Genomic DNA, 57,671 nt, shown 5'->3' on the forward strand with positions numbered 1-57,671 from the left:
GAGGTCAGACAGCGCTTGGCAGCGCCGCGGTTGCGGGTCCGCGTCAGTGACGAGCGTGTGGAAGTTGGGCAGGTCGTCCGGCCGGGACCTGATACCAACGCGGATAGCAGCATCGCAGCCCTGTCGCGGCTCCGCGGACGGATTACGCGCGAACGGTACTGGAGGGCGCAATCGTCCGCGATTCGCAGCACCAGTCCCTGCGTCCATCAGCACAGTCTGGCGGCGACGCAGCAAGGGTGCCGAGCCGAGCTGGGCGAATTCTCCGTTGGTTGCGGCGCCCCATGGAATCGCCACACAACACCACCCTCCGCCACCGGTTCACCTCCAGCCATTCTCTGCCTCTAATCAAGATCAATCCCTTATTGTTTGTCATATAAACAGATTTCAAGCCTGGCGAGAGCGCCCATTCGAGGGACACCGCAAGGAGATCGACACCACTAGGCTTCCGATACAAGTTTCACCGTCCCGTGAAAATTTCAGAGGCGGCTGCGAGCGGGGCTGTGGGGAAGCGGGAAGTGATCGGCGCCGGTGAGGATCGGTACTGGTCAGACACGAAGGACAGGTGCGAACATGATCACGGTCATCAACGGCACACCGGGCAGTCAGATCATCGGCGCGCGATGGACGAAGGCGTCGGCGAGCGATGCAATCGGTGATTGCGTCGAGCTTGCACGCGTGAATGAAACCGAAGTCGCGGTACGAAACTCACGTTTCCCCGACGGTCCTGCTCTGGTATTCACCCGCTCCGAGTTCGTTGCCTTCCTCGACGGCGCGAACCGAGGGGAGTTCAACGCCATGACTGTCTAAAAAGCGTCGGCCACAGGTTGCCCGTGAGGCAGATAGCTGTTCATTCTTGGCGCGGGTGGGAAAGTCCCGCCCGCGCGAGGAGTGCCACATGTCGGGTCAGATCCTGGCCTTGGTCGGACGGCAGGGAGAGCCACCACCGGCCACACCAAAAGCAGCGGAGAAGCTCATCGGTGCCCTGCTGCAGCATCTGCGCCAGGAGCGCGGGATGAACCAGGACGAGGTCGTGCGGTCCGTTTCGGGGTTCGGGTCCGTGCCCAAGCTCAGCCGCTACGAGAACGCCACCGGCACGCTCAAGGCGGACCACGTCTTCGCGCTGCTCCACTTCTACGAGGCGCCGGAGGACTGCGTCAGGGAAGCGGAGATGCTCCTGCAGTGGCCGCATGAGCAGACATGGTGGTCTGCCTTCGCGGACGTCGCGACCCCCGAGCTCATGTCCCTGTACGCCCTGGAGTCCACATCGAAGGTGGTCCAGGTATACCAGGAGAACTATGTCCCCGGGATGCTCCAGACCGCAGGCTACGCCCGCGCGTTGATGACAGACTTCGCCCGGGCGCAAGTCGACCCCGAGACACGGCGCAGTTACCTCGCGGCCATCGAACGCCGCTTGGAGGTGCGGCTTCGCCGACAGCATCTGCTCGACCACCCCACCGCTCCCATGTACAGGGCCGTCATCGCGGAATCCGTGCTGGACAAGGAGCTGGGCGGCGTGCTGGTCATGCGGGAGCAGCTGCGCCACTTGTTCACCGTCGCGGAGAACAAGCCGAACGTGCACCTGCGGATCCTGCCCAGGTCGGCCATGCGGCAGGGCTCCCCGCTGCACCCCGCCATCACCCTGTGCAAGCCACACGAAGGGACCGCTGGCCGATTGATCTACCTGGAGGACAAGAACGTCGGCGGTCAGCTCCTCACCAACACCGCGCAGATCGAGACCTTCATGGCGTCGATGGACCACTGGTGGCGACATGCCCTGTCGAAGACGGAGACCATGGGTCGGCTCCAGTACTACATCGACCGACTGGCCGACGAGACCCCGCAGTAGCCTCCGTCACCTGATGCGGGCGACCCCGCCGTACTCGATCCACTCCTCCCTCCGCCGCAGCGGAGGGAGATCGCTGTCCGGCAGCCAGCGCGAGACCTCGACCGGTTCGGGGGTTTCCAGAAGGTCGAGGCCCTCGAAGAACCGGTTGACCTCGCTGATCGAGCGGACCGTCCCCCAGGAGTTGTCGGTGATCTCCTGCATGAAATCGGTGATGTTGCGGCGGAGTTCCTGGTCGTCGCTGGTCAGCTGCGAGATCACCAGGTAACTGCCGCGCGGTAGCTGCTGGCAGACTCGGCGGACCAGCTCCCAGGGGTCGTCATCGTCGCGGATGCAGTGGAGAACGGAGACAAACAGCGCTGCGACCGGCTGGTCGTCGCGCAGCAGTCGTCGTACCGCGGGGCTCTCGAAGATCTTTGTGGTGTGGCGGATGTCGGCGTTGAGGACGGCGGTAGTCCTCGGGTCCTCGGCCAGCATCATTTCCCCGTGAGCGAGGACTACGGGGTCGTTGTCGATGTAGACGACTTCGCTGGTGGGATCGATGTCCTGGGCGACCTGATGCACGTTGGGCCGTGTCGGAAGTCCTGACCCGTGGTCGAGGAATCTGCGCACACCCTGTTCCCGGGCGAGATAGCGCACGGCCCTCACGAGAAATTGCCGGTTGACCAGCGCTAATTTGCGAGAGCTGGGAGCGATGCGGAGTAATTTCTCGCATGCTTCCCGGTCAGACTGATAATTGTCTGTGCCGCCCAGAAGGTGGTCGTACATCCTGGCAACACTTGGCCTGCTGACATCAATGATGGTCGGCTCCCCACACTCTCGGAAGGCATGCGTCCCCCCTGAGACGCTGCCGGTACCCGAAGGCAGAGGTCCCATGCTAGAAGGACGCGCTGAGGCAGGGCTACCCGCACCCGCCGATGTGGCACCTATTTTGATGGCCTTTCAGCCGTCGAGTTGACCTTTCACGCTCCGGCGCACACCAGACGCCTCATCAGGGAATACGACGCAGGCATATTTCAAGCCGCTCGGGTGGTGCGCAGTTCTCGCAGAGCCCGGTGACGCAGCAGCTCGAAGTCGGCTTCGGACAGGCCCATCGCATAGCCGGCCTGGAGGGGAGACAGGCCGAGTTTGTAGCGCAGGACCAGGGCGTCGGCTTCATCGCGGCCGAGGAGGTGGTGAAGTTCCTGCAACGACGCGGTTCGGTGCTTCGAGGCTCTACGGGAGAGCAGGTCCCAGGCATGTGCGGCTGGTGAGGAGCTGCGAAGTGCTCTCTCCCACTGCTTGCCCAGATCGTGCAGGGCGGCCCGGGCGATGCCCATACCTCCGTGGGTGGAACCCGCGGCGGCGGTGCCGAAGCGTCGGTAGACCGTCCAGTGGTCGCAGCAGAAGACGGTGTAGGAGGCCGGGAGCCGTTGGGTGGCCGATGGGCCGGTCCATGCGGCGAAGTGCCGGTCGTCCAGTTCTGTTTCAGCGCACAGCCCCGGCGGGCTGGAGCGCATCAGCATGACGTTTCACCTCACAGGGGTGCAGGGCAAGACGGAGCGGAGCCCGGCCAGCAAGTGAGACATCGCGGTGGGCTAAGGGATTCGCCGTCGGCTGTCAGGACACGCCGAGGGGATGCAAGGCCAGGCCGCTTGGCCGTGGTGGCGGCGGTGCCGCCCTCGCCCACAAGGCGGGCGAGGGCTTCTTCACGCAGGCCCGCGTCGTCAGACGGTACGGCGGATCTTCAGGTAGGTGACACAGCTGCGGTCGGACACGGAGGCGGCCGTCATGCCCACCAGCACTTCCACCGGGAAGGGTTCCTTACGGACGGCCGCTGCCGCGAGGACGCCGATCAAGAGCAGAGAGCTGAAACGCAACGTGATCATCAAGACGCTCGAACTGGCGGTTTGCAGGAAGCCCGACAGCGGAATGTTAATCTCTGGCGCTGCCGGAAGGACGCTTGCGAGCTTCCGGCGGACGTGCTGCATCAATTTTCGCGCTCCTCGGTGCGTAGTTGAGATGGCACGAGGGAGGGTCCCGAGTTGGTTGGCATCGCCTCGGGACCCTTTTCCGTGCCCAGTCGGACGCTAGTCGCATTACCCACTTGCGGCAGACCCCTGATCCACATGAAAACGGAGCCGGGCACTCCCGATAGAGCCATAACGCACAGCTGGCGTTGACCACTTCTCGACCCAACAGACCACGCTCGAACAATGGACGAACCACCTCCGGCAATAGCGGTCGGAGATGGTCAGGCGGGTCTGAAAATCCCCCGCGCATCACCCGGGTCCCGCCACTCTTTCGGGTGAATGGGCACCCTCGGCCACTTCAAGTCCTGCAAATAGCGGATCGACCATCAGAGATCGTGTTCCGCCCCCGGGCAGCCCTCTCTGGGGCCGCACCCGGTGAGGACGAGTAGCGCCCGGCGGGCGGGGGCTGAACTGCTCCGGCCTGCGTCACGTACGACTCGCCCGCACGCTACGGGGGTCGCGCAGGCGGAGCCGCTGTGCCGTCATCCGGTGGGCAGTCCCTGGAGCCGCTGGCGCAGGGGGACGCGGGCGGGCCGGTGAAGCCGCCGAGGACGGTAAAGGCGTCCGTGCGGTGGCGGAAAAGCGTTCGACGGGCCGGGACAGATCCGTCATGCTGCGCACTCGTGACGACGCCGAAGCAACTCCTGGTCCGGGCCGCCGCCCGCAACAACGCCGAGTGGTGCGCAGCGATGAGCCGATCGCACGGTGTGACGGGCGAGTTCGGAACACAAGCCTGGACCGCTCCGGCTCGCACGCCGCTCTATTACCCCGACGCGGTGACGCTGGTGCCGGGCGCCGACCGGGCCGCGCTGGTGGCCCGGATCGATACCGCCGCACCCGGCGCCTGTGTCAAGGACAGCTTCGCCGACCTCGACCTGACAGCAGCCGGCTTCCAGGTGCTGTTCGAGGCGCAGTGGATCCACCGCCCGGCGAGTCCGCCCGCTGCCGCGTCGGATCTTGCCTGGACCGTGGCAGGCGACCCGGACACGCTGCGCGCCTGGGCGCTCGCCTGGGACAACGGGGGCGGCAACGCGGACCTCTTCCGGGCCGGACTGCTCCACGACCCAGCCACCTCTCTGCTCGCCGGACGGTACGACGATGGCCGAGTCGTGGCCGGAGCGGTGGCGAGCCGCAGTGACCACGTGGTCGGGATCTCCAATGTCTTCGCGCTGGATGGCGGCCCTGACGTGGCCTGGCCGGTGGTACTGGACGCGGTGAACCGGCTATTCCCCACCCTGCCGGTGGTCGGCTACGAACAGGGCGACGACCTAGTGGTCGCGATCCGCCATGGCTTCGCCCCCGTGGGCACGCTGCGGATCTGGCTGCACGGCTCGTAGACGGAGCGGCTCCGGGGCCCCATCCCCTTCACGATCCTCATGGGGAAATACGACTGCGGGGCGGCTGTGCGGTCGTGTCAGTATCGGCCCTGCTGGTCAGCTCCGGCGTTCGGGTGGAGGGGGCAAGGGACGGCGGGCCTGGACGAGCGTGCAGGACAGCGGGGTGTCGCCCTCGGGATCGGTGAGGACATCGACCCGGTCGGCGACGAGGCCGTGCTCGGTGAGGAGGTCCGTCCAGAGGCTGAGGGTGAGCACCCACATCCCGACAGACAGCGGCTCGGTGCGGTGATGGGGCTCTTTGATTGTGGCTCTGTCCGCAGTTCCGTGAATCCCCAGGTCAGGGGCTGGAACGGGGGATCGTTTCAGCAGGGTCTTCCCCGCCATGGCGAGCAAGACGGTCGAGGACGTGCTGTTTCCCGGGATCGATGTGCGAGTGGAGCGCGTCAGCGACTCCTCCGGCGGCCTGGTGGTGGAGGCGATGTCCACCGGTCGCCCGGGCCGCTGCCCGGACTGCCGGAAGCAGGCGCAACGCGTGCACAGCTCGTACCAACGCACCCTGGATGAGCGGCCGTTGGGCTCCCGCCGGGTCGTGGTCCGGTTCCGGGTACGCCGGTACTTCTGCGACCGCAGGAGCTGTTCCCGCAGAACGTTCGCCGAGCAGGTCGGCGGGCTGACCGAACGGCACCGCCGCTCCAGCGTCGGACTGACGGGCTGGCTGCGGTCGATCGCGGTCGAGCTGGGTGGCCGTCCGGCCGCACGGCTGTGCCACCGTCTGCGGCTGGCCGCGGGCCGGACCCGCCTGCTGCGGCTGCTGAAGGCGCCGGCGGTGCCGGACCGTGCCCCGCGGGTGCTGGGGGTGGACGAGTTCGCCTTCCGTAAGGGCTGCACCTACGGCACCGTGCTGGTCGACGTCGAAGCCGGCCGGGTCGTGGACGTGCTGCCCGACCGCACCTCGGAGACCTTCGCGGCCTGGCTGGGCGAGCATCCCGGTGCCGAGATCATCTGCCGTGACCGGGCCACCGCCTACACCAAGGCGGTCAAGGAGTCCGCCCCGGACGCCCTCGAAGTTGCCGATCGCTGGCATTTGCTTCAGAACCTGTCCGCCGCGGTGGAGAAGACCTGCCACCAGCACCGCAACTGCCTGCGTAAACACACCGAGCAGGAGACGGAAACGGAGGTGCCGGAGCCGCCACCGATGCTGTTACCGCCCGTCGAGCTGCCCCGCACCCAGATCATCGAGCGGACCCGCCACCGCTACGAGGATGTTCACCAGCTGCTGGAGAAGGGCTGGACGATCAGCGCCATCGCCCGGCGGCTGAACCTCGATCGCAAGACCGTGCGCCGCTTCCGCGACACCGACCTCGACCAGATGCTGGTCTCCGCCCGCGACCGACGGCCCAACGGCGTCCTGGAACCCTTCAAGTCCTACCTCAACGCCCGCTTCACGCAGGCCCAGGGCCAGGTCAGCGGCACCCGACTCTTCCTGGAGATCCGTGAACGCGGCTACCTCGGCAGCCGCCAGGTCGTCCGCAAGCACCTCGCCGCCCTGCGTGCGGGAACCGCCGAACCGGTCCGGGCCGACATCCCCAGCCCGCGGAAGATCACGTCGTGGATCATGCGTCCGCGTGACACGCTCACCGAGAGCCAGGAGGAGCGGCTGCTTCAGGTCCGGCTCGCCTGCCCAGACATCACCCGGGCCTGCGACCTCGCCCGCGCGTTCGCCGATCTGGTGCGTCACCAGCGCGGACACCTGCTCCAGCAGTGGATCCGCCAGGCCGAGCAGGACGCTCCCAAGCCGATGAGCGGATTCGCCGGCTTCCTCCGCCGGGACCTCGACGCCGTCACCGCCGGCCTCACTCTCCCCTGGAGTTCCGGAGTCGTCGAAGGACACGTAAATCGGGTGAAAACACTCAAGCGCGCTATGTACGGCCGGGCCTCGTTCGAACTCCTCCGGACCCGAATCCTCACCCAGCCATGACCTTCACGGAAACTGCGGACAGAGCCTTGATTGTCGCCAGTGATGCTCTTCCCGTCATTTCTTTGCGCCCCTGAAGCATCTGAGGATGATGATGAGCAAGAGCGCGAGAACGAGGGTCAGTTGCCCTGTCGGTTGACGTGACGGTGACCTGTTGTTGGCTCCGCCGCGACACGCTGTGATGCTGTCCTCATGATGGACAAAACTGGTGGGGTTCAGGGCCAGTCGGTTCGCCCAGGAAAGTACGCACGCGTCGAGCGGGAGAGACGGTTCCTACTGGCCGAACCGCCAGAACCGTCCTCAGTGACGGTCACCCGTGTGATTACCGATCGGTATCTGGTGGGAACACGTCTGCGGCTGCGGCGTGCCGATTTCCCAGGTGGCGACCGCGAGCTCAAGCTCACCCAGAAAGTACCGATCCCTCGTCCCGGCGGTATTCAGGGCCTGATCACGAATACCTACTTGTCGCCGGCCGAGTACGACTTGCTCGCCTCGCTGCCAGCCGTGGTGCTGTCCAAGACGCGTTTCAGCGTGCCTCCCCTGGGCGTGGATGTCTTCGATGGGCCCCTGCAGGGCCTGGTCCTGGCGGAGGCCGAGTTCACCACCGACGAAGAGGCGCAGTCCTTTGTCCCCCCGCCAGAGTGCGTGGCAGAGGTGACCGACGACATCCGTTTCACCGGAGGGCGACTTGTCGAGGCCTCCCGCCAAGACGTGCTCGGGTGGCTGGCCGAGTACGGGATCCACCCAGAGTGACCTCCAGAGACGGCGCTCTCCACCCGCGGCCCGGTGGCCAACTATCGCTCCTCAGCAGGGCCAACTACCAATGCTTGGAAGCTCACTTGGAAGGCTCAAGGCCGTCTGGGCCACCTATCGGTCTTCGTCACAGTTGAGGGTTGTCCGCTCTGGGAGAAGCAGGGGCAGGAGCCTCGGGATATGGCTTTAGCCTGGCGTCATGTCGTTGGAGATCGTGTTCGAGACGCACTCGTGGAGCCAGGACAACGACCGCGGGATCGCCACTGGGTGGTTGCCTGGACGGCTTTCCGAACGGGGTAAGGGCTTGGCCGTGGAGCTGGGTGAGCGGCGCCGGAAGGACGGCATCAGTGCCGTGTTCACCTCGGATCTGGCGCGTGCGGTCGAGACGGCGTCTCTGGCGTTCGAGGGCACTGATATTCCGGTGCTGCATGATTGGCGGCTGCGGGAATGTGACTACGGTGACGGGAACGGCATGCCTGCTGCTGAGTTGCATCGCAGCCGGGCCCAGCGCATCGACCAGCCCTATCCGGGTGGTGAGAGCTGGCGGCAGGCGGTTGACCGCGTGGGCCGCTTCCTGGCAGATCTGCCCGTGCGCTGGTCGGACACCCGGATCCTGGTCATCGGACACGTCGCCACTCGGTGGGGGCTCGACCACCTCATTGACGGCAAGCCGTTGGAAGAACTGGTGGAGGCCGATTTCGGCTGGCGTGAGGGGTGGGAGTACCGGCTTGGCTGACCGATGGGTAGACAACCCTCGCGGAGCCCGCCGACCGTCGGGTCGGCGGGCTCCGCGAGGGTTGGTCACGGTTAGTTGACGTTGTTGAGCTGGTGAGCGATGCCGCGGCTGTTGACGTGAATGCGCGTCATGGGGTGCGTCGCAGCTGGATGATGTCTGGGCCGCGGGAGGGCATGGTCGGCCTGGCGGCCTCCGGGGTGGCCAGCAGGGCGACGATGGTGATGGGCTGCTGGCAGTGCGGGCAGTTGCGTGTCGCGGTCGGCTCCAGCGGGTCCCGCTCTGGCGTGACGTGGCGGGTTCCCGAGCGGGATGTTGGTTTGGGCGGTGGCGGGAGGTCGGGCAGCGCGGGAGGCGGCGGCATCGGTGCCTCGCCGAGGCGGCGGGCCCGGTCGGCGTCCCGGGCCTGACCGCGGAGGCGGTCGGCGTCCCTGCGGCAGGTGGGTGAGCAGTAGAGCTGCCGGACGGTTTTCGGAGCCTGGAAGGCGCCCTCGCAGATGGGGCAGGTACGTGTTTCCAGGGCGTCCTTGCTGGTGCGGGCCGCAAGGCGGCACTGAGGCGAGCAGAAGATCCTTTTCGGGCTCACATCGGTGGTGAACTCTTCCTTGCAGGTGGGGCAGGTCCGCTGGACGGGATGGTGCTGGCGGTTGGCCTCCCTGCATGTGGGTGAGCAGTAGACTTGGCGACTGGCGGAGTTGGTCACGGCGAACTCGGTACTCATTCTGCCCCCTGTCCCAGCAGGGGGCTTTTTGCTTAGCTTGTTCTTTTTCTTCCGGCCTCGAATGGCGTGTCGAACTGAGTCGCTCAGCTGGGGGTTCGCCGGACGTGGGAGCGGCCTTCGTCTGATCATGTGCTCCGACCAAGGTGCACGTGACCACGACGAAGGCCGTGAGGGTGAGTCTGCTGCCTGATGCTGTCCGGAGGGAAGCTTTCGCGGAAGCGTCACGCTTCCGGGGTGAGTTCTACGAGTATCTGACCACGCGGCGCGACGAGTTGTTCGAGCTGCTGGACGCGGTGCTGTGTGCGGACGGTGCGGTGAAGTCCCCCGTGGACTTGACGCTGGTGCCCGAGCATCGTCGTGGGGCATGGAGCGATGTACGGCGGCTTGAACCACGGCCGGATCGACGTTGGCCGGCTACGGACGGTGCTGGCCGGCCTGCCGCTGCCGCGTTTCGACGGCGGGCGTCTGGTCCTGGCGGTTGATGTGTCACCGTGGCTTCGGTCGGACGCGCCGTGTTCGGCGGAGCGCCTGTTCTGCCACGTCTACGGCCGCGCCAAGACGGCATCGCAGTTCATTCCGGGCTGGCCCTACTCCTTCGTGGCCCTGCTGGAGCCGGGCGCCACGTCCTGGACCGCGATCCTGGACGCGGTCCGGCTGGGCCCGGCGGACGACGCGACCGCGATCACCGCCCCCAGCTCCGAGGAGTCGTTGAACGGCTCATCGCCGCAGGCCAGTGGCAGGCTGGCGATCCGAACATCCTGATCGTGAGCGATGCGGGCTACGACGTCACCCGCCTGGCCTGGGTCCTGCGCGACCTGCCGGTCGAACTGGTCGGCCGCGTCCGCTCCGACCGCGTCATGCGCCTGCCGAAACCACCACGGATGCGCGGCGTCAACGGCCGGCCACCCAAGCACGGCCCGGAATTCCGCTTCACCAAGCCGGAGACCTGGCCCGAGCCCGCGATCACCACGGTCACGGACACGACCAACTACGGCAAGGCCGAGACCCAGGCGTGGGACCGGGTCCACCCAAGGCTCACCCACCGCTCCTCCTGGCTCGACCACGACGGTGAACTGCCTCTGGTCGAGGGGACGTTGATGCGGTTGAAGGTCGAGCATCTGTCGAAGGACCGGGAAGCAGCGCCGGTGTGGTTATGGTCCTCCAAGACCGATGCCACCCCGGACGACGTAGACCGCTTCTGGCAGGCATTTCTCCGCCGCTTCGATCTGGAGCACACCTTCCGGTTCGCGAAGCAGACCCTGGGCTGGACCACTCCGAAACTCCGTACTCCCGAGGCGGCGAACCGCTGGACATGGATCCTGATTGTCGCTCACGCCCAGCTCCGGCTCGCCCGCCCGCTCGCCGCGGACCTCCGTCGGCCCTGGGAGAAACCCACCGTCCCCGACCGGCTCACCCCGGCCCGGGTCCGCCGAGGGTTCAGGAACATCCGCGCTCACCTCGCCTGCCCGGCCCGTGTTCCCAAACCGCGAGGAGCCGGCCCCGGACGGCCGCCCGGCGCCAAGAACAAACACCGGGCACCCCGCTACGACGTCGGCAAGACCGTCAAACGCCCCGAGACCCTCAAGGCCATCGGCAAGCCCGGAAGATCTTGGTAGATAAAGAACAAGCTTAGCGCCGCGCTGGCCCGAGAGGGTCGCCGAGCTCTTGGAGGAGCCGCACCCCGCGCCCGCGTGACGCCTGGGCCGTGGTGTCGTTGAAGAGCGTGACTCCAAACGCCGGGCCCGGGGATGCCTTCTCCCCCGGGGCCCGTGGCGTGTCCGGCGGCCAGTCTTCCCCGGCCGCCGGCCCGAGCACCACTGCGTCGCCCCGGCCGGGGCCCCACGGTCGGCCGGCTGCCCGCTGAACGAACCAAGCAGGCCCAGCGGCCACGGAGCCAGGGTGCACCGCCCGGTCACGGTCGGTGCCGTGGTGGCTTCTTCCAAAAGCACCTCCGCCCGGGTCGAGCAGCCGTCGCGTTCGGAGTCGACCCAATGGTTGAACAGATCCCGGTCGTAGCCAGTATGGTCCTGCGCAGCCACCGGCAGGGCGGCGACAGCGGCGCGCAGAGGAAGACTGATCTCCTCGGCTTGGGCGGGGGTGGCGATGGTGAGTGCGGCGGCGGCCAGAAAGGCGGCGAGCCCCGCACGACGTGCGAGCTTCATGCCCTGCTCAGAGCTTCCGCAGAACCTAGGGACCAGAAACAGCCTCTGAACCCCGGTCGAACTCGCGTGTGAAGCCCTCAGCTGCCTGGGCACGGTAGACGGCATGGGGAGCGTTGACGAACGGGAAGAGGCCCTGGCGCTCGCCGCGCAGGCCCATGACGTGGCGTGGGCAGCGGACGGCACGCCCTGGCAGCGGACCTTACGCGCGATCAGCGGCGGCAAATGGGGCCGACAGCCGACCGGCTGGACCGTGATCAGGCTGAATGCACCCTGGCAGGACACTCCTTCCTCGGAACGGCCCGGCTGGAGGGAGCGCGCCGCGAATCTCGCCGACGATGTCGCTTTCGCCGTCGACTACACCATTTGCGGCCGCTGCGGGCTCGGGTGGGTCGAGTGGCCCTACACCGCGGAGCAGTTCCAGCGGTGCGGGCTGGCCACTGCGGGGCTGAAGGCGCTGCGCCTCGAGCACCCCGGCCTGTCCTGGCACACCCTGGGCGGCCACTCCCAGGACTCCCGGGCCTTCTGGACAGCCGTGGGCACGGACGTGCTGGGGCGCTATCGGCAGCGCGAGACCTGCCCGCATGTGCCCGAGGGGTGAGTTGCCCGAAGCGGGGCAGTCGGCCGTTGCCCGGTATGTCGGTGCGGGCCAGTAGCCTCGGGGGATGGGAGATGCGGTGAAGCCCGAAACGCTGCGTTCCGCGATAGCCAGCGCCGTTGCCGAGTTGGAGTCGTACGAGGTCTCGGGCGAATGCGTACGTCTGGGGCTTGCTCCAAGGGAAGAGGACGAGGCATTCGGGAGCAAGTACCGCTATGTCATGAGGCGGCTGCGGCCGCTGGCGGTGTCAGAGCTGACCGCAGTCGCTCGCAAGGTTCTCGACGAGTACGAAGCGCCGGAGCTGGAGCAGGTCCTCGCTTCCTTGGGCATGACCGGCGTCGACGGAGAGTTCAAGAACCTGATCTTTGCCGCTAACGGCCCCAAGCCTGAGATCGTTCTGCGCGACGCGGTCAACAACCGCCTCGACATCGTCCGCAACGCCCAGTACTGCCTGACGTACGCCCGGCCCCTCGTCGCCGACGGCCTGTCATGGGCGGAGCTCGTCAGCTGGTGGCAGCAGACGAACCCCGCCGTGGCAGGTGACCAGGAGGCCGCCTCCAGGACGCTGTGCGCACGGCTCGCGGAATCGCTCGCCTCCCCGCCAGAAGAAGTCCTGTTCCGCACGTACGCGGCCCTGTACTTTCGGGAGCGAGGGCTGGCCCTGCCCGCCCTGATCCCCCAGGTGTATCTCCACTACGACCCCTACACCGCGAAGGCCCGGCCCGCGTCTGGCCCTTTGGCCAGGCAGCGAATGGACTTCCTCCTGCTGCTGCCCAACAGGGTCCGGGTGGTCCTGGAGATCGACGGCCAACAGCACTACTCGATCAACGGCAAGGCGAGGCCCGAGCTGTATGCCCAGATGGTCTCGGAAGACCGGCAGCTGAAGCTCTCCGGATACGAGGTCTACCGCTTCGGGGGCCACGAGCTCGCCCCTGCTGTCGGCCCTCGAGTAGTCGCTGGCTTCTTCCGAGAACTCTTCGGGCGTTACGACATACCGCTGCCACCCACCGCGCCAGCATCCAGCAGCTAGTAGTGCTCCGTTAGGTCTGTCTTGATCTTGGTGTGGTCCTGCTGGGCAGAGGTTGGTGGCAGGTGGTGCAGATGCCGGTCCAGCAGTTCAGCAGGTCCTGGAGGGTGTCGAGGATCTGGTAGAGGGTGAGTCCGCTGTGTCGGCTTTTGGGGCCAGTCGCTGTTCGGTGAGGAAGGCGTGGGCGGCGGTGACCAGGGTGACGTGGTGGTGCCAGCCGTTCCAGGAGCGGCCTTCGAAGTGGTCCAGGCCCAGGCCGTGCTTGAGTTCGCGGTAGTCGTGCTCGATGCGCCAGCGGATCTTTGCCAGGCGGACCAGGTCGGCGATCGGGGTGTCGTCGGGCAGGTCGGACAGCCAGAACCGGGTCGGTTCGTCTTCACCGTCGGGCCATTCGGCCAGCAGTCGCACCTGGGGTAGGACGCCGTCCCACCGGCCGTGCTCGGCCACCGCGGCTGCCTGGGCCAGCCGACGCGAGCGGACCCCGGCCGGCCGAACCCGTACTGCGAGGAAACGGGAGGTCATCGCGCCGCGGGAGCCTTCCCGCCAGGTCACCTGGCTGAAGGCTTCCCGTCCGGCGCCCGCGGCCAGGTCCGCCACCGTCACCGGTGGCTGCCGGTAGCGGGGCTGGGGCCTGCGGCCGTTGCCGGACCAGGCGGGGGCCGTGGGGACCGCGTCGTGCGGCTGGACGGTGATATCGCCGCGGATGCCGACCACGTATGCGCGTCCCCGCTCGGCCAGGCCGGCACGGAAGTCTGCGTTCTGTCCGTAGCCGGCATCCGCCACCACGACGGGTGGCATCAGTCCCCATCCGGCCAGTTCATCGAGGGCGTCCAGTGCCAGCCGCCACTTCTCCCGGTGCCCGGCGTCCTTGGGAACGCGGGTCCGTCGGCGCCGGAGGGCGTCATCCGCCCATTCCCTGGGCAGGAACAGCCGCCAGTTCAGTGGGCACGAGGCCGCATCGGAGACCGCGTGCACGCTGACCGCGACCTGGCAGTTGGCCTGCTTGCCCAGCGCACCGCAGTACTGGTGAGCGACACCGACCGACATCCGGCCGTCCTTGGGGAACGACACGTCATCGACCGCCCAGGCGTCCGGACCGATCCGCGGCACCAGCCGCTCGGCGATCCGCCGCCGCACCGGCACCGGATCCCATGTGGACTGGTTCACAAACTGCTGCAGATTCTGCTCATTGCCGTCCGGCAGACGCTCCGCCATCGGCTGGATCGACTTGCGGCGGCCGTCCGTCATCAGTCCGCGCAGATAGCAGTCGCTCTTGGCTCGCTGGTCCTTGCGCGGCACCGAGGCGAACACATCCACCACGAATAAAGCCAACGTCGCCCGAACACGATTCACGTCATGTGCGTCCACACAGTCCTCCTGCCCCTGAACACGGCAGGCAGACAGACCTAACGGAGCCCTACTAGCCACTCGTTTGGTGATGGCCTGTGAATTGGCGGCGTGACTCCTTACCGTAAGCCCCAGATGCACCGCATCATTCGCGACGGACGCTCACGTGGCCTGGCCACCGACAGCGCCACATCACGGGAGGGCGCACGAGGAACCAGCCATGAGTTCACATGCCCGAAAGAACCAAGCACGCCAGTACCGCGACCAGCACAAGGTCGCCTACACGGCAGGACTGCAGCAGATCCGCGACTGCCTTCCCCCGGCCCAAGGCGCGACGAAAGCCGCCCCGGGGCCGAGCTGGACAGCCGACACCGTGCCCCAGGAGCTGCTGACGGCGGTCGAGCAGCACTGCCGCTGGACATCGAACCACCTCCACCGGGCGGTACAGGCAGGCCGCGAGTACGGCGAAAGCCTGCGCGAGTGGCAGCGTCTGGTGTCGTACGCCCTCACCGACGCTCACGCCCACAACCAGCTGCTCATCGGCACCATCACCGCTTTCCTCCAGCAGCAGGGCGTCGAAGACGGCAAATTTTGGCCGGAGGGGATCGGTGGCTGCGGCAACGCGACGCTTGCACCGCCCAACGGCGAGCCGTTCGGCTTGGTCAGTGGGCAAGGCCAGGCCGCGATGGATGAAGAAGTCTGTCCTGCAGGCAACACCCATACCGAACGCAACGTGAGCGGGGCAGGGTGAGCCGCCAACCATGCCTCAGTTCGTGAGGGATGGGGATGGCGCGGGCTGGGACTTGACGGTCAGTGCGCGAATCTCGTGGTTGGTGACCGCCATCGCTGTCGCCACCAAGACAAGAGCAGCCATTATGAACAGGCTGGGCCGGATGCCGAAATGTTCGGTGGCGAAACCGGCCCCGATCTCGCCCATGGGCAGCGCCAGGAACGATCCCAGCGCGTCGTAGGAGTACACCCGCGCCAGTTTGTCCTCCGGGATGTTCTCCTGAAGCGTCAGCTCCCACGCCACCCCGAACTGTTCTATCGCCATCCCGTTGAGGAACATGGCGATGAAGAGCAACACGATGTGTGGTTCTCCCGCGAGGACGGCAAGGGGGACCGCGTTGACCGCCGTCACTGCAACGCCGAAGAACAGCGCCCGGCGCATTCGGGAACGGGCGGCGATCACGCCGCCGATCAGCGCTCCGAGGGTCTGTGCGGCGAGGACGAGGCCCCACAGGGAACGGCCGAAGTCGGCGTCGGCGACCAGCGGCCCCAGCACTTGGATTCCTCCGGCTACGGCGGCGTTGACCAGCGTGTATTGGAGTACCACGACCCACACCCAGGAGCGTGCGATGAACTCGGCCCAGCCGTCGCGCAGGTCCTGCCAGGGATTGGCACCCTTGCCGCCCTGACGCGCCCTAGCCGGAAGCGTGAGCCGAGAGAAACATATCGAGGCGCCCAGGAAGGTGATCGCGTTGCCGGATAGCGCCCACCCGGGCCCGGCCCAGGCGACCACCACGCCGCCCAGTGAGGCCCCGAGGATCAGACCCAGGTTGATCCCCATCCGCATCACGGCGTTTGCCGGACGCAGCTCTGCGGTCGGCACGGTCTGCGGCGTCAAGGCGGCCGACGTCGGCAGGGATACCGCGGAGACAGCTCCATTGGCCACGCTCAACACCACGAGCAGGGGGATCGACAGCAGATCCAGGTGCGCACAGATTGCGATCGCCCCCTGCAACGCGCAAGCCGCCAGCGCCGAACCCTGGATTGCCAGGCGGTATCCAAAACGATCGGCGAGGACACCGCCGAAAAGCAAAAGCACGACGTTGGCGATGGATCGTGCGCCTACGACCAGGCCCAGGGCAGCCGGGGAATGGGCCAAGTCGAGCACAGTGAACGCCAGAACGACGGGCGCCATGGCGTTCGCAAAGTACATTAAAAGACGCCCCGTGGCCAGACGGCGGAAATTGGCCTGCTGGAGTGGGATGAGGAGCCAGCTTCCAGTCGCCTTCACCGGCTGGTACCTCCTTGTCCGGGTCACCCTGGCCGACGACAGTGCAGTCACCCACTGGACGGCAGTGCCCACGTCGTGCACAGCTAATGTCCGGTACTCCTCAGCCCTCCCCCGCAGCCATGACGTTCTCGGACAATCGGCCGCAGATGTCAACGCGACCGACTGAAGATCGATTATTGAAAATCTTTTGTTGCTTTTGTTACCGGCGGTTCGTTAAATCCGACGGCAAATGTGCCGCTACATCAGCACCAGGGCAGACCACCCCCTGACAGCGTGAACCATGCACTACAAGCGCGCAGCTAGCTCAGACGACAGAATGCGCCGCACCACCAGCGGAGCCTGCTGGTAGTCTGCTCACCGCTGCACACGGCCCAAACAGCAAGGGCCCGCATCGGTCATGGATTGACAGCCAACCAGACCTGGCGCATGCTCGCCTCATTCAGCAACGTCCCCTCGAAGTCACCCCAAGCTCCTTCCACGTACCAGCCCGCACGCCCCAATTCAATGGCGAACTGATGTGGGGGAATGTAAGCGCGACGCGGTCCGCGATAGTGCACCTTTCGCTCGACGACCCCAGAAGACACATATTCTATCGAACCAGTGACTTCGAATATCCAGCGCTCGAAGTCAATAATTTTCTCTGCGTAGTAGAAGGCGTGCGATTCCGTCCACACGGGATTGAAAACCCGCAAGTGACGCTCCCGTCGCTGACGCTCCGTCATGACATGAGAATCAAAGAGAAGTCGCCCACCTTTGACCGTGTTCCTTCGGATATTACGAAACGCCTGTACGCGCGCCTGAGAGTCAAGCACGTGATTGAACGTATTGAGGGGCGCATAAGAGAATGGCACGGGATCTGGAAGGCTATAGTCGCCAATGTCAGCTGTCAGTAGTTGCACAGACGGGTTGACACGCTTCCTGCACCGTTCAAGGGACTCCGGTGAGAGATCGACTCCCCACTCCGGGTGAGTCCGGCACGCCATCCGTCCATACCCTACCCCCAGCTCCAAAGCCGGCCTGCCGTACTTTTCTATTGCAGTCCGGTAAAAATCCTCGTCCCCGTAATTCTGCAGCGAAGACCAGAGTTCATCAAACTCGGCCCACTCATCGAAACTCTGGGCGATGGAGTAGCTCACGACAAACCTCCAGAAAGAATCGGCGGCCCAAAATCAGATGGCTTCAGCCGGAACAGGCCAATGACGCAAACGAGGCGGGAGAGTCACAACCCAGTCTCCCGATACCAGCATCACCCTCTCTTCTTCGAGCAGCTCAACTGCTTCCCGTTCCGCAGAACCGAAAGCCCCCCACGGCATCGGTTCAAGACAACGCACAAATACGGCCAGAAGATCCGGATGCTCGAGAGTGTAGCGGTTTGTCTCTCCAGGAGTTCTGCAGTCTTTCACCGTTATGAAGCCCGGCCCCTGTCGATAGTAGAAGAGCCCATAAGCGTGCCTTTCCCGCCAGCCTGCCAGGTCATCTAATTCCACTCCGTCCGACCCTGACAAGGCCGCGGGAAGGTGCCATAGTAAACGGAAATCAACCTGCGTGCGGTTCTCGGCCACGGCGATCCAGTTGACCTGCAACGCATGGCTCTGGCACTCACGCAAAAATCTCACCGCTTCCGCGGTTTCCCGTCCATTACCGGTCATATTTAGCGTCTCAGAGACGCGAATCTGAAAGCCATCGCGGGCATACGATATGCCGGGCGGTAGAATGGGGGGCGGGAGAGCGGGAGAAGTCACAGCGGGAAATCCGAGCCGACTCGTCATGGGGCCTTCTCTTTCTCGGTGGGGGTTGCTGTGCGATCTCTTCGAATGGGATTTACGTATATCCCTCGCCCCGCACTGGAGCCCCTCGGGTCGGCAGTGCTACGTATGTGTCACCATCCAGGAACACCAAGCCCCGACTATAGATCCACTGAACCCAGCCCCCGAGCGCTTCCAAGCCAACTCCGCACCCCTCCGCTTCAAGCAAGTGATGTAGCGCAGAAACTGTGCGACCATACTCAAGGTGACGGAAAGCCACCGCCTTCCAGCCTACGAACTGGTAACTGCGCTGGGGCCAACCGATGCGACGGTCATGCACCAACAGCGCGTTGACCGATTCATCCGTCTCTGCTTCCTCTACAAGAAGCCGAGAACCGTGGTAGTCCACCTGCCAGCGCTGGACCGCGGCGATCAGCTTCTTCTCCACATCGCCGCCGATTCCGGCCGAGGAAGTGTCGAAGAAATAGACGAGGTCCTCGAGCTCCTCTTCGGGGAGCTGGTACACATGCCGGTACATCGCGGCCGGCGACCTTTTCTCGAACGGCACCGGGGGATCGTTAAAATTCCGACTAAACCTCTCCAGCGCAATCCGAATCACATCACCTGGCGGCTGGAGATGCACCAGGGCAGGCATCTGATCAATGACTGGAATATAGTCAGAGGCAGTCTCACCAGGAAATCCATACAGGTAGTTCCAAAAGCAGGAGATGCCGTGGGTCTCGAACTCACGGATCGTACGAATATTACGCGCTCCACTAACGCCCTTATTCATTAGATCAAGCACCCTGCTATCGAGGCTCTCGATGCCAGGCTGTACCAGCACTACGCGCGCGGACGCCAGCATACCGATTTGCTTCGGCGTCAGGTTAGACTTGACCTCGTAGGTGATTCGTAGATCCCACTCACTATCAGCAGCTAGCGGCAGAAATTCCCGAAAATAGGCCATGTCCATGATGTTGTCGACAGTCACCACATCAAGAACACGATGTCGTCGAACTAAGTAGTCAATCTCAGACCAGAGATCTTGACCAGATTTCGCACGGAAGGCCATAGTCGATCCGTTGAGACCACAGAATGTGCACGGGTGTTTCTCGCCCCACCAGCAGCCGCGCGCGCCCTCTACGACCAACTTTGGCTCGTAGTACTCCACCAGTGGCGAAGACCCCAGGATGCCGAACCAGACGTCAAAGTCGGGTCGTGGAATTTTTGTCGGCGGGATCAGGCCCTTCGTCTCGTTGTTGACACGGGAGACATTCCCATCCCACCAGCACAGCCCCGGCACATCCACCGGCAAAGAGCCTCGGTCCAAATGCGATAGCAAATCAGGAAGTGCCTGCTCTGCTTCACCCCGCACCACATAGTCGACAAACGGATGATTACGGTGCAAGGCATGCCCCATTGGGCCGTCGCAGTTCGCGCCACCAAAAATGACTATGAGTCCCGGTCTGCGCCTCTTCAGCTCGCGCGCAAGCGCCAGAGATGCAACGTTCTGCATGAACGTAGTGGTCATCCCAACAACGTCAGGTTCCTCTGCAAGCACCTCATCCGCAGCCTGATCGATGAACGCGGCCGCGTGCGGACGCATGGCGAGGGCCTCACTGATATCAGTTCCACGTTCAGCAGCATATTTCTGCAGATTTTCAGTTCCCCATCCAGATTCCTCGTACAGGACGCTGGAAAAAACCCAATCGCCAAGGCCGTCGAATATGCCATCGCTCCCGACTTTAGAGTACTCAAAAGGGGTCAGTTCCCCCACCGAATGCTCCAGCAAGAACTCTGCCCAGCGCAGACATCCGTGGTATTCTCCGATTACATCCCCAGGCCGCACCCGGTTCAGAAGCGCATGTAGTAGGCCAACTTGGAGCGAAGGCATATCGATTGCTTGCCAGGGCATGGAAACCAGATTAATACGAATTCAGATCACCTCTGCTACCCCATCGACTCTTGGGCAGAAAAGGACGGCCTGACACTGCGTGATGCCAGGCCGCCTACTCGATCTTGAGGTGATCCGGGATCGCCTCAAATCGCAAGTTAGCGCTTGACTGTCGGAGCCTCACTCACTCCAGGAATAACCTGCTTGAGTGTGGTCTTCATCTGTCGGCCGCGCATCGCAATCTTCTTGATTTTCATGCGTTTACCTCCCTCTCACGCCATTGGCTGTAACTACCAATTCCTATGGCGTTGCCCGGGCGGCAGCCGGTGCACGCAGAAGACTGCCGACGCGAACTCCACCTCAGGGGTATCACAATGCTCACACTGCAACTCCTGATGAGTAAAGAGCGCAGCGATGAATGGCCTGTTTTCGACCTGGCATGTATGTACCATGCACCCTCGCAGCCGAAGAGTCCTCGCAGGGCCCTCGGCCACACCGCGCGCATTACCACGGCGGTTCTCCTTGACCCCGGCACTATGTCGAGCCGGTGAGGACTTGAGCCCATTTTTAGCCAACATGAACCCGAATCACCCCAAGCAGTACTACGTGGTGGCGTTTCACCGGCGGGTACGCGGTCCCGATCGCCTCCGACTGCGTCGTATACGCCGCCGACGGGCCCACGTCGCTAGGGTTCCTGCCCTACCGGGACGGCGATCCAGCGAAGTGCGGCGACGGGTTCAACATCCGCAGCCTCACCACGGCGGCGACGCCGTGGTGCGCAGCCAGCATCGGCGCCCTCGCCAGCTCTGGGATGCTGCCCATGGCGCTCATCGGCGCGGTCGCAATCATCGCCACCGAGACGCTCCTTCGACCGTTGAGCCGGTGAGTGAATCCAACATGAGACGCCCGACTTGCAGCGCATCAGCCTGGACCTCAAAGTGACCTCGAGCCGGTGGTGGCCAGCTGCCACCGACGAATACTGACCTTGAATGCGTGATGTCGTCATGGTGGCTGGCGTCGGAAGACCAGTGCCGGTGAGGCAGCCGTCGAGGACGTCGTGGCGGTACTGGAGCTGGCGTAGGCCGCGCAGGCCGGGATCAGCGCAGACCAGGATCGCTTTGAGCTGATTGATGGCCTGCGTGCGCGCGCTGACCGCGGAGTCCTTGACCATCTTGGCCACCCGGAGCTCCTCCACAGTGCCGTCGGTGTACTTGGGACTGGTGCGGGCCCTGCCTCTGCCAGGACCGCCCGAGCTGCCGCTTCGGCGTCGGGTCACGGGGAATGAGCTTGTGGCCAGCAAGGCGCCCAGCGCGGTGAGCACAGCGGCGACGTGCACGCTTTTATGGGTATCGACGCCCAGGACCACTTCAACAGCGGCCGTGCGAGGCGCCTTTAAGGACGGTTGATCCGCGAACGCGGTGGGCATGGGTGCCTCCCCCGGGCCGGTTTTCCCTCTGCTGGCTGCGACGGAGACGGGCGGTCAAGACTGTGACGATGCCGAAGCGAAAGCCCCTATGGGGACACGTCTGTTCGCCGGGGGCCGGCAAGTCCCGTCCGGACCACGGCCGACAGATCAACTCTCTGGACACCAAGGTCAGTCCCAGACCGGGCCAGACCGTGATCCGAACGAGACACCGTCATTCTCACAGTCCCAGATCAGCACGATCGGGCCGCCAAGCTGCTGGTGAGCGGTCTGGACCAGGTCGCGGTAGTTCTTCCAGGAGAAGCTTTTGCGCCCATCGGACCGGGCGTCTGGGCAGGGCCGGTAGATTAGCCGTGAGGCTTCGCCGATCTTGTAGCAGGCAAGGGCGGCCACCGATAAGCGGCGGCGGACGCGAACCACCGGGGGTGTCGCGACGGCGAGACCAGGTGCGGGTGGTCGGCGGCGCCCTCGCGGTGCGGGCGGACAGGACGGCGAGCAACAGCGTCCACCAGGAGTCCCCGACGAGGAAAAACCCTGTCACCACGGCGGCCAGGGCGAGGAGGTTCACGGTGATCATCCACGCGTACCAGCCCCTGCGACGCTCCAGCAGCCCCTGTTCCCTGACCTTCCGCGGCAGGGGAGTGAACTCACTCCCCTGCCGCGCGGTGACGCCGACGGGTGCGGTGGACACAGACGGCGCGGCGGTCTGAGACATGGAGGACTCCGGTCCTGGATCGGCAAGCAACGCTCTGACCTGCTTAAACGTACGGACCAGGGCCATGCGGCGCCATGGCGTCAACACCCCGGCCGCACGGGAGCCAGCCCCCGGGCCCCCGAAGGCGGCCAGCGACCCCTCCACCCCGACCTTGCAGACAACCACCACACCAAAGCACCCGGGTCATGCCGCGCAGGAACCACTCCTGCGGCCCCGCACCATGATCCCCGCTCCATGCCGACCACCGTGCCGGTGGGGTGGGGCACGGTCACGGTGAAGATTTGCCAGCCGGCACCGGCCACGATCGGACCGGAATCCCGATGAGCTTCAACCCACCATGGACTAGAGCCCACACCTGCGGATTCACCGGTTGTTCAACACGTACACCTGGAACGGCACGGCGGTTCCGTCCTCGATGCGCTGGCGAGACCATCGGCTTCGGCTCCAGCGCCGATCGGATGCGCGAGGCCTTCGCCGCGGTCCGCCAGAAGGCGGAGGAACTCCGAGCCACTGGCCAAGCCCAGCGCGGCGACATCCGCGTCGAGCACAGCCCGCTCCGCCGCACCCGCTTCTCGATCCGCTTCGCCAAGCTCAACCACTGCACCATGAACGACGACGATCCTTCCGACACCAAGTGCTTCGAGGACGCCGTCGTCCCCGAAGGACATCGGCATTCCGCTGGACCGATGCCTCAATTTCCTGGTTGGCTTTTCTTCACATTTCGTGCACTATGGGAAGCGCCTCGCCCATGACCTGCCTGAACTTCTCGCGATCGCCGGCGAATATTCCTTCCGCCCTCGGGTAGTGGATGGTGAGATCAGTGAAACCGAGGTCAGCGCATTTCCTGCTGAAGGCAAGGAATGAGGAAAGGGAGTCGGCCGGGTTTTCCCCAACCACGCTGCCGTTGACCATGGTGGCGATATCTGAGAAATCCCTGCCGATCTCCCGGCATTCGTTTTCAAGTGTGGCACGTTGGGCGACTGCCAAGGCGAGCGCCTCGTCCTCGGAGAGTTCACCGAATCGCTTCGAGTCTCCGTTGGTTACCCATATCTGGGCATGCCTGGCCGCTGTTTTTATCCCTTTCTTCCCAGTAGCGGCTACGGCGAACGGGGTTCGTGGACGTTGGACGCATCCGGGGATCATGGGGGCTTCGTTGATCGTGTAGTGCTGGCCAGTGTGATCGGTGGTCTCATTCCGCAGCAACGCGTCCATGATGTCCACGAACTCGCGAAACCTTCTTCCCCGGTCAACAGGAGAGGCCAGGGAGGCTCCTATGATCTGCTCGTCGAGGCCCGGGGCGCCAGCTCCGACGCCGAGGATGAAGCGACCATGAGAGATGTTGTCCAGCGTCATAACGTCCTTGGCCAGCGGGACGGGATGCCTGAAATTCGGCGAGGTGACCAGAGGCCCCAGTTTGATCCTGCGGGTAGCAAGGGCTGCGGCCGTAAGTATGGGGATACTGGAGTACCAAGGACTCCGTTTCAGACTCCGCCACGCCAGATGGTCATACGTCCACGCATGGTCAAACCCGATGCCCTCGACCTCGCTCCATATGGATTGTGCTTCCGGCCATGCATATTCAGGCAGGATGACGACACCGACACGCATATTTCTCTCCAGAGACCGTATCGAGGATTAGGAAAGATTGAAGGTGTCCCTGAACCCGGTCCGCAGTCGTCCGCAGTCGTCCAGTGAAGGGACCTGCGACCAGCCGGGCAAGGACCGATGACAGCGCGTTGAAGGAAAAAGGACAACCGCGCCGCCCGAGACGCTCCACTCAGACAGGGCGATGACCACGAAGCTGGTGAGTGCGACATAGCCAAAGTAGGTCAGTGCCAGGCTCGCCGCCGGCATCACGGCGGTTTGGCGCCAGCGAACTGCCGACCAGCAGGTCCCTTCCGTCTGAAGACTCAGGCTGTTTCCTTAGCGGTGTCCGGAGCATGAATAAGGGCGACAACCGCCAGGGCAGGGCTGCGGCGGCACCTGGGTGCGCCTTGGCTTCTGATGGACGCGGACGCCGCAGCACGAAGGACCCCGGCGGGGCGCCGGAGGTCAACAGAAAATTCCGACGCGTTCCGGCACCGTCACCACCATCTGTCTGCGCTCGCGCGTCGCTCCTGCCATGTCACTGTGAACTCACCTTCTGGGGTTCGGCTCCTCGAGACGAGAGGTGCGGATGCCAGGCAGCCATTGCGGCGAAGCCGACGGCGGCAACGGCTAGTAATAGGCCCGCGCGTACGGTGAACGCTGCCGTGACAAGACCAGAGATCATCACTCCGAGAGGGGCCCCCACTCCTGAAGACAGCATCCGGCGCGTGGTGTTGACCCTGCCTTGCAGTGACTCAGGGGTGACAGTCTGGGCAAACGTCACCGTGTTGACGATGACCATCAGATACACCGTTCCCCAAGCCGCGATGGCAGGCAGAGCGAAACGCCAGTCGGACGTGAGTGCGGTGAGTAGGCCGAGCACCGTGCTGAGCGGGAGCGCCATCCGCATCACCTGCACTGCATGGGCCTTGCGGAGTAGACGCGGGAGCATCAGCGACCCCAGGACGCCGCCGACGCTCCACGCCGTGAACAGTAACCCGACGCGAGGGTCGGACTCCGCGATCCCGAGCCCCTGATCGGCAAAGATCACAAGCTGCCCGATGAACGCCCCGCCCGCGAAGGACTGGAGGCATCCGGAGATGGTCATGATCCTCAACTCAGGCTGGCGCCAAAGGAATCGAACACCTTCCTTAACCGACTCCCGCAGCTGGAGGCGGCCAGTCGCGTTCCAAGAACTCTGTTCTGAATGAGTCAGGGCGCGAATGAGGAGAGCGGAAGCGAGGAACGAGACAGCGTCGAGCGCGATGACTCCTGTGGGGCGCAGGGCGGCAACGAGAACCCCCGCCATCGCGGTTCCGACGATCCGGACAGTGGTCTCGGCTCCCCAGATCGCGCTGTTCGCCTGCGGCAGACGGGCTTGCCCCACGATCGACGGCACTATTCCGTATCCCGCCGCGTCAAAGAAGATGTAGAGACTCGCGGAGACAAATGCTGCGATCACGATGTGAGTAGGCGTCAGGGCGTGAAAGATGGCAGCCAGCGGGATGCTGCCGAGGCACACGGCGTTCAGTACATCGGCTGTCACCATCATGGTGCGGCGGTTCACATGGTCGGCGAGAGCTCCAGCCAGAAGGCCGAAAAACACGTACGGCATAGTCTCGCCAGCCGCTACCAGGGAAACCAGGAGTGGAGATTTCGTCTCGGCGTAGACCAAAACGGGCAGGGCGACGTATGTGACAGCCGAGCCTAAGCCCGACAGCACCCGGGAGAGCCAGAACAGGCGAAAATTTCTGTCCTGGTAAAGCCGTTGGGTAGCCAGCTTCGATTCCTGACTGTTGGCGCCTTGGAGGTCTGAGGTCATGAAAGTTTCTAGGCTGGCCTCACTCGCTCTGTCAAGTGGTTCAGTACGTCGCGAAGGCTGAGAGTAGTCCCCCCCCCGGCCGCAGCCGAGCTGTCAGCTCAGTCGTCACCTAGCGCCGCGTGTCGGTATCGAGGTCTGCTCCGTCAAGAAGCAGATTTCGGCCACTCGCGGCGCGGCAGTGAGGGGCGAATTTAGTGGCCACTTCCCAGCGGCATGGGCGACGAACCGTACCGCCTTATCCTGATTCAGCCCTTCCCGGCCTTGGCGGAAAGTGATCTTCCTGGGGCGCTTGATGGTTTGATGAGGTGAAGCACAGATGGATTCAAGGGTGATGTACGGATGAGTAGCAGCCCGTAAAAACTGCTTCTTCAACTTAGGGGAGATTCGCAGAATGGTTGAAATCAAGAACGCGATCGAGCGCTACTACCCCTACATCAACCCGGCGCTTGCATCAGCAGCGGATAACCGGAATGTGGATTCCCTGGGTTTCAATCCCGGAAATCGGCTGCCTCGCATGACGCCAGAAGTTCGCGAATTCTTCTCGGCTTCCGATCTTAGCTATACCTCGTTAGGTGAATACGCTGGGAAGCGGCTCGCATTGTTGAACCTGATGCACAACCCCAGCGTCCGTACGACTAAGACGTTTGCCTCTCTTGTGATCGTAGCGCGCGCGGTCCGTTTCATTCAGGAAACAGGTGAACGCATCATAATTCTGACACCGTCCTCGGCCAACAAGGCCACGGCGATGCGTGACGCGGTCCTGCGCGCGATACGTCTGAGGCTGGTCACGCCGGAGCAGCTGAGTGTGGCAGTCGTCGTTCCCAAGGGATCGGCGTCGAAGCTGTGGGAGTCCGACCTGAATCGCGACCCTGAACTACGGGTCCGCAATCCCGTGGCGGTGTACCCCGGAAGCGAACCGGCCGACGTCAAGACACTCGCCCGCTATGTGAGCGACGAGCATGCGACCGCTCTGTGGGAAGCCACGGGAGCTCATCTCTGGTACACCCTCGACCTGAACAACTACATGGCCGCGGACATCATCCGGGCCCTGGCCGAGGCCGATGTCTTCCCGGCCACGGAGCCCCGGCTGCATGTCCACGCGGTATCCAGTGCGTTTGGTCTGCTCGGGCACGCGCAGGGACGTGCCCTGCTTGACAAGTCGCTGCGTGACGACTCGCCGCACCCGCACTATTTCTTGGTGCAGCACCTCGGCGCCCCAGACATGGTGCTGAGCCTGTACCACGACGACACGAGCATGGGCCTGCTGCCCGAGTACCGCTACGACGAGGGGACGGGGTTGTTCGAGCAGCGGTCGGATCCCCGGTTCCCGTACCTTACGGCGGACCCGGCCGAGACCCTTGACGCCACGTTCTATACCCGCAAGCCTGCGACGTCCTCTCGCATGAACGACCTCATCCGCACGCACGGCGGGGGCGGCATCGTCGTATCCCTGCACGAGTGCCTTATGCGGTATCCACAGGTCAGGGCCCTGCTGCGCCCAGCGGGAATAGAGTTGCCCGCCGACCCCCGGGCGCTGCGCGAGTGGTCCCTCGTCATGGCGATGACGGGGCTTCTCAACGCCGTCGACCGTGACCTCGTGCCGGAGAGGGACGTCCTCGTCCATGGATCGGGGTGCTACAGCACCTCGGACTACTCGCCGCTGTCCCCCACGGAGCTGTACACCGTGGACAACGGCGACATGCTCAAGGACATCGTGTTCAAAGCCGCGGCAGCCTGATGACCGAGCCCGCAAAGTGCGACGTCATACCGCTACCGAAAGGCTCGTGATGACCACCTCACTGCGCACGGCACCGGACGGCCTGGCACCGGAATTCTTGCCAGGCGACGGCTGGGTGACGCTGCCCCACTTCGTGCTCCGCATGTCCGGGTTCCCCTTCGAGCTCTTGAAGAACCTGGTCTCTGACGCGGCGACTGGGTCGGCCAAGCGCCTGGTACGGGCCCGCCATGAGCTCGACCGTGCCATGGCGGCCTCCCACGCACCCGGGCTGCTCGCATCCGCCCGAACCCGCGCGGACGGCGCCGCGCTGCGAGCGATGCGGAAGCGCAAGCTGCCGTCCGCGCAGATACGGGCCGACGTCGCCTCGGCCGAGATCGCGAACGCGCTCACGCGCTTCGCGGTGCTACTCGATGAGGAAGCTGCCGCTGAAAAGGAATTCCTGACCCTCTTCCCCGAGGAGGAACTCAGGACGTCCGGCTACGTACTTGACCTCTTCCGGCACCGCTCGGACCTGCGGGACGGGCTGCTCGTCTCCAACGAGAGCTCCGAACCTGTACTAGCCCATTGGATCGACAAGACCACGCTGCCAGGCTGGCGCTGGCACAAGGATGACCGCCCCAGGATCGACACGCTGGTCCGCCACCTCCAGCGCGCCGGCGCCAAAAACGACACCACCGGCCACCTGGGCCCCTTCGCCCCGGGCCTCTTCGCGGCCGACACCCCGGGCCTCGCCGCCGTGCCCACCGGCTTGAACCGGCATCCCCTACTGGCACGCTGGGCCGCCGACGCGATCGCCGTGGCCATGCGCAAGGACCCGCACGTGCTGCCCCAGTGCCGCCCCCGCAGGGCGCCGGGCGCCTCGCTGACCGGACGCACCCTGCACGTGTTCTCCTTCGACTACACGGCGAAGGCCGGTGACGTCGCGGAAGCTACGCGCATATACCGCCCCGTGGACGTGGGAGACTACGACTGCACTGTCCTCTCCCTGTGCGATGGCGAGCGGACGGCGGCACAGATCGCGCAGCGGATAGAGCCGACCTACCAGCCCGGCGACCCCGTGCCCCCGCCTGTGGCCGACAGCCTGCATCGTCTCGAAGATCTGGGCGCGATCCTGGTCGGTCCCGAAATCCCCTACGGAACGCCCGACCCGCTGCCCCAACTCGCCGCCTACGAAGGCGACCCCGGCGGCGTCGCGTGGCGCGGCCTGTTACGCGAGGCCGAGCGGCGCCTCACGGACTTTGGAGCGGCCGACAGCACGACTGCCGAGCGGCGCGCTGCGTTGGACGCGCTCAAGTGCAGCTTCGAGGCCCACACCGGTATATCCGCCGAACGCGGCCAGGGGAAGTTCTACGGCGACCGGTCCGTCCTCCATGAGGATTGCTCCGGCCGCTACGACGGCCTCTCCCTGGGCGGACCGCTGACGGATCTGCTCGCGGGCGACCTCACCCTTGCCTACGAGCTGGCCATGGCCGCGCCGCGGCAGCGCTACACCGCCGAGTCACAGTTGCTCGCAGTTTGGCACGCCAGGCGGTTCGCCGGACGGCCGTACGTCAGTCTGCACGAGTTCATCGCCGGATTCGTGGAGGACCACGAGAGGCTCACCGCCGAGTACGCGAGGGTCGACGTCGCCGAGACGACCTTCCTCGACCGGGTCGAGGACGCGCTGCTGGCACGGGGGACCCACGATGACACGGCCGTGTCCGTCGACACCGCCACGGTGCGCGAGCTCGTGGCGGCGGCCGGAGCCCACGTCCCCATGCTGTGCAACCCGGACCTGATGATCGCCGCCGAGTCCGAGGCGCACCTGGCCTCTGGTGACTTCTTCGCGGTGATCAGCGAACTTCACGCTAACGAGGAATCTTTGAGCCATGGTCTGTTCGGGCCCGTCCTCAACGAGCGATTCCCCGGCTTCCCCGACGCGGTCCTCGAGGGCTACCGCGGGCTGATGACCGCGGACGAGGACCTTGCCTGCGTGACGCTCGCACACCGCAATAAGTCCTACATCCGCGTTCCCCTAGACACCGTTGAGATCGAGGCGAGCGGACGCTCCCCGCTTCCCCGGCAACGAGTCTTCGCCCTGGCCGACCTCCAAGTGGTGAACGCCGGGAACACGCTGCGCCTGCGACACCCGGGCAGCGGCCGCTTCCTTCGGATGGCCGCACTGCCGTACGCCTGGCTGGGCGTACGGCATAACCCCTTCGTCCCCTTCGGCTTTCCCCGGCACCAGGGCGGCAAGCTACTGCCCGGACGCCGCCATCCGCACCTGCCCCGGATCACAATGGCCTCCGTCGTACTGCAACGGGAGTTCTGGCGCATACCCGCCGAAGAGCTCGCGGCCCGCCACCGGCGCGACGCCTTCCTGAAGGTCCAGCGGGTGCGGGAGGAACGAGGCCTGGTCCGGCACCTCTACGCCAAGGTCCCTGGCGAGACCAAGCCCATCTACTGCGACCTCGACAGCCCGCTCCTCGTGCGCCAGCTCACTCGTCTAGCCGGTCAGTCCGCGGAACCCGTCGAATTGTCCGAGATGCTGCCCGGGCCCGAGCACCTGTGGGTGTCGGACCAGCACGGTCACTACACCTCCGAGCTGCGCTACGCCGCGTTTTCGGCTCCCGTTCGCTGACCCACCGCCTCGAAGTGAGAGCCTGTGCCCGCCCTTCCACCTCCACGATCACCCTTGACCCGACGGCTGCGCATGCACGCCGGATACCAGTGGCGCAACAGCGGCCACCCGGCGATGACCCGGCTCCGTACTGCCCTGGACACCCGCGACGCCGCGGTGTTCCCCGCCGTTACTTCCCATCTCGGCGGCATGTCCGTAGCGTACTCGGGCCTTGCCGAAGGGCTCGCCTACACGCTGGAGTTCACCGAACTACGCCGTGAGGCCGACAGCGGGGAGGCTGCCCAGCGCACCACGGTAAAGTTGACCGGCAAGGCGCTACAGTCCCCTGCCCGGCTTCCCGACGCCGACATCACCATCGTCGGCACGAGCGCCGTGCGGGCCCGGCGGCTGCCGGGGCGAGCCTCCTTGATCATGCCTATGCGTGTCCACTTCGTCATCGACACCGACGGTGATCCCGACACCGTGTGCAGGAAGATCTCCAAGCGGGAACGCACTCAGTTCAACCGCGACCAGCGGCACCACGACTGGACCTGGACGGTAGAGCGCGACCCCGCATGGTTCGATGTCTTCTACGACCGCCACTACCGTCCTACGATGCGGGCGCGTCACGGCGCGCGGGAGCGGACGGAGACCAAGGACGTCTCCTACGAGTGTCTGTTCCGCACCGGACGCCTGTTCAGCCTGTGGCAGGACGGCGAGCGCATTGGCGGAAGTCTGTGTCACTGGGACGCCACTTCCCGGGTCCTGACCCTGCGGCTGCTTGGCGTAGCCGACGGCTCCGCCGAGCACTACAACAGCGGCGCGTTCAAGGCCATCTACCACTTCCTGATTGGTTGGGCAGCCGAGAACGGCGTGCGCCACCTTGATTTCCAGGGCACGGAACCCTTTCTCAGCAAGGGCACCTACCAGTGGAAACGGCGCTTTGGCACCCGTGTCGTCCTGCCGCCGAATCACTTCGGCAACAAGCGACTGTGGCTCCACGTGCGGCGCGATACCCCAGAGGTCCGGGACTTCCTCGTCGCCAATCCCGTCCTCACGGAGACCGCCGACGGAACACTGGAGGCCGCCTACTTCCACGACGCGAGCCGACCGGCCCGACAGGACTACTCCGCGAAATCCCCGGGCGTGGAGCGCGTCCGCCACCTCGACCTGGACACCTTCCTCGCTTCCGTTCCCGAGCCCAAGAGGACACTGTCATGATCACACCCTGGTACGGATCCGCGTCTCTCCCATGCGGCTCCCGGCTCCCCATGCCCGCCCTCGTCGATGGCCTCCGCCAGGCCATGGACGACATTGCGTTCCCGATGTCCCCGGCATCGGTGCGCCCGGTCGTCCTACCACCGGATTCCTACAGCGAAATGTTCACGGCGGCAGCCGCACTCCTCGCGCTGCTACGCAGAACGCTCCTAGAGGCCGCGCCGACGGCGGCTGGCCGCATCGCGGCGCTCGGTGCCGACGAAAGCGTATACCCGCTGTTCATGGACAGCGCGGTCGAAGAAGACTTTGCGACCTGCATGGCCCGCCCGGATGTCATGGTCGACGCCACCGGCCCCAAGTTCGTCGAGTTCAACATCGGAGGCGGACTCGGTGGCGTCGTTGACACTTCCCTGAACTCCGCAGCCTGGATCGCGGCGTACGGCGGCCCGGAGCAGGCACCGTTCACCGGCCCAGACCCGCTGGCTGTACGCGATGCGATATTCGTCCGCGCAGTACAGGAACTGGGCACTACGCCCGGCGTCGCCGTCGTCGGCACCACCCGTGACCTGAACGGCAGCAAGACCACCCGCTACTACGACGTCCAGGTGGACTCGTTGAGGAAGCGGGGCCTGAAGGCGGAGTTCTTCGAACCCGAAGACCTGCTCGACGGACTCGGACTGCCCGGCCGCCCGCGCTACGAGCTCGGTCTGCGCCACTTCACCATTCCGGAGTGGCGCGGACACCGCATTGACCTGACCCCCGTTCGTACAGCGCTGGACGCCGGCTGCACTCTCATCCCGACCCAGACCGCCTACCTCATCTCCAACAAGAAGGTCCTCGGCTGGGTCTCCGAAGGCCGCTCCTGGATGACCCAACGCGACCGCGAGACCATCGAGCGGTACCTGCCCTGGACGCGTGTGGTGGGTGAGCGGCGTACCCAGTGGCGGGGTGCTGCCCACGCTCTCCCCGAACTGCTGCTCAGCCGTCCCGAGGAATTCGTCCTCAAGCCCGCTATCGGCATGAAGGCGCAGGATGTCCTCGTCGGCCGTCACTGCGACCCGGAGGTGTGGCGCAGCACTGTGACCCGGGCGGCGGCGGCTGAGGACTACATCGTCCAAGAGTACGTGGAACCAGCCCCGTACACCATGGAGTTTGCCGAGGAAGACGGCGTCGGTACCTATGAGGCTGACGTCTACCCCGTGCTCAGTCCGTTCATCTTCGACGGTCGGCCGGGCGGCTGCATGGTCCGCTATCTGCCTCCTGGCCGAAATGGGGTCGTGAGCATCCACGGCCATGGCGCCCTCCCCACGGTGGCACTGGCCCGCCGCTGACCTTCACCTTTCTCCTGATCGCTGGGCCTCGGAGAGCGCCCCGTCAACGCAGCGGTCCCTCGCCCCGAAGGACGTTCTGATGTATCACATCACCCTCACCCCGAGCGAAGCAGCGGAGGCTCACTCTCTGGTGGCGGAGCTGGCTCGACGTCACCCATCTGTCGAAGCGCCTGCGCTCCTCGCGGAGGCGACCGTCTACGCGCAGGAACTCCCCCGGAACCTTCGGTCCGCGCTCAACGAGTTCCGGCTCAAGGAACCCGCGGTCGCCTGTGTCATCAGCGGATTCCCTGTCGATGACGACGCCATAGGAGCCACCCCGGAGCACTGGAAGAACCGGCCTGCCCAGTCCCCCGCGATCAAGGAGGAGTTGTTCTTCCTGCTCTGCGGTCAGCTCCTGGGCGACGCCATCGCGTGGGCGACCCAGCAGGACGGGCGTGTTACGCACGACGTGATGCCTATCAAGGGCCACGAGATAGGTCAGTTAGGTACGGGCAGCGTCACGCCATTGGAGTGGCACACCGAGGATGCCTTCCATCCGTACCGCGCGGACTACGTTGGCCTGATGTGCCTGCGCAACCCCGACTCCGCCGAGACCACCTACGTGGGGGTCGATGATCTGGACCTGGATGCGCGCACCCGTGAGGTCCTGGCCGCGGCACACTTCCCCCTGCTCCCCGACGACGCCCACCGCCCCGAAAACCGGGCCGACTCCCGCCCAGACGACGCCGCCGCGGAGCTCCGGGAGCGCAGCTACGCCCGCATCCGCCGCATGCTCGACCGCCCCGAGCCGGTACCCGTCCTCTTCGGCGACACCGCCGACCCCTATCTACGGATACACCCCTACTACATTGCCCCGATCGAGGATGACGAGGCGCGCCGAGCCCTGGCCACGTTCTCCGAGAAGGTCGAGATACATATGCGCAAGGTAGTCCTCACGCCGGGCGATGTCCTCTTCATCGACAATTTCAAGGCGGTGCACGGGCGCCGTCCCTTCCGCGCCCGGTACGACGGCATGGACCGCTGGCTCAAGCGCATCAACGTCACCAGGGATCTGCGCAGGTCACGTGACGCCCGGCTCGCTCCGCACGAGCGCGTCATCTTCTGACCCGGAATCTGACCGTACCTTCTGGGCCGGCCTTTTCGCCCGCCCGCAAAACTGGCGGCCCGCCGTCGGCCGCCCTTTCCTGGAGAACAGTATGACGCGTCACGAGCAACAGTACGAGTACGTGACATACGGCGAGCACAGCTCCCTCACGGTGTCCTACACCCCGGGCCTGGACGGCGGTGGCAACACCTTCGGCCGTGCTTACGCTCCCTTCGTCCGGCAACACCTCGCAGGAGTGCGCAGTATCTTCGAGTGGTGCGCCGGACCCGGGTTCATCGGCTTCTCACTCCTGGCCGCCGGGCTCTGCGAGACCCTCGACTTGGGCGACGTAAACCCCGCAGCGCAGGCCGCAGTGGAGCGCACGGTCAAGGAGAACGGCCTAGAGGACCGGGTGCGGTTCCACCTGTCCGACTGCTTCACGCAGGTGCCCCCCGCACTCCGATGGGACCTCATGGTCGGCAACCCCCCACACGTCAACGCCGCCGCACCAGCCTCCGAATACCAGCACAGCCACTCGCCGCTGATCTGGAAAGACACGGACTGGTCGATCCATCGCGATTTCTACGCCGCCGCACCCCGCTTCCTGAACCCCGGCGGATCGGTTGTAATTCAGGAAAACCTCCGGTTCTCGGACCCCTCGAACTTCAGCAGCATGATCGAGGAATCCGGGCTCGAGACCGTGGGCGTGTTCCCGTGCGGCCCCAAATACGAGGACTACTACTTCCTGTGGTCGCGACTGCCCGAGGAGACGGCCAGGTGAGCGGGGCCGACACCCTTCTGGAGCAGTATCTGCGGACCCACCGGTTCCAGCTCGGGGCCCCCACCGCATTCACGATCTCCCCGGACGGCGACAGAATCGTGTACCTACGCTCCCGCAGCGGCAGCGACCCCGTCTCGTGCCTGTGGCAGATTTCCATGGCCACAGGCGAGGAAAGGCTGATCGCCGACCCGGACCAGGCTGTCCTCCAGCCACCCGCGGAGGCAGGCGGCGCGCCGTCGTCAGATGCCTGGCTGCGCGAGCGCACCCGTGAACGGTCCCGCGGCATCACCGCCTACGCCACCGACCAAGCGATGACCCGCGCGGTGTTCTCCATCCACGGCCGGATCGGCATCGCCCGGCTCGACAAGGGACACACCAGCGTCCTCGACGACCTGCCTCCGGCGTTCGACCCCCGGCCGTCCCCCGACGGCTCCCAGATCGCTTACGTGCACGCTGGAGCGCTGCGCCTGGTCGGCGCCGATGGAGACGATGACCGGGTCCTCGCGGAGCCGGAGAGCGAACACGTCACCTACGGCCTAGCGGAGCACGTGGCCGCTGAGTCCATGGAACGCCTGCGCGGCTTCTGGTGGTCACCCGACAGCCGACGGCTGCTCGTCGCGCGCGTGGACACCGCCCTGGTCGAACGCTGGTACCTTGCCGACCCCGCCCGGCCCGCACATCGCCCCCGAGAGCTGGCCTATCCGACAGCCGGCACACCGAACGCCGATGTCTCCCTGTGGCTCGTCGCTGACGACAGCCCACCAGTCGCCGTCGCGTGGGACAGGACGGAGTTTGAGTACGTCGTGGACGTGCACTGGTCCGGGCAGCAGCCCTTGGTGGTCGTTCAGGACCGCAGCCAGGGGAGGATGAGCGTCCTGAAGGTGGAGCCGGTCACCGGCGCCACCCAGGTAGTGCATGAGGAGACGGACCCCGCTTGGGTCTCCATCGTCCGTGGTGTACCAACGATGACCGCGTCGGAGCAGTTGGTATGGGTAGGCGACCGGGACGGCACGCGGCGGCTGCTCATCGACGGGGACACAGTGACTCCGCCTGGCCTCCAAGTACGGGAGGTGACGGGAACGGACGGTACGACGGTGTACTTCCGCGCGTCGCAAGAGCCGACCCGCACCCATCTGTGGAGCTGGACCCCAGAGGAGGGTGCGCGTCAGGTGACGCGCGAACCGGGGGTGTGGAACGGTCGGGTAGGTGGCGGAACGGTAGTCACCTACGGCCGCTGTCTCGACCGCCCCGGCTGGACCGTGACCGCTCACGGCCGCTGTGGCCCCTTGAGGAGCATCCGCAGCCTGGTCGAGGCCCCCATCCTCACACCCAACGTGCGAATCCTGACCGTTGGGGAGCGCGAGTTGCGCGTCGCGGTCGTGCTGCCCTCCGGAGCTAACGGATCGCGGCCCCTCCCCGTGCTCATGGACCCGTACGCCGGACCTTACCTCCAGCGCGTCACCGAAGAGCTGGACGGCTATCTCCTCCCACAGTGGCTCGCCGAGCAAGGGTTCGCGGTCGTCATCGTGGACGGCCGTGGCACCCCCGGCCGCGGGCCCGCGTGGGAACGGACCATCCACGGTGACATCGCAGCACCGGTCCTCCAGGACCAGGTCGACGGTCTGCACGGCGCCGCTGCCGCCCTGGGGTTCCTCGATCTGGACAGGGTAGCCATCCGAGGTTGGTCCTACGGCGGCTTCCTGGCGGCACTGGCAGTGCTCCGCAGGCCCGACGTGTTCCACGTGGCTGTCGCGGGCGCTCCCGTCACGGACCAGACCCTATACGACACGCACTGGCGCGAACGGCACCTCGGGCACCCTGCGGAAAACCCCGACACCTACGCCCGCTCATCTTTGCTCAAGGACGCCCCCAAGCTGATCAGGCCGTTGATGTTGATCCACGGGATGGCAGACGACAACGTAGTCAGCGCCCACACCTTCCGCCTCTCGGAAGCCCTTCTGAGAGCGGGCCGCCTACACACCGTTCTCCCGCTGCCAGGCACAACTCACATGATGGCTGACCCCGGCATACAACGGAACGTGCTCAAGCTACAGGTTCAGTTCATCCACGACGCACTACGCCGTACTGGGCCAGCGGCTGCCCCTTGATTCCCCTTTGACGCCAGTGGACTATCCGTTGGCGGGTGGTTTCGATCTCCCAGTCCTCGAGGAGCTTCGGCAGCGCCTTCGGGTCGCGGTACCACTGGATGAACACGCGGGCGGCGGGACGGCGGGCGTCGCGGGCCGGGCAGAGTCCATGCCACTCCGGCTGGCTGCGCACTGCGGATTCACCGTAAAGGAACACAGCCGAGTCATGCGGAGCGAAACTGTCCGCAAGGGTCTGTACCGTTCGCTCATGCCGGACACCATGCTCGACCGCCGCACACTCAACCGGGCTCTGCTGGACCGCCAGCTGTTGCTGGAACGCTCCGAGATGTCGGCCCTCGATGCGATCGAGCACCTGGTGGGTATGCAGTCGCAGGCGCCGGACGCGCCCTACGTCGGGCTCTGGACCCGCGCAGCAGGGCGGTGCCAAGGCCGGTGCGCTGGGCGTCCGGGTCGACGGCAAGGAGTTCGACCTCCGTGATTTGTCTGGCCAGCCGCGACTGTGCTGAGGGGCCAGCGTCTGCGTGCGCGTTCACCAAGCGTACGGGGGAAGGAAGTAGATCAGCCCGGCGGGAGCCAGTGTGCCGGGCTGTCCGGCCACAAGGAGTCTGCTGGTGCCGTGGGGCACGGGCGCTTCGCCGTGCGCCGGGCACATGGCGTCGGCGAACTCTCGGGCGTCGTGCCGGGGATCGGATGTGGCGAGGGCGGCCGGGACCAGGCGGGCGATGACAGCCTCGTCACCGGGACCGGCCTTCCGGACCCAGGACATCTCGTCCCCGTGAGCGGGAACACGCATCGCGGTCACGCGGTCCTTCCACTGAGACACGGGGCAGGAGCGGATGTTCCAGCGTCCACGGCCTTGGTCACATCTCTCTCCTCTGGTGATGCCTCGCACCATGCTGGCACGGGCCCACGAAGGAGGCGGCGGGAACGGGGTGCTGTGGTGGAGGCGTTCGCCCCGGGGAGGGGGCAGAAGGTCCTCTACGCACGCTTCAGGTGTGCAACGCGGCTGTGTCGCCACCCGAGTCGTGCGAGTGCCTGTAGATGGGGTCCTGGTGTCCGGTGCCGGAGAAGAAGGCAACCTGCAGAGCAGGCCAGCCGTGCAGCAGTGAATGATACCTACCTTGCGCCGGAACCGCCTGCGAGAAACCGGTGAACTGCCCCGTCAGCCTGCCTGACGGTCCACCGGTATGCCGTCACAGGTGCGCGCTGACCATCACCAGACTTCGGATGCGCTGCGTCTGGCGACGCACGGCGGAGCAAAACACATGCCCTTTCCGTACTATCGCTATGACATTGCCGTGCGGGAGTACCTGCTCCTGCACACGTGGCAGCATGCCCTGACAGCACACAGCATGAGATTCGCACACGCCGCGAGCTTCGCCCCGTCGGCCGCGGCACCCGGAAAGGGATGTAAACACATGTCGAAAACCACTGCTCCGCCCACCCAGTTGACCTCGGAGTACAGCACGAAGGTGGCGGATGACCTCGAGCTCAACCGTAAGGAACAGGAACGAATCAGCGGTGAAATTGAAGCTCTGAAGGCACAGTTGGCCGCTCTGGAGCAGGACCACACCGTCCTGGTGAACGTCCAACAGGCCCTCGGGGCGTCGGCAGCACCCGCTGTATCCGAGTCCACCACGGCAGTGCCCGCGACCCGCAAGAAGAAGACGGCCGCGTCGAAGCCCGACAAGCAGCCCCGGGCAAAGAAGCCCGCCACCCCGGCCCCCAAGCAGGCCCGCAAAAAGAACTCGCCCAAGGCATCCGCCGTACCATCGGCCCAGCCCACCCTCGTCGATCTGGTCCGCGAACACCTCACAGGCCAGGGCGAGCCGCGCTCCGCAGCCGAAATCACCGCCGCGCTCGACAAGCAGCACCCCGAGCGCAACATCAAGACCACCGTCGTTCGCACCACGCTCGAAAACCTCGTGGCCAAGAACCAGGCCCAACGCACCAAGCAGGGCGCGTCCGTCTTCTACACCGCCCCGGATGCCGCCGGAGCTGCCACACTGAGCGAGTCGGCAGAGCAGCAGGCTGCGGGCTCTGGCAGCTGAACCGCAGCGACGGTGTCGTCGGCGATCTCGAGCAGGCCATCCGCCTTACGGTCGGGGCCGACGGCTCCCGGGCCATGCCTTACGAGTAGCGGCCCGGCCGCTGAACAACGGCACCGCACCGACGTGGTATCGCCCGTGGACTCCCAAAAACGGCTGGCCACCGCCTGGCGACATCACGTCGGCGCAGATGGACGGAGCGACTCGCGCACCCTTCCAACGGTAGGGCGATTCGCCTGCCGGTGTTGGGGTCAGCCTCGGCCGGGTCGCGCGGGCTTAGCGGAAGCCTCGGGCAACGGGCAGCGTGGTTCAGCGCCCTAATCGGGAGGTACCGGCCCACGGGCGTCCCCGACTGGGCCGCGATGGAGTGGGGCTTGCCCAGGCCGCTTCTACTGTGCAGGCCGAGGTGAGGTGCACGACGGAGAGGCGGTGAGAGGGGATGACCATGAGTCAGTTGGTGAGCAGCGCGGATCTCGAGGTTCGTGTCGACTGTCATTTGTTCGGGCTCGCGGATGCGGAGACGGAGGAGAGCCTCCCTGAGGCGGGGTGGCCGAGTCCGTGGTCGGGTGTGGGTGAGTCCGCTCTCGTTTTCGAGAGTGAGGAGGACTTGGTAAGGGCGCGGCTGCGGCTGGAGTTGTGGGATGGCCCAGCTTCGGCAGATGGGGAGCAGTGGCCGCAGACGGTGACTGTGGCTTGGACGCTTCCCAGTGGTGTGCTGGGGGTGGATGAGCTGACGGCTGGGGCGGTCCCGGAGGTATTTGTGGTCCCGGCCGGGAGGTATGCCGTGCGGTTGGGCTGGAGGGCTGAAGGGGCCGCGCTGGTGCAGATGTGGCCGTGCTGATCGCGCTGTACGCGGTGCTGCCCGCCCCCTTGGCAGGCGCGGGCAGCACGGTGTGTGCGGGAGTGGTCAGCGTGCAGGTGTGGGGATGTAGAAGTAGTCGTGGTCGAGGATGCGGTCGTTTGTGTACCAGCGGGCCAGTCGCCGTCCGCCTTCCTGGTTGTGCGTTCGCTTGACCCAGCGCGCTGACCAGAAATTGAGGTACTGGGAGCCCTCGTACTTGTAGCGCGCGGCCCCTTCGTAGGTGGAGGCGAAGGGGTACTCGTCACAGTCGAAGGGCCCGCCTCGGCTGGGTCGGTCAGGCATGCCGGCGCTGCGGCAGAAGCCGTCGCGGGTGAGGGCCACGTTTGCGTCGTAGCGTGTCTGCTGCCATTCTCCGGCGCCTGGTGCAAGCCGTCGGATCGGGTCATTGGGGGTGGCGCCGGGAAGGTGCTTGTTGGCGTTGTTGTTGGCGGAGACGGGTACGGTCTGCTTCGGGTTCGTCCGTGCTTCGTGGATGTGCTTGGCGAGTTGCTGGATCGCCCGGTTGTTGAGCCGGTGGGTCAGCCCGGGGCGGGCTCGGTCGAAGACGGAGCCGAGTTGTTCCTTCTGGTTTGTGGTCAGGTACCAGGCGCTGTCGAAGCGCATTCCGCCCTCGGGCATGCGCCACTCTCTTTTCCCGGCGGGCTTCCAGGTGAGAGTGAGGTGGGGCCGGAAGACGCCTACGGCGATCTGTGGTGTGCGCGACGCTGCGGGCGGATAGGCGTCGGAGACCAGTTCCATGGTCGCCTGCCGGTTGGCCAGCCATCCCGGCACGGTGTCGCTGCGGCCGTTGGTGGTTCCGGGGTGGCAGGCGCGGGAGTTGGGCAGCCCGATGTCGTTGCGGTAGTCGCCGGAGCACTCCATCTGTACGGAGAGGCGGGATGAGGGCGTTCGGAACCGCCCGGTGACCTTCACTGGTGTGACGCGCAGAGTGAATTTCGCCCAGCGGTAGGCGGGGTTGGCAGCGTACGCGCCGATCTTGCCTTCGCCGAGGATGGTGTGCCAGGCCATGTACTCGGCCGTGATACGGCAGCGGGGTGGGAAGGGCGGGATGGAGCAGGTGGTGATGGGCACGTAGACCAGTTCGGTCTTGCAGTACGAGTAACGGTTCTTGACCCAGCCCTGAGTGCGGTACGACTCGGAGCGGGCCCTGCAGCCGTTCTCGTTTGTGTACTGGTAGGGGTCGGCGGGCTTCCTGCCCCGGTTGAACCGGGCGCTGTCGACCGTGTATGAGGCGGGCTCCTCCCGCTGTGCTTCGTTGGCCGCCTCGCTGCGGGAGGTTGTGCCTTGAAGCGGCTGCAGCCCGAGCTTTTCCAGGCCGCCGCTTCTGGCCGCTTTGAGTATCCGCGACGGATCCCGGGCCAGGTCGGGTTGCTGGATGATGTACATCTGGGCTGTCTCTGATGTCTGCGATTGCTTGCTGGCTGGCGCGGCTGTCGCGGGCATGGCCAGCACGGCGGACATGATGGCCGCCAGGGCGGCGACGAATGCCTTGCTGCCTAACCGGTATCTCCTGCGCAACTTTCCCCCTCTGATACGTCCTTGTGCCCTTAGTGGGTGTTGCGACAGATAACAGACAACGCCAGGTACATGTCAATACTTGAGCTTCTAGGTCACCCTTGTGGGGGACAAACTTGTACAGGCCAAGGCGCGGGAACGCCGACGACGACCGGCCCCACAGCTCGTCAATCCTGCGACGACGGCGAAGCCACTGGTACTCCAATCAGAAATCATTGCCCGAACTGGTTCTTCTTCGGTAGAGAGGTGTGTGCACCGATGTCGCGGGTCGGTTGCACGATGGCGGTCGAACTGATGTCACCACGTCGTGTTCTGAATGCCGAGAACGTCGTAGAGGTGCTGGCCGTGGGCCCATTTCTTCAGTTCCTGGCGGCCCATGAGGATGAGCTGGTGATGCTGGGCGAAGTCGATTGCCGGCTGGGTGAAACTGTTGAGCGCGATCATGATGGGGAGGTCGGCGCCGTGGTGCAGGCGGGCTGTCCCGTTGAACTTCTGCACGTGCCCTGATCCGACTGGATTCTGGTACTGCTTGCACTGCAGTATCAGGAGACGGTTTTCGTCATCACGGGCGGTGACGTCCACGCCGAGGTCTCCGGCGCCGCCGACCCGCCGCGGACCCAAGAATCCGTCACGGGCCAGAAGATCAGTGCACGCCTGCTCAAAGCCTGTCGCGCTCATCGCGGACAGTTGCTTCATCTTGAACGTCAGTACGTCGGGGTCGGCCGAGTCGTCAGACAGATCGACGAACGTGTCCTCCGGGCCGACGTAGATGTCGGCCCCGAGCAGGAATGACAGGAGCTTAGCGAGCAGGAGGAGCACGGACAGCCCGCTGGCGACGATGAGTCCGGTCCACCACGGGTGATCGCCTATCAGGCCCCACAGGTCAACAGTGATCCACCGGCTGACGTCCTCGGTAAGCCACTCCCAGAGCATCTTGCCCGCGGCCAGCGTGAGGACTGCATACAGCAGGAACTTCAGCACCGGGTCGAGCGACCCGTCTTCGTCGAACACCAAACCCCCAGACGTGATGAAAGATGATCAGGACCTCCGCCGGTCAGGCTGCGCGCTTGAACCGGTTCGGGCGAGAGCGTGCGGAGACTCGGAGAAGTTCGTGTAGGGCGGCGCCGCTCTCGGCCCAGCGCTGCAGCTTCTCCCGGTCGACCCAGTGAACGCCGTGCCGGTCACCCCACGTCATGGCATCCCGGGTGAAGGTGCCGTTGGTGACGACGACAGCGCGATCGGCCTTATGGACCGGCCCGGCCGTCCCTTTCACCGCGTACATCACCGATGACCCCACCTTCCGGCCGAAGCGGGTGTGCTTGGCTTGCACGACGATCCGACCGCGCTGTGGGTGGCCACCGATGACGTCGGCTACCTGGTCTCCTTTTCCGCCGACCTTGCGGGCCGACCAGCCGTCGCGGATGAGCAGGTCTCGCAGCGCGAACTCGAACTCCTCGTCGTCCATGGCGTCGATGTCGGCAAGTGTGACCCGCAGAAGCGCCAGCCTCTCAGCCCGGATCTGCCGCGCTCGTGCTGCGCGAAGCACTTGCCACAGCCCGCAGGTGAGGCCACCGACGGCCAGGACGAGGAGGAATGGCCATCCACGGACCACCGCGTCCCCCGCGGCGCGGGCCATCTGGAGCAGCAGGGTCGCTGCTGCCAGGGCGACGACTCCGGCCGCGATGTGCTCGCCCGTGCCACGAGGCTTGCGCAGTCGCAGACGCTGGGCCATCAGCGTGCCGCCGGGGCGGATACCGAGGGCTTAGGCGAAGGCGTCTGCTCGGCCTTGGACTCGCCGAAGCCGAAGACTTGGCCCCATAGCCAGACTCCCCCGATCAGCGCGGCAATCGTCCAGCCGCTCATCTTCTTCCCGCTCGGTCGCGGGTTGCGCCGGATGTGGCTGCGGACGACGTGGAATCCTTGCGGTGGCATGCTGCCTTCCCCTCCCCTTGGCGGGCCGCGTGTGCAGCCCAGGTCCTGAGAATTGGTGTAGCAGCGAGCTCTGACAACAACGGCTGGGTGATCAAGGAATACAGCATGCGTAGATGCCAAATAGGCCGCTGACCTACCAGAGAGGAGTTTGTGTTCGAATTGCGCGAGTGCACGCCGCTCACCTGCAGTTAACGGCAGCATGGCGGCATCACCGCGCCCCTTGCCGACTAACTCCGAAAGTGAAAATTCAATCTATGGCCACTGCTTGATCTGGGAGAACGACACTTCTGTGGTGATCGAGCACGAATCACGAATGGCGCAAAATAAGGCGTGTTCGATCCATCTCAGATCGCATCGCGGACGATGCTCGACTGGCTCGACACCGTTGGGCAGGGCCACAAGATCCCGAAAGTCCGCTGAACACTGTGCGGAGTGCAATCCCAGCCGCTCGGCATGTCAGCGGGGGCGCCAGGTACGGACCTCAAGGTAGATGATCTCGGCGTCGGCGCGAATACGGCCGGTCTCCACCAGCCATTGGTGCACGGCCGTTGTGACATCGCCGCCCGCCGCATCGACGCGGCGGGCGAAGTCAGTGGCGTCAAAACCGCCGCTGGTGGCGGAGCCGTAGGAGCGTTCTTCGGTGTGGTCGGCGCGTTGGATGACATTGCGGCGGATGCCGGGTGAGTCGGTGCGGCTGCCGGAGGGGTGCAGGTAGCCGGTCTTGGCCAAGCGGACGGTGAAGGCCAGGCGCAGACCCTGGCGGGCGGCTTCGGCAATCAGAGGGCGCAGCCGGGTGGAGCCGGAGGCGATGGCTTGGGCGCCGACGCGGCCGGTGCCGGAGCCGGTGGGAGTGATCAGGACGGCTTTGGTGCGGACGCGGGCGCGGGTGCCGGAGGAGGTGGTGCGGCGGGTGGTGTGGCGAGCGGCGATGGTGGCGAGTTCGGGGATATCGGTGATGCCGCCGATTTCGATGGCGGTGAGGACTTCGCGGAGGGCGGGGACGAAGGCGGCTCCTTTGTTCTTTGTGTAGAACTGGGAGACCAGGGAGGGGTCGCGGTCGATGATGCGGGCGATGTCGCGTTTGGTGTAGCCGGCTGTTTGGAGCCGGGTGGCGAGCCGGGCGGCCTCGTTCGTGCTGCTGGGGTTTGTGGGGTGGTTGCGGCGGGAGCGGGGTGGCATCAGTTCTCCTGGCCGGTGGCGGTGAGGGCGGCGCGTCCGGCGTTGCGGAGGGTGAGTAGTTCTTCTTCCGTGGTGGGGGCGGGAACGGGGTCGGTGAGGCGGCCGCGGAGGAGGTAGTCGCCGGGCTGCTGGTGGTAGGGCCAGTTCTGGGGCTGGGTGAGGTAGAGGGCGTCGGTGCGGAAGGCGACGACGGTGCCGGGTGGGGTGTGCAGAGCGCCGGCATAGGTGTCCTCGTCGCGGTGGCGCTGGGTGAGCAGGGCGGCGCGGGCGGAGGACCAGATCGCGGCGGCCCATTCGGGGTGGGCGTTGGGGTCGCGGCTGAAGCCGCTGGGGCGCTGCCAGGTGATCAGTTCGTCGTCGAAGCTGATGATTTCGGCGTCGGGTGGTACGTCGCGCTCCATGGTGCGGGGGGTGGTGCCGGTGACCATGCGGGGGCGTTGGGCGAAGGAGCCGATGCCGTACAGGAGGATGGAGCGCACCGCGCGGGAGGCGAGGTGGGCGGCGCGGGCGTGCTGGGGGTCGCCGTGGAGCTGGGCCTGGGCGGTGAGGCTGGACCAGGTGTCTTTGAGTTTTTTGGTCCAGTCCTCCAGCGGTTTGCCGTCTTCCCACAGGATGCCGTCGAGGATTTCGATTTTCCAGGGGGTGAGGGGGTTGGTCAGGGCGGTGTGGATTTCGGGGCCGCCGGCCCAGGTGGTGAAGGTGGTCCCGGGTGCGGCTGGGTAGTGCCAGGCGCGTTCGCCGGGTGCGGGGGCGGGCAGGAGGCCGACGTGGTTCCAGGTGTCGGGGACGGTGACGCGGACTTGCCAGTGGCCGCATCCGTACAGGGCGCGGGTCTGTTCCTTCTCGGTCCAGGAGGTAAAGGTGGCGGCGGTGATGCGGCGGGGGGTGCCGACGGGGGATTTCCAGGTGTGTTTGGCGTAGGCGAAGGTGCGGTCGTACTCCACGAGCTGAGGCAGCTGGTCGGGCACCGTGGGTGGGGTGATCAGTTCGTTGCGGCCTTGTCCTGCGGTGGCGTGCAGCAGGCCGCGTAGTTCTTCGGAGAGTACGGGGAAGCCGTCGGCGTATTGGCCGCGGGTGGGGATGGTGCGGGTCCACAGGTCGCGGCCGGTCTGCGAGGGGGAGCCCATGATGACCGCGTCCGTCCAGTGGCGGCGCAGGGCCTGCCACAGCAGGACGAACGCGTCGCGGACGGTGGCCGGGTCGTCGCCGTCGATGTCGAACCACTCCCCCACCGAGCGGATTTCGACGTGCTGGCTGCCGTCCTCGCGCTGGTAGCGGCCCACGGGGTTGCGGGCGTGGACGAAGTGTCCGGCCATGCGGTCGCGGCCGCGGCCGGTGTCGGTGCGCCAGCCCGGTGTGGGTGCGTTCAGCCAGGCGGTGACGGCGTCCCGCAGGTAGGGGTAGCGGTCCGCGTCGCGGTGCCAGGGGTCGCCTGCGGTGATGTAGATCCGCTCGGCGCCTTCGGGGATGGTGTGGAAGACGGCGGTGAGGATGTCTGCGGCCGTCCGGTTGCCCAGGTCGAGGTGGTGGGTCTGGTTGCGGTGGACCAGGACGCCGGTGTCGGTGTCGAGGAAGACGGTGGAGCGGGCCTGCTGGGTGAAGTTCGGCCGGGTGGAGGCCAGGTTCGGGGTGTGGGCGAACCCCTTCTCCCCCGTCTCCCCTTGCGGGATGGAGGGCAGCGTGCGGGGCCCGTCGAGGCCCTGCGCCGCCGCAGCGGGGGCCGATGTCGACTCCGGGGCGGGGGGCGTGGTGGGGGCCTGCGGAGTGGCCGCGGCGGCGGGCGGCGGCGCGGAGGCAGGCTCTTGGTCGGCCGGGGCCGAGACGTCCGTCGGGCCGGGCGTCGGGGAGGGAGCGTTTTCGGATACTGAGTCGGTGGCCGGAGCAGCTGCCGCAGCGGCGGGCTGCATGGCCGGAGCCTCCGACGCGGAGGCCAGGGCAGGGTCGTTCGCGGGGTCGTCGACGGGGTCCTGCGGTGCGGGCTCCTGCGGCCCGGTGGGGCCGGTGAGGTTGTCGGGGGCGAGTTCCGGGGCGAGGGCGACGACTTCGGCCAGGCTCAGTCCCGCGGCCGGGGCGATCCGCTCCGCCTTGGCCTTCTCATGGCCGGCCAGCTGGGTGATCCGCTTGTCGCGGTCGGCCTCCAGCCTGGCCAGCGCGGCCCGGATCTTTTTGATCTCGTCCCGCACCGTGCGCAGTTCGGCCAGAGCGGCGGTGTAGGCCTTGGCATCCATGTCGGTTCCTTGAGGAGCGGTGCGGTCAGCGGGTGGTGGAACGGTAGGCGATGGCGCCGCCGGAGTCGGAGGTCAGGCGGGTTCCAAGAAGGAGGTCCGCGACCGCGCGGTCGGGTGCGGGTCCGGGTTGGAGGTGGGTGGCGGGGGTGGTGAGGTCGGTGATGTAGCCAGCCAAGCGCGCCTGGGGGAAGGAGTGGCGGCCGCGGTCGTCCTTCTCCCAGGTCTCCAGACCGGTGAGGACGGCGACGACGTAGCCGGACAGGGTCACTGGCAGCACTCCCCCGACCGCCACGCTCGCCGGATCGCAGCGCCACCAGCCGCGCAGTCCCTTGAGTAGCGCCTGGGGCGGCAGCGTGGCGGAGAAGCCGATCCAGTCGCGGTCGGTCTCCTGAACGGGCTTTGCCGCGTCCACGCGCAGCACTGCGATTTCCTGTGCCGACAGGTGGTGCAGCGGGGCCGCCTCGCGGGCGGCGAGGGCCTGGACGCCCTCCAGCGGGATCATGACGCGCACGCCGCGGCGGGACAGGCCCGGCAACAGCTGGGCGCGGATGAGGCGGCGGAAGGTGGTGATGGCGCAGCCCAGGGCCTCGGCGGCCTGTCCGGTCGTCAGCAGCAACCCACACCTCTCAAGCGCACTCTGATATCTGATCGGGGATGCACATTAGTAGGTGTCCCGAGCTCCGTCAACGCGGACGCTTGTGGCGGGGTGTCGGGATGGCAGGCCACGCGGTCCGTCTACACCGCCTTCGGGTATGGCGATCAGCCAGGGCAGTACGTCGTTGGGGGCAGGCCAGTGCGGGCCGGGTCACGTACCGGCTCTGTGGGGGCTTGGTGGTGAGAGGGCCGCGGCAGGGTGCGTCCGCCGTAGTCCGGGCGTCTTCCCAACGATGGGTCGGCATTGGGTCTGCTGGCGGCGCTGGCCCGACCGGCTGTTGGGTGTAGTCGGTCAAACCGCCGGTCGTCAGCGGGACCAGAGTGGCATTGGACCGAGCAACTCGCCGTCCGCGGCGCATCCGCCCGGCAACCCACCTTAAGGGGCCGGGCGGATGCGCCCTCATCCCGGAGGTGCCTTGAGCGCCTTGCTGCGGATGGCAGTGGTCTTGGCGATGATGGCGTGCCGGAGCTTCTCGTACTCCGCCGCAGCGCCGGGGCCGGCAGCAGCCCGGGCGAAGACATCTTCGGTGACGGCTCGGTCGAGGGCGTTGAGCACGCCGAGTGCCTCGTGGAGTGCGGTCAGGCATGCGGCAACGGGCTCCGCGTCGTGGAGGCCCCCGCGGGCTTCGCAGGCGTCGCCCTCCCTCTCCTCGCTGCCGGACGCTCCGATGGGGGCACTGTCGTTCGCCTCGGTTATGGGCATGGGCGCCGGGGTGCTCTCCGGCGAGCAGGAGGCGGGCGCCACGAAGCGGAGAGGCCATAGGCCCTTCCAGCGCACAGGCTCCGGCGCCTCGTCCAAAGGCGCGGTGTCCTCACGCGCACGGAGGGCGCGCCGGGCTGTCTGCTCGATCACGGTCCGCTGCTGTTCGGGATCTTTGGGCAACCGGTCCGGCAGGCTGTGGTGAACGGCCTCCAGGCAGTCGGCGGTGAGGCGGCCGCCCAGTTCGGCAGTGACGTCGCGGACGGCTTCGTAGAGGGTGACTGCCGCGTTGCGGCCATGCCGCCGTTCGGTCTTCCAGGTGATTTCCACCTGGGACGGCTTGGGTACACTGCCGGTTCTTTGTGCCGTCTCCAGGGCGAGCGGGGCGTTCTTCCTCAGCTGGCGTCCGTAGACGGCGGACCGGCCGATGGTCGCCTGTATATAGGCCCCGAGGCTGTCATGGCTGCGCCGCCACCATCGGCCCTTGGCCGCTCGTTCCAAGGCCTGCGCGATGACCCAGACCGCGGCGTCTCCCGCCGCGAGGGCTGTACCGATGACTTTTTCGGTCTGTTCCTTCTGCCGCTGTTCGGTCTTTGTCAGTTCTGAGGCGTCGTAGTCGTCGACAGCGCGGACTCTCTCCAGATCCGGTAGTCCCTCGGCGAGCCGGAGCACGGCGTCGACACTGGCAGCCGCCGAAGGGGACGCCTGCTGACGGCCGACGGCCGCATCGTCGCGGGTCGGGGTGAGCCCCTCGGTGGCGTGCCTGCGGCTGTCCTGCGCAACTGCACCAGCGTCCCGTGCCATTGGCGCAGTGTAAGGGTTCATCGGGCACCGATGGTGTGCGGTGCGAGGTGTTCGAGGACGGTGTGGTGGGCTCCCCAACTGTCGGGGATCTTGGAGGTGACGCCGAGGTGGACGGGGCCGTTGGAGCCGTGTGCGTCCAGGAGCTGGTCGATTCCGGCGCGTGCGATGACGATGCAGGCGTGGCGGTGGCGGGTGGTGAGGACGCACAGGCGGCCGGCCTCCAGGTGGAAGGCCGAGGCATCGGAACGGCCGGAGAGAGGGTGCAGGGCGATGGTGACGCTGAACTCGCGTCCCTGGAGTCGGTTGGCGGTGTCGACGGTGACGGCGTGCAGCCGCGGATCGTGCGCCAGAAGGGCGCGGATGCGGCGGGCCTGGTCGCGGTGGACGGTGCCGATGGCGATGTCGCGCGGCTCCAGGTCGCGGCCTTGGGGGTGGTCTTCGCAGGTGATGGCGGCGTGCCGGATCAGCAGGCGTTCGGCGAGTGCGGCGGCGGCGTGCAGGGCTTCGGTGTCCAGGCGGTGGGTGAAGCGGGCGGGCAACTCCAGCAACGCCCATCCGGTGCGTGCGGCGTGGTCGATCGTCTTGTCCAGGGGGCTGCGTATGCCGGTGGCGGCGAAGGCCAGTGTGCGGTTGGTTTCCGGGTGCCCGGCGTGGAAGGGGGTGAGAGGGTAGAAGGCCTTGCCGACCAGGGGGATGGCTGAGGGCGGCAGGCGCCAGGAGGCGGGCAGGGTGTGCAGCGGCAGGTCGCGGTTGTTGTCCAGCAGGACGGTGACTGCGTTGGCGAGGGGGTCGTGGGGCAGGCCCGCCCAGCGGTGGGTGTCGGCTGCGGAGAACGGGTCCAGTTGTCCGGGGTCGCCGACGAACAGTGCTTTGTCGAACAGAGGGGCGGTGCGCAGGAGTAGATCGGAGCGCATCTGGTAGACCTCGTCGATGACCGCCCACGGCCATGTGCGGTCGGTGACCGTGGCCCATTTCATGGCGGTGCCGGCGATGACGTCGCGCTTTTCAAGACCTTTGATGCTGGTGCTGATGCGCAGGCCGGGCAGGGAGTGCAGGTCGGCCGGGATGTTGTGGTCCTCCGCGGTGAGCCGGGCGAGCCGCAGGTCGGGGTGAAGGCGGGCCAGACGCTTGAGGAGTTCGTCGACCTGGTTGTTGGTCTGGGCGATGACGATGCAGGGGGCGGACCGGGCGAGGGTGGCGGCGGCCTGGGCGGCCAGGGTGGTCTTGCCGGCGCCGGGCGGTGAGTCGACGACGAGTCCGCGGTGGGTGAGGATGGGCAGCTGGCCCAGGACGGTGCGCACGGTGTGGTCCGCCTGCTGCTGCGGCGAGGTTGGGTGGGGAGAGGTCACGGGTGCTCATCGCAGTCGTCCGGAGTGTCGGCGGGAGGGCCTCCGTGAGTCCAGGGGGTCAGGTCGCGGGAGGGGAGTTCCGGCATCCGGTGGCGGTCGGGGGCGGTAGTGAACACAAGTCGGTCGCCGGGGGCGGGCAGGACGGCGTGGTTGGGACGGGCCACGGTGTTCATGCCGGCGGTGATTTCGAGCTCGAGGAGGGTCTCGCTGTCGGTGGGGGTGATCTCGCGGATCCGGTAGCGGGCCTTGCGGTGGGTGTGGCAGGCCAGGTACGAGCCGGGGTCCAGGTACACGGGGTCCGTGGTGGACAGGGTGAGACGGGGGCGCCACTGTGCACGTCCGGTGGGCCCGCGGGTGAGGTGTTCGGGGGCGACGGCGGTGACGGTGGCGGCGACGGCCTCGCCGGCGGTGCGCAGTTCCGCCCGGGCGAACGGGTCGTCGATGGCGCGTTCAGCTCGGAAGGCGGCACCAGCCTGCTCGCGAAGGGTCAGGCGTAGGGCGGCGCCAACGGCCTGATCGCGTGTCGGCTGGGGAGGGCCGCCTTGGGAGAGGTAGGTGCTCATCTCGGTGAATGTGCCGCATTCCTGCTTCCAGCGGCGTGGGGTGCTTTCGGCTTCGGGGAGGGCCTGAAGAAGCGTGTATGCCTGCCACATCAGGTCCCAGGCGGGCTGCAGGTAGGTGGCCAGGAGGGGCTGGAGTTCCTGGAGGATGCGGGGCTGGTCCGCCGTGCCGGAGTCGGCGTAGGCGTCGAAGAGGGGCTCCAGCCGTTCGTTGTCGAAGGCGGCGCCGGTGGCCGGTCCCGCGGGGCGGTGGAGGGCGGCGGGGTCCTGTGCTGCGAGGGCGGCCTCGTAGCCGGAGGCGGCGTGGTGGGGCGGGTCGATCCAGGCCAGCAGGGTGGCCAGGTCCTCGTCCTCCAGAGGGCTTTGGCCGGTGACCCAGTGCATCACGAGGAACCTGGTCAGCGGGATGAGGGCGGGCGATCCGGGGATCTCGGCGCGGTCGGTGAAATAGGTGAGCCACTGCCCCAGGCGCCGCACGGATCGGGCGGCGTCGATGCCCTGGTGCAGGGGGCGGAACCGCAGGTCGCGTCCGAGATCGCTGAGGAATGCCGCGGTCTGCGGGTCAGGGACGAGGATTTGGGGGGCGTCGGTGTAGCGGTGCCGAGCGGGCCTGGTGGAAGTGGCGGCCAGGTATTGGGAGTGCTGCTGGCAGGTGCCGATGTGGTCGGTGACGGCTGCGGCCAGGTCGGTGAGCACAGGGATGGTGCTGCCCGAGGGCGGCGCGACGAGAAGGCGGGGGCGGGCGGGGGTGGTGCCCAGCATGACGGCCAGAGGGCGTGCCATGGGGCCGGGGTGCCGTAGGGGCAGCAGCATCAACGGGCGGTCGCTGAGGTGGAAGTGGCGCAGTCGGCTGGTGCGGACGGCGTGGCCGCTGTCAGCGGCTCGCATCCGCAGCAAGGAGGTCAGCAGGCTCATCCGATGCCTGCCTGGAAGTCGTCGTAGACGCGCTGGGCGTGGCGCAGGGACTGGGCGATGTCTTTCTCGTCCCGTGCGGGTCGCACGTGATTGTCGGTGAGTGCCAGGGCGCCGGCCAGGGTGTCGATTCCTGCGGTGTCCTCGCGGACCGCGGTGCCCAGGGCTTCCAGGCTGCCGCGGCGTCGGGCCTCGCTGCGGCAGTGGAAGGCCAGGTCACAGTGGTGTTGGCAGGCAGGGGTGTAATGGGGCGGCAGGGCGGCCAGGGCGGCGTGGAGTTCGCGGCGGGGGCGGGTGGGTTTGCGGTCGGGGCCGGGGGCCAGGTCGAGGGTGGTGCCGGAGGGAAGACGGTCCAGCAGTTCGGGCAGGCGGCGGAGCCGGCCGAGGTGGCGACTGAGGGACCTGACCTCCCAGTGGGCGTTGACGACTGTGGCGGTGGGACGGCCGGAGAAGTTCAAAGGGGTGACCAGAACCACCTCGTCGGAGACACTTTCGCCCGGCAGGCCGTTGTCGGTGAGAAGTTCACGCAGGGCCAGGATGTAGGCGGCGGCCTGAGTCAGAGCCGCGCCGAGCTTGATGCCGTCGGGCTGTCCGTCGACGACGGGAAATGACTTGATCTCCACGACGTGGAAACGTCCGTCGTGGCGGAAGGCCACGACATCGGGCTCCAGATAGATGTGGTGGCCGGCGACGGTCAGCCGCAGGACAGGGTGGTCAAACAGGTTGCGGGCATCCTCTTTTCCGTCTGCTGCGCGGAGAATGAACGACCGGGTGCGGGCGTGGCGCAGCCGAAGGGGGAAGGCGGCCCCGGCGACACGGCTGAGGTCTTCGTAGGAGACCTGGGGCAGGGGCAGGCCGAGGGCCTGGCGGAGCAACCGTACGAGTTCCCCGGCGCTGTTGTCGGTGACACGGTGCTCGAAGGCGGTGCCGTGACGGAGTGCGATCCGGGACTTGCGCAGCGGCCGGGGCAGGCCCAGATGGGCGGCCAGGGCGTCCTTGTCGATACCGGCCGCGTCGATCAGGGCTCGGCGGTCGCAGGTGGGGTTGGCGGTGAGCGCGGCCAGGGTACGCGCGGTGTGCGGGAGCGGCGCGGCTGGTCCTCGCAGAGCGTCCAGCCGCTCATCGAGCAGATTCACAGATTTCCTCGTGTTTTCGCGTTTCTCTCCGAGGAGGGATCGCAGGGTGCCGTGCGGCTTGCGGCTGTGGCGTCAGGATGTGCGGCGCAGACGGGTGGTGTTGCGCAGGACGTTGCCGAAGACCTGCTCTTCCTCGCCGAGGGTGCGGCGGGCCCTGCGGGCTGCTTCGGAACGGGTGTCCGCGTCGTCGTCGGCGTGGATCTCCAGTTCGGCCGCAGCGGCCTGGCGCAGCGCGTCCAGGTCGGCCGGGCCCTGAGAGGTGGGGCAGCCGGGAATGTTGCGGCCGAAGTCCGCGAGAAGCCGCTCGGCGGGTTCCGAGGGCCGGTCGGCGGAGAGGTTTTCGGCGGCGTCGGCCAGCCGCATCGCCGCGGTGAGGAAGTGGACCCGGTGGGTGAGAGGGCCGACCAGGCGCTGTTCCAGGGGCCAGGTGCTCAGCGCGATCAGAGCGCGTACCGGGGAGAGCAGGTCGCAGGTCAGGGCGGGGCAGAGGTAGTAGGGACGGGCGTGGGGGGTGGCGCGGAAGGAGTTCTTCTCATCCCGGCGCAGGGTGTTCAGGCGTGCGGTGTTCAGCGGGCCGGTGAAGAACGCCTCGTGGACCTGGCTGAGCAGTCTGGGTGCGGCGGGGACGGTGAGCAGGGTCAGCACCTGGTGGACCTGTTCACGAACCGGCCGGCCGCCCCAGCGGGGTGCAACGGGAGCCGGCCGGGGCTGCAGCGGGGCCTGCTCGGGCTGTTCGTCGTCGCTACCGAGCAGCACGTCCCAGGCCTTCTGGGTGCGCTTCAGCTCCTGGCGCAGGCGGGCGGCCTCGGTCTGGTCGTGTTGCGCCTGCGCCTGTCGGATCGCCTGCTGCAGCTGCTGCATGCGTCTTTCGAGGGCGTCCAGGTGCTCATGCATGTGCGCGATGCTAACAGGAACTCGGGGATCTCATTTCATCTCGGGAGTTCATGTATGGTCTCGGCTCCGTAAGGCACCATCGGTGCTCTCCACGCCTCGCACCTGGAAGGCGCACGAAGGCATGAGTAGGCTTCTCCACACTTCCGACTGGCATCTGGGCCGCGCCTTGGGGCGGTACTCGCGGGAGGAGGATTTCGACGGCGTTCTGGCCGAGATCACAGCGATTGCACGGGAAACCGAGCCGGACCTGATCGTCCACAGCGGCGATCTGTTCGACACCTCGCGCCCCACCTCCCGGGACCTGATCCGTGCCGTGCGCACGCTGGATGACCTGGCCGCCATTGCCCCCACCGTGGTGGTGGCCGGCAACCACGACTCCCCCGGGTACTTCGAGCTCCTGGCCTGCTTGAGCGGGCCTTCCCGGGGCCGCGGGCTGTTCTTCATCGACAAGCTCCGGCCCGCGCGCGAAGGGGGCGTCCTCACCTTCGACACCCGCGGCGGGCGGCAGCGGATCCGTCTGGCCGTGCTGCCGTACGTGCACCCCAATCGGTTCTGGCAGCGCTCCTCGGTCTCGGGCACGACGCCCGCCGCCTACGCGGAGGGGATGCGCGGACTGCAGAGGGAGCTGATGCAGGCCCTGTATGAGGGACATGACCCCGACCGGGACGTCCTGGTCCTTGCGGCCCACGTGTTCGTCGCGGGCGCCTCGCCCTCCCGCAGCGAACGGCACTCGGATGCCGACAGAGCCTTCACTACCGCTCCCGCCGATCTGCCGGAGGTGGCGTACGCCGCTCTCGGGGACATCCACGCCCCGCAGGCCGTGGCGGGCGTGCCGTTCGCCGCTCGCTATGCCGGCAGCCCTCTGCAGATGGACTTCGGCGAGCGCGGGGAGGCCAAGAGCGTCGTCATCGTCGACGCCGACCCCGGGCGGCCGGTACGGGTCATGCGGCGCCGGCTGTCCGCAGGCCGGCAACTGGCAGTCTTCGAAGGGCCCCTCGAGGAGCTGAGGCAGACGGCCCACCTGTACAAGGGGGTCTTCCTCAAGGCCGTCATCACCGACGAAGAGCCAGACGCGCTGCTCACCCGCACGGTCGCCGAGATCGTCCCCCACGCGATCCTCGTCTCCGCAGCGCCGAAGCGGCCGGAGTCCGACGATGCCCTCCTGGAAGAGGCGGCAGACGAAGAGCTGAATCTTGGTGACGCCTTCTGCGCCTATCTGACGGACCAGGGCATGAGCGGCGAGACGGCGCAGTCCACCGCCTCCGCGTTCGCGGATCTGCTCGGGCAGCTCGATGAGGAAGCCCCCAGGCCGGTCCATGCGGAAGAACTGCTGCGCACCGCGCTGGAAGACACCTGGACGGAGGCATCGTGAGGCCGCTGCGGCTCACGCTCACCGGGGTGCGCAGCTACCCGTCGACCTGCACCATCGACTTCACCGGCAAGCGTCTGATGGGGATCCTGGGGCCCACCGGCTCAGGTAAGACCACCCTCCTCGAATCGATCACTCTGGCCCTGTACGGGCGATGCTCGTGGGATAAGAGCGGGTATCACCTGATCAGCGACGGGCACTCCGACATGCACGTGGCGTTCGAGTTCTCGGCGAACGGGCGGACATGGCGGGTCTCCCGCACGCTGCATGCCAACCGCACCCGGCCGAAGGCCTTGCTCGAGTCTTTGGAAGGCGGGGACACCGGCGAGCAGACCGACGACATGCGGGCAGTGACCCAGAGGGTAGAGCAGATCATCGGGCTGGACTACATCGGCTTCGTCAGAGCAATTCTGCTGCGCCAGGGGGAGTTCGACACCCTCCTCAAGGCCGGCTCGGCCGAACGCGCCGGTCTCCTGCGCAGCGTGTTCGGCATCTCCGAGCTGGAACGCGTACGCAAGTACGCCCAGGACCGCGAGAAAAACCTGAGCACGCGTATCGCCGAGGCCGTCAAGGAACGCCGGCGTCTGTGGCCCGACCCGCAGGCCACCGCCTCCCGGGCGGCCGCAGAGAGCGAACGCCTTGGCCACACCGCGGCCCGGCGCCGCGAGCGGCTGGATCGGCTGCGCGAAGCCCAACGCCGGGCGACTGAGCGCCGGCATCACGCGCAGGACCTGGACAAGGCTGCACGGGCGCTACGCAAGCGCAGGGTCCCGGATGCGGCCGCCACGGCGGCTGCGCTGGCCCGGACCGCAGAGGAGGTCGGTACCGACGCTGCTGCCCTGGAAGAGGCCGCCGACGGCCTGGAGAAGCGGCTCAGCACCTGCCACGAAGCGCTGGAACAGGCCGCCGGCAGCGGCAACACCCTCCACTCCCTGTCCGACGCTCAAGCGGTGCTGTCGCATCTGCCAGACCGCGCAGCCGATCTGCATGCCCGGGCCGAGCGGCTGGAGCAGGACGAGCGGCTGCACCATGAGCACGAGAAGGAGTTCGCAGAGGCACAACAGGAGCTGGCCGAGCGTGAACAGCGCACGGCAGCCCTGGCCGAGGATGCAGACCGAGCCGCGCGCGCCGTAACCCAGGCGCGTGCCAGCGGCGACCAGATCCAGGACGTGGTGCGCACGGTCCTGCAGGAAGCCGGAACCGCCGCCCGGAAGCTCCTGGCGGAGCACACAGTGCTCACGGCCCTGCAGGAACAGCAGGCCCATCACACACAGCTGGAGCAGAAAGTAGGTGAACTGCAGGCCGCCCACGAGACCGCCCAGGACAGCCTAGTCGCGCTGCAGCGCAGCGAGGCCGCCCACGCCGCCGGCCAGGGGCTCGAGCCGGGAGACGCCTGCACGGTATGCGCCCAGCCCCTGCCCGATGACTTCACTGCTCCGCAGCCCTTGGACAGCAAGGCCCTGGCCCGGGCCAAGAACAATGTCCGCAGAAAGGCCACGGCCCTCGACGACGGAAAGGTCGCGCGATCGGAGGCGGCCGCCGACGTGAAGGCCGCCAAGAAGAAGGCCGCCGATCACCGGCGCAAGCACGTCGCCGCCCAGGAGCGCACCCAGGAGGCACTGCTGCAGCTGCGCGAACTGGTGGACACGGTAGGGCCTGCCCTTGCTTCCGGCACGGCCGCCGTCCTGGAGACGCTGGTGCGGCAGACCACCGACCGGGCACACGCGTTCCACGAGAGCGGGCCGGAAACCCCGGCCCAGCTCAACCGCACGGTCACCGCGCTCCTGCAGCCGCTGCGCGAGAAGGAAGAGGAGACTCGCACGGCCCACACCTCCGCCCAGGCACGGCTGGTCGCGGCGCAGGACCGCAGCAGCGAGCACCAGGCCGACCTCAAGCGCCAGCGTGGCCGACTGCAGCGTGAACGCCGCCGGCTGGAGAAGGCCCGAGGACGGCGCGAGGAGGATCTGCAAACCCTGCTGGAGGAGATCACCCGGCTGCCCGCCACGGTGCGTCCGGGCCAGCCCGCCCCGGACCAGCTGCCCTGCGCCCAGGACATCACCGCCGCGCAGGAAGCAGCCGCCCGCCATCTGGCCGTGCTGGACAAGGCGACGCAGGACCGCGATAAAGCACGCCAGGCCTTGGCCGAGCATGCTGAGGCGCGGCAGGCCCTGGCCGAGCGCCGCAGGCGCACGGTTGAGACCCCCGTCCGCAAGCTCACCACACAGCTGGAACGCTGGGCGGACGCGGCCGCCGATGCGCACAGCATCCTCGGCGAGGAAACACCCGCCGGGCTGCCGCCCGCCGCGAACGGGGACGATCCGGTCGCCGTCGGCACCTACGCGCACGCTCTCACCGCACGAAGCCAGCACCTGGTCGACGCATTGAAGCGGGCTGCACGCAAGTGCCACGAAGAGATCAGCGCCTTCGAGGCAGAACTCACCCGCGAAGCCGGCACCGCCGCCGACGACATCGACCCCGACCCGGGCTTCGCCCTGCCCGAAGCGGGCGACCTTCTCGCCCCCGCCGTCCTTGATCCGCTCAGTCACAAGAGCAGCGACGCCTACGTCGCCTGCAGCCGGGCCGCCGAAGACGCGCGCACCGCGCAATCCCAGATCCCCTACGCCGAACGGCTCGATACCGCACTGGCGGAAGCAGAACGGCAGGCCGCTATCTGGTCCAGACTGGGTGTGCAGCTCAGCGACCGCAACTTCCCCGCGCATCTCACCCGGCTGCGCACCCGGACCCTGCTCGCCCATGCCAGCAAGCTCCTTCAGCAGTTGTCCCGGGGGCTCTACGCCTTCATCGGCGACTTCCAGATCCAGGACCTCACCACGAACCTGGTGCGCAGCCCGCAGTCCCTTTCCGGCGGGGAAACCTTCCAGGCCTCCGTCGCGCTCGCACTCGCCCTGGTCGAACTGCGCAGCGGTGGTCACCACATGCTGGGGAGCCTGTTCCTGGA

At 66.6% G+C, this 57,671-nt stretch carries 46 protein-coding genes and 3 pseudogenes (1 of these 49 running past the window's edge); 22 read left to right on the forward strand and 27 right to left on the reverse strand.

Annotation, left to right across the window (positions count from 1 at the left end):
• The first annotated feature begins 570 nt into the window (after positions 1-570).
• Both ACFZCY_RS42540 and ACFZCY_RS42545 read left to right on the forward strand, forming a co-directional pair.
• The gene (locus tag ACFZCY_RS42540) at positions 571-807 is read left to right on the forward strand and encodes a DUF397 domain-containing protein (protein ID WP_391186541.1); all 237 of its coding nucleotides are present in this window, start codon (positions 571-573) and stop codon (positions 805-807) included.
• Positions 808-895: 88 nt separating this feature from the next.
• The gene (locus ACFZCY_RS42545) at positions 896-1,846 is read left to right on the forward strand and encodes a Scr1 family TA system antitoxin-like transcriptional regulator (protein WP_391186544.1); all 951 of its coding nucleotides are present in this window, start codon (positions 896-898) and stop codon (positions 1,844-1,846) included.
• A 6-nt stretch (positions 1,847-1,852) separates the two neighbouring features.
• Here ACFZCY_RS42545 and ACFZCY_RS42550 read toward each other — a convergent pair whose 3' ends face one another.
• From ACFZCY_RS42550 to ACFZCY_RS42560, 3 genes are all read right to left on the reverse strand, one after another.
• Positions 1,853-2,641 (reverse strand): SAM-dependent methyltransferase, encoded by a 789-nt coding sequence (locus tag ACFZCY_RS42550; protein WP_391186683.1) that lies wholly within the window; start codon positions 2,639-2,641, stop codon positions 1,853-1,855.
• A gap of 218 nt (positions 2,642-2,859) precedes the next feature.
• The gene (locus ACFZCY_RS42555) at positions 2,860-3,348 is read right to left on the reverse strand and encodes a hypothetical protein (protein ID WP_391186547.1); all 489 of its coding nucleotides are present in this window, start codon (positions 3,346-3,348) and stop codon (positions 2,860-2,862) included.
• A 201-nt stretch (positions 3,349-3,549) separates the two neighbouring features.
• Positions 3,550-3,813 (reverse strand): hypothetical protein, encoded by a 264-nt coding sequence (locus tag ACFZCY_RS42560; protein ID WP_391186550.1) that lies wholly within the window; start codon positions 3,811-3,813, stop codon positions 3,550-3,552.
• A gap of 665 nt (positions 3,814-4,478) precedes the next feature.
• Here ACFZCY_RS42560 and ACFZCY_RS42565 point away from each other — a divergent pair.
• Positions 4,479-5,192: a hypothetical protein gene (locus ACFZCY_RS42565; protein WP_391186553.1), complete on the forward strand. Its 714-nt coding sequence runs from the start codon at positions 4,479-4,481 to the stop codon at positions 5,190-5,192.
• 96 nt (positions 5,193-5,288) lie between these two features.
• On the opposite strand, the gene ACFZCY_RS42570 is transcribed toward ACFZCY_RS42565, so the two are convergent.
• Positions 5,289-5,447: a hypothetical protein gene (locus ACFZCY_RS42570; RefSeq protein ID WP_391186556.1), complete on the reverse strand. Its 159-nt coding sequence runs from the start codon at positions 5,445-5,447 to the stop codon at positions 5,289-5,291.
• 127 nt (positions 5,448-5,574) lie between these two features.
• Here ACFZCY_RS42570 and ACFZCY_RS42575 point away from each other — a divergent pair, with 127 nt between their 5' ends.
• The 3 genes from ACFZCY_RS42575 (at position 5,575) to ACFZCY_RS42585 (ending at position 8,656) form a co-directional block, all read left to right on the forward strand.
• Positions 5,575-7,170 (forward strand): ISL3 family transposase, encoded by a 1,596-nt coding sequence (locus ACFZCY_RS42575; protein WP_391186559.1) that lies wholly within the window; start codon positions 5,575-5,577, stop codon positions 7,168-7,170.
• 189 nt (positions 7,171-7,359) lie between these two features.
• Complete coding sequence (locus ACFZCY_RS42580) at positions 7,360-7,920, forward strand: hypothetical protein (protein WP_391186562.1); 561 nt, start codon at positions 7,360-7,362, stop codon at positions 7,918-7,920.
• Between the two features lie 199 nt (positions 7,921-8,119).
• Positions 8,120-8,656: a histidine phosphatase family protein gene (locus ACFZCY_RS42585; RefSeq protein ID WP_391186565.1), complete on the forward strand. Its 537-nt coding sequence runs from the start codon at positions 8,120-8,122 to the stop codon at positions 8,654-8,656.
• 127 nt (positions 8,657-8,783) lie between these two features.
• Here the strand turns inward: ACFZCY_RS42585 and ACFZCY_RS42590 are convergent, their stop codons facing one another.
• Positions 8,784-9,374, reverse strand: coding sequence for a hypothetical protein (locus ACFZCY_RS42590; RefSeq protein WP_391186568.1), 591 nt, complete (start codon positions 9,372-9,374; stop codon positions 8,784-8,786).
• A 173-nt stretch (positions 9,375-9,547) separates the two neighbouring features.
• Between ACFZCY_RS42590 and ACFZCY_RS42595 the strand changes: the two are divergent.
• From ACFZCY_RS42595 to ACFZCY_RS42605, 3 genes and pseudogenes are all read left to right on the forward strand, one after another.
• Positions 9,548-10,990 (forward strand): annotated as a pseudogene (locus tag ACFZCY_RS42595) (NF041680 family putative transposase).
• 649 nt (positions 10,991-11,639) lie between these two features.
• Positions 11,640-12,134 (forward strand): hypothetical protein, encoded by a 495-nt coding sequence (locus ACFZCY_RS42600; protein WP_391186571.1) that lies wholly within the window; start codon positions 11,640-11,642, stop codon positions 12,132-12,134.
• Positions 12,135-12,198: 64 nt separating this feature from the next.
• On the forward strand, positions 12,199-13,161 hold the full coding sequence (locus ACFZCY_RS42605; RefSeq protein WP_391186574.1) for a hypothetical protein: 963 nt from the start codon (positions 12,199-12,201) through the stop codon (positions 13,159-13,161).
• A gap of 87 nt (positions 13,162-13,248) precedes the next feature.
• On the opposite strand, the gene ACFZCY_RS42610 is transcribed toward ACFZCY_RS42605, so the two are convergent.
• Positions 13,249-14,526 carry an IS701 family transposase gene (locus tag ACFZCY_RS42610; protein WP_391186577.1) on the reverse strand — a complete coding sequence of 426 codons (1,278 nt, stop codon included), beginning with the start codon at positions 14,524-14,526 and terminating at the stop codon, positions 13,249-13,251.
• A 199-nt stretch (positions 14,527-14,725) separates the two neighbouring features.
• Here ACFZCY_RS42610 and ACFZCY_RS42615 point away from each other — a divergent pair, with 199 nt between their 5' ends.
• On the forward strand, positions 14,726-15,256 hold the full coding sequence (locus tag ACFZCY_RS42615; protein ID WP_391186580.1) for a hypothetical protein: 531 nt from the start codon (positions 14,726-14,728) through the stop codon (positions 15,254-15,256).
• 15 nt (positions 15,257-15,271) lie between these two features.
• Here ACFZCY_RS42615 and ACFZCY_RS42620 read toward each other — a convergent pair whose 3' ends face one another.
• From ACFZCY_RS42620 to ACFZCY_RS42635, 4 genes are all read right to left on the reverse strand, one after another.
• Positions 15,272-16,525, reverse strand: coding sequence for an MFS transporter (locus ACFZCY_RS42620; RefSeq protein ID WP_391186583.1), 1,254 nt, complete (start codon positions 16,523-16,525; stop codon positions 15,272-15,274).
• A gap of 395 nt (positions 16,526-16,920) precedes the next feature.
• Complete coding sequence (locus ACFZCY_RS42625; protein WP_391186586.1) at positions 16,921-17,661, reverse strand: methyltransferase domain-containing protein; 741 nt, start codon at positions 17,659-17,661, stop codon at positions 16,921-16,923.
• Positions 17,662-17,694: 33 nt separating this feature from the next.
• Positions 17,695-18,294, reverse strand: a complete 600-nt coding sequence (locus ACFZCY_RS42630) for a DUF5825 family protein (RefSeq protein WP_391186591.1) — start codon at positions 18,292-18,294, stop codon at positions 17,695-17,697.
• Positions 18,295-18,346: 52 nt separating this feature from the next.
• A complete protein-coding gene (locus ACFZCY_RS42635) occupies positions 18,347-20,206 on the reverse strand; it encodes a RiPP maturation radical SAM C-methyltransferase (protein ID WP_391186686.1) in 1,860 nt (619 codons plus the stop codon).
• Positions 20,207-20,951: 745 nt separating this feature from the next.
• On the opposite strand from ACFZCY_RS42635, the gene ACFZCY_RS42640 reads away from it, so the two are divergent.
• Positions 20,952-21,050: a hypothetical protein gene (locus ACFZCY_RS42640; protein ID WP_391186689.1), complete on the forward strand. Its 99-nt coding sequence runs from the start codon at positions 20,952-20,954 to the stop codon at positions 21,048-21,050.
• A 729-nt stretch (positions 21,051-21,779) separates the two neighbouring features.
• Here ACFZCY_RS42640 and ACFZCY_RS42645 read toward each other — a convergent pair.
• Positions 21,780-22,074 (reverse strand): annotated as a pseudogene (locus ACFZCY_RS42645) (DDE endonuclease); the annotation flags it as partial.
• Positions 22,057-22,302 (reverse strand): annotated as a pseudogene (locus tag ACFZCY_RS42650) (acyl-CoA desaturase); the annotation flags it as partial. The pseudogenes ACFZCY_RS42645 and ACFZCY_RS42650, both read right to left, overlap by 18 nt.
• A gap of 458 nt (positions 22,303-22,760) precedes the next feature.
• Between ACFZCY_RS42650 and ACFZCY_RS42655 the strand changes: the two are divergent.
• The gene (locus ACFZCY_RS42655; protein ID WP_391186594.1) at positions 22,761-23,054 is read left to right on the forward strand and encodes a hypothetical protein; all 294 of its coding nucleotides are present in this window, start codon (positions 22,761-22,763) and stop codon (positions 23,052-23,054) included.
• Here the strand turns inward: ACFZCY_RS42655 and ACFZCY_RS42660 are convergent.
• Together ACFZCY_RS42660 and ACFZCY_RS42665 are read right to left on the reverse strand one after the other, a co-directional pair.
• On the reverse strand, positions 23,017-23,910 hold the full coding sequence (locus ACFZCY_RS42660) for an LLM class flavin-dependent oxidoreductase (protein ID WP_391186597.1): 894 nt from the start codon (positions 23,908-23,910) through the stop codon (positions 23,017-23,019). The genes ACFZCY_RS42655 and ACFZCY_RS42660 overlap by 38 nt on opposite strands.
• Before the next feature lie 517 nt (positions 23,911-24,427).
• Positions 24,428-25,711, reverse strand: a complete 1,284-nt coding sequence (locus ACFZCY_RS42665) for an MFS transporter (protein ID WP_391186600.1) — start codon at positions 25,709-25,711, stop codon at positions 24,428-24,430.
• A gap of 391 nt (positions 25,712-26,102) precedes the next feature.
• Here ACFZCY_RS42665 and ACFZCY_RS42670 point away from each other — a divergent pair, with 391 nt between their 5' ends.
• The 7 genes from ACFZCY_RS42670 to ACFZCY_RS42700 all read left to right on the forward strand — a co-directional run bounded on the left by ACFZCY_RS42670 (position 26,103) and on the right by ACFZCY_RS42700 (position 36,570).
• A complete protein-coding gene (locus ACFZCY_RS42670; protein ID WP_391186603.1) occupies positions 26,103-27,449 on the forward strand; it encodes a DUF6002 family protein in 1,347 nt (448 codons plus the stop codon).
• A 49-nt stretch (positions 27,450-27,498) separates the two neighbouring features.
• Positions 27,499-30,069 (forward strand): lantibiotic dehydratase, encoded by a 2,571-nt coding sequence (locus ACFZCY_RS42675; protein ID WP_391186693.1) that lies wholly within the window; start codon positions 27,499-27,501, stop codon positions 30,067-30,069.
• Between the two features lie 54 nt (positions 30,070-30,123).
• On the forward strand, positions 30,124-31,269 hold the full coding sequence (locus tag ACFZCY_RS42680) for a hypothetical protein (protein WP_391186606.1): 1,146 nt from the start codon (positions 30,124-30,126) through the stop codon (positions 31,267-31,269).
• A gap of 83 nt (positions 31,270-31,352) precedes the next feature.
• The gene (locus ACFZCY_RS42685) at positions 31,353-32,597 is read left to right on the forward strand and encodes a hypothetical protein (RefSeq protein ID WP_391186609.1); all 1,245 of its coding nucleotides are present in this window, start codon (positions 31,353-31,355) and stop codon (positions 32,595-32,597) included.
• A 79-nt stretch (positions 32,598-32,676) separates the two neighbouring features.
• On the forward strand, positions 32,677-33,702 hold the full coding sequence (gene gntD / locus ACFZCY_RS42690; RefSeq protein WP_391186612.1) for a guanitoxin biosynthesis L-enduracididine beta-hydroxylase GntD: 1,026 nt from the start codon (positions 32,677-32,679) through the stop codon (positions 33,700-33,702).
• Between the two features lie 91 nt (positions 33,703-33,793).
• A complete protein-coding gene (locus ACFZCY_RS42695; protein WP_391186615.1) occupies positions 33,794-34,462 on the forward strand; it encodes a methyltransferase in 669 nt (222 codons plus the stop codon).
• The gene (locus ACFZCY_RS42700; protein WP_391186618.1) at positions 34,459-36,570 is read left to right on the forward strand and encodes a prolyl oligopeptidase family serine peptidase; all 2,112 of its coding nucleotides are present in this window, start codon (positions 34,459-34,461) and stop codon (positions 36,568-36,570) included. Before ACFZCY_RS42695 ends, ACFZCY_RS42700 begins: the two co-directional genes overlap by 4 nt.
• Here ACFZCY_RS42700 and ACFZCY_RS42705 read toward each other — a convergent pair.
• Both ACFZCY_RS42705 and ACFZCY_RS42710 read right to left on the reverse strand, forming a co-directional pair.
• Entirely contained in the window at positions 36,524-36,922 is a 399-nt protein-coding gene (locus ACFZCY_RS42705; protein ID WP_391186621.1) for a hypothetical protein, read from the reverse strand. The two genes, ACFZCY_RS42700 and ACFZCY_RS42705, sit on opposite strands and share 47 nt — an antisense overlap.
• Before the next feature lie 177 nt (positions 36,923-37,099).
• Entirely contained in the window at positions 37,100-37,363 is a 264-nt protein-coding gene (locus ACFZCY_RS42710; RefSeq protein WP_391186624.1) for a hypothetical protein, read from the reverse strand.
• A gap of 394 nt (positions 37,364-37,757) precedes the next feature.
• Between ACFZCY_RS42710 and ACFZCY_RS42715 the strand changes: the two genes are divergently transcribed.
• Positions 37,758-38,621, forward strand: coding sequence for a hypothetical protein (locus ACFZCY_RS42715; protein WP_391186627.1), 864 nt, complete (start codon positions 37,758-37,760; stop codon positions 38,619-38,621).
• A gap of 904 nt (positions 38,622-39,525) precedes the next feature.
• Here the strand turns inward: ACFZCY_RS42715 and ACFZCY_RS42720 are convergent.
• The 11 genes from ACFZCY_RS42720 to ACFZCY_RS42770 form a co-directional block, all read right to left on the reverse strand.
• Positions 39,526-40,932 (reverse strand): hypothetical protein, encoded by a 1,407-nt coding sequence (locus tag ACFZCY_RS42720; RefSeq protein WP_391186630.1) that lies wholly within the window; start codon positions 40,930-40,932, stop codon positions 39,526-39,528.
• A 360-nt stretch (positions 40,933-41,292) separates the two neighbouring features.
• Positions 41,293-42,006, reverse strand: coding sequence for a restriction endonuclease (locus ACFZCY_RS42725; RefSeq protein ID WP_391186633.1), 714 nt, complete (start codon positions 42,004-42,006; stop codon positions 41,293-41,295).
• 43 nt (positions 42,007-42,049) lie between these two features.
• Positions 42,050-42,727, reverse strand: a complete 678-nt coding sequence (locus ACFZCY_RS42730; RefSeq protein WP_391186636.1) for a restriction endonuclease — start codon at positions 42,725-42,727, stop codon at positions 42,050-42,052.
• A 656-nt stretch (positions 42,728-43,383) separates the two neighbouring features.
• On the reverse strand, positions 43,384-44,106 hold the full coding sequence (locus ACFZCY_RS42735) for a helix-turn-helix domain containing protein (RefSeq protein WP_391186639.1): 723 nt from the start codon (positions 44,104-44,106) through the stop codon (positions 43,384-43,386).
• Positions 44,106-46,334 (reverse strand): hypothetical protein, encoded by a 2,229-nt coding sequence (locus ACFZCY_RS42740; RefSeq protein WP_391186642.1) that lies wholly within the window; start codon positions 46,332-46,334, stop codon positions 44,106-44,108. The genes ACFZCY_RS42735 and ACFZCY_RS42740 overlap by 1 nt, the downstream gene beginning before the upstream one ends.
• A 25-nt stretch (positions 46,335-46,359) precedes the next feature.
• The gene (locus tag ACFZCY_RS42745; protein WP_391186645.1) at positions 46,360-46,950 is read right to left on the reverse strand and encodes a helix-turn-helix domain-containing protein; all 591 of its coding nucleotides are present in this window, start codon (positions 46,948-46,950) and stop codon (positions 46,360-46,362) included.
• Between the two features lie 438 nt (positions 46,951-47,388).
• Entirely contained in the window at positions 47,389-48,492 is a 1,104-nt protein-coding gene (locus ACFZCY_RS42750) for a hypothetical protein (RefSeq protein WP_391186648.1), read from the reverse strand.
• 17 nt (positions 48,493-48,509) lie between these two features.
• Positions 48,510-49,841 carry an AAA domain-containing protein gene (locus ACFZCY_RS42755; RefSeq protein ID WP_391186651.1) on the reverse strand — a complete coding sequence of 444 codons (1,332 nt, stop codon included), beginning with the start codon at positions 49,839-49,841 and terminating at the stop codon, positions 48,510-48,512.
• Positions 49,838-51,316, reverse strand: a complete 1,479-nt coding sequence (locus tag ACFZCY_RS42760; protein ID WP_391186654.1) for a hypothetical protein — start codon at positions 51,314-51,316, stop codon at positions 49,838-49,840. The genes ACFZCY_RS42755 and ACFZCY_RS42760 overlap by 4 nt, the downstream gene beginning before the upstream one ends.
• Positions 51,313-52,449 carry a hypothetical protein gene (locus ACFZCY_RS42765; protein WP_391186657.1) on the reverse strand — a complete coding sequence of 379 codons (1,137 nt, stop codon included), beginning with the start codon at positions 52,447-52,449 and terminating at the stop codon, positions 51,313-51,315. Before ACFZCY_RS42765 ends, ACFZCY_RS42760 begins: the two co-directional genes overlap by 4 nt.
• A 72-nt stretch (positions 52,450-52,521) precedes the next feature.
• On the reverse strand, positions 52,522-53,343 hold the full coding sequence (locus ACFZCY_RS42770) for a hypothetical protein (RefSeq protein ID WP_391186660.1): 822 nt from the start codon (positions 53,341-53,343) through the stop codon (positions 52,522-52,524).
• A 121-nt stretch (positions 53,344-53,464) separates the two neighbouring features.
• On the opposite strand from ACFZCY_RS42770, the gene ACFZCY_RS42775 reads away from it, so the two are divergent.
• On the forward strand, positions 53,465-54,715 hold the full coding sequence (locus ACFZCY_RS42775) for an exonuclease subunit SbcD (protein WP_391186662.1): 1,251 nt from the start codon (positions 53,465-53,467) through the stop codon (positions 54,713-54,715).
• Positions 54,712-57,671, forward strand: partial view of an AAA family ATPase gene (locus tag ACFZCY_RS42780; protein ID WP_391186665.1) — the 5' portion only. The gene runs 241 nt beyond the window's last position; only the first 2,960 of its 3,201 coding nucleotides appear in the window; it begins with the start codon at positions 54,712-54,714; its stop codon lies beyond the right edge, outside the window. Before ACFZCY_RS42775 ends, ACFZCY_RS42780 begins: the two co-directional genes overlap by 4 nt.

This window comes from Streptomyces sp. NPDC007983 (assembly GCF_042958345.1).
Lineage (GTDB): Bacteria > Actinomycetota > Actinomycetes > Streptomycetales > Streptomycetaceae > Streptomyces.

Excerpts from the sequence above, each read along its gene's own strand:
- ACFZCY_RS42540 (WP_391186541.1), top strand. The coding sequence starts at position 571 with ATGATCACGGTCATCAACGGCACACCGGGCAGTCAGATCATCGGCGCG.
- ACFZCY_RS42675 (WP_391186693.1), top strand. The coding sequence starts at position 27,499 with ATGACCACCTCACTGCGCACGGCACCGGACGGCCTGGCACCGGAATTC.
- ACFZCY_RS42580 (WP_391186562.1), top strand. The coding sequence starts at position 7,360 with ATGATGGACAAAACTGGTGGGGTTCAGGGCCAGTCGGTTCGCCCAGGA.
- ACFZCY_RS42660 (WP_391186597.1), bottom strand. The coding sequence starts at position 23,910 with ATGCGTGTCGGTGTCGTCATCCTGCCTGAATATGCATGGCCGGAAGCA.
- ACFZCY_RS42600 (WP_391186571.1), top strand. The coding sequence starts at position 11,640 with ATGGGGAGCGTTGACGAACGGGAAGAGGCCCTGGCGCTCGCCGCGCAG.
- ACFZCY_RS42750 (WP_391186648.1), bottom strand. The coding sequence starts at position 48,492 with ATGGCACGGGACGCTGGTGCAGTTGCGCAGGACAGCCGCAGGCACGCC.
- ACFZCY_RS42575 (WP_391186559.1), top strand. The coding sequence starts at position 5,575 with ATGGCGAGCAAGACGGTCGAGGACGTGCTGTTTCCCGGGATCGATGTG.
- ACFZCY_RS42775 (WP_391186662.1), top strand. The coding sequence starts at position 53,465 with ATGAGTAGGCTTCTCCACACTTCCGACTGGCATCTGGGCCGCGCCTTG.
- ACFZCY_RS42605 (WP_391186574.1), top strand. The coding sequence starts at position 12,199 with ATGGGAGATGCGGTGAAGCCCGAAACGCTGCGTTCCGCGATAGCCAGC.
- ACFZCY_RS42545 (WP_391186544.1), top strand. The coding sequence starts at position 896 with ATGTCGGGTCAGATCCTGGCCTTGGTCGGACGGCAGGGAGAGCCACCA.
- ACFZCY_RS42590 (WP_391186568.1), bottom strand. The coding sequence starts at position 9,374 with ATGAGTACCGAGTTCGCCGTGACCAACTCCGCCAGTCGCCAAGTCTAC.
- ACFZCY_RS42760 (WP_391186654.1), bottom strand. The coding sequence starts at position 51,316 with ATGAGCCTGCTGACCTCCTTGCTGCGGATGCGAGCCGCTGACAGCGGC.
- ACFZCY_RS42695 (WP_391186615.1), top strand. The coding sequence starts at position 33,794 with ATGACGCGTCACGAGCAACAGTACGAGTACGTGACATACGGCGAGCAC.
- gntD (WP_391186612.1), top strand. The coding sequence starts at position 32,677 with ATGTATCACATCACCCTCACCCCGAGCGAAGCAGCGGAGGCTCACTCT.
- ACFZCY_RS42715 (WP_391186627.1), top strand. The coding sequence starts at position 37,758 with ATGCCGTCACAGGTGCGCGCTGACCATCACCAGACTTCGGATGCGCTG.
- ACFZCY_RS42730 (WP_391186636.1), bottom strand. The coding sequence starts at position 42,727 with ATGGCCCAGCGTCTGCGACTGCGCAAGCCTCGTGGCACGGGCGAGCAC.
- ACFZCY_RS42735 (WP_391186639.1), bottom strand. The coding sequence starts at position 44,106 with ATGCCACCCCGCTCCCGCCGCAACCACCCCACAAACCCCAGCAGCACG.
- ACFZCY_RS42585 (WP_391186565.1), top strand. The coding sequence starts at position 8,120 with ATGTCGTTGGAGATCGTGTTCGAGACGCACTCGTGGAGCCAGGACAAC.
- ACFZCY_RS42740 (WP_391186642.1), bottom strand. The coding sequence starts at position 46,334 with ATGGATGCCAAGGCCTACACCGCCGCTCTGGCCGAACTGCGCACGGTG.
- ACFZCY_RS42685 (WP_391186609.1), top strand. The coding sequence starts at position 31,353 with ATGGACGACATTGCGTTCCCGATGTCCCCGGCATCGGTGCGCCCGGTC.
- ACFZCY_RS42710 (WP_391186624.1), bottom strand. The coding sequence starts at position 37,363 with ATGCGTGTTCCCGCTCACGGGGACGAGATGTCCTGGGTCCGGAAGGCC.
- ACFZCY_RS42665 (WP_391186600.1), bottom strand. The coding sequence starts at position 25,711 with ATGACCTCAGACCTCCAAGGCGCCAACAGTCAGGAATCGAAGCTGGCT.
- ACFZCY_RS42655 (WP_391186594.1), top strand. The coding sequence starts at position 22,761 with ATGCGCGAGGCCTTCGCCGCGGTCCGCCAGAAGGCGGAGGAACTCCGA.
- ACFZCY_RS42770 (WP_391186660.1), bottom strand. The coding sequence starts at position 53,343 with ATGCATGAGCACCTGGACGCCCTCGAAAGACGCATGCAGCAGCTGCAG.
- ACFZCY_RS42670 (WP_391186603.1), top strand. The coding sequence starts at position 26,103 with ATGGTTGAAATCAAGAACGCGATCGAGCGCTACTACCCCTACATCAAC.
- ACFZCY_RS42615 (WP_391186580.1), top strand. The coding sequence starts at position 14,726 with ATGAGTTCACATGCCCGAAAGAACCAAGCACGCCAGTACCGCGACCAG.
- ACFZCY_RS42630 (WP_391186591.1), bottom strand. The coding sequence starts at position 18,294 with ATGACGAGTCGGCTCGGATTTCCCGCTGTGACTTCTCCCGCTCTCCCG.
- ACFZCY_RS42555 (WP_391186547.1), bottom strand. The coding sequence starts at position 3,348 with ATGCTGATGCGCTCCAGCCCGCCGGGGCTGTGCGCTGAAACAGAACTG.
- ACFZCY_RS42560 (WP_391186550.1), bottom strand. The coding sequence starts at position 3,813 with ATGCAGCACGTCCGCCGGAAGCTCGCAAGCGTCCTTCCGGCAGCGCCA.